33 protein-coding genes are annotated in these 43,772 nt (G+C 31.9%); 19 read left to right on the top strand and 14 right to left on the bottom strand.

Annotated features, from left to right (window positions below; all coding sequences use genetic code 11):
* The 3 genes from aat to N3C_RS09220 form a co-directional block, all read right to left on the bottom strand.
* On the bottom strand, positions 1-634 hold a 634-nt coding region (gene aat, locus N3C_RS09230; protein WP_074365746.1), incomplete at its 3' end, for a leucyl/phenylalanyl-tRNA--protein transferase.
* A 17-nt stretch (positions 635-651) separates the two neighbouring features.
* Complete coding sequence (locus N3C_RS15440) at positions 652-1,824, bottom strand: 3D domain-containing protein (RefSeq protein ID WP_074365745.1); 1,173 nt, start codon at positions 1,822-1,824, stop codon at positions 652-654.
* Between the two features lie 345 nt (positions 1,825-2,169).
* Positions 2,170-2,448, bottom strand: coding sequence for a hypothetical protein (locus tag N3C_RS09220; protein WP_074365744.1), 279 nt, complete (start codon positions 2,446-2,448; stop codon positions 2,170-2,172).
* Between the two features lie 165 nt (positions 2,449-2,613).
* Here N3C_RS09220 and helD point away from each other — a divergent pair, with 165 nt between their 5' ends.
* Positions 2,614-4,905 (top strand): RNA polymerase recycling motor HelD, encoded by a 2,292-nt coding sequence (gene helD, locus N3C_RS09215; RefSeq protein ID WP_074365743.1) that lies wholly within the window; start codon positions 2,614-2,616, stop codon positions 4,903-4,905.
* Positions 4,906-4,955: 50 nt separating this feature from the next.
* Here the strand turns inward: helD and N3C_RS09210 are convergent, their stop codons facing one another.
* From N3C_RS09210 to N3C_RS09200, 3 genes are all read right to left on the bottom strand, one after another.
* The gene (locus tag N3C_RS09210; RefSeq protein WP_074365742.1) at positions 4,956-5,585 is read right to left on the bottom strand and encodes a YukJ family protein; all 630 of its coding nucleotides are present in this window, start codon (positions 5,583-5,585) and stop codon (positions 4,956-4,958) included.
* 117 nt (positions 5,586-5,702) lie between these two features.
* Complete coding sequence (locus N3C_RS09205) at positions 5,703-8,894, bottom strand: tetratricopeptide repeat-containing diguanylate cyclase (protein ID WP_074365741.1); 3,192 nt, start codon at positions 8,892-8,894, stop codon at positions 5,703-5,705.
* A 189-nt stretch (positions 8,895-9,083) separates the two neighbouring features.
* On the bottom strand, positions 9,084-12,287 hold the full coding sequence (locus N3C_RS09200; RefSeq protein ID WP_074365740.1) for a tetratricopeptide repeat-containing diguanylate cyclase: 3,204 nt from the start codon (positions 12,285-12,287) through the stop codon (positions 9,084-9,086).
* Positions 12,288-12,533: 246 nt separating this feature from the next.
* Here N3C_RS09200 and N3C_RS09195 point away from each other — a divergent pair, with 246 nt between their 5' ends.
* On the top strand, positions 12,534-13,181 hold the full coding sequence (locus N3C_RS09195; protein ID WP_074365739.1) for a LysE family translocator: 648 nt from the start codon (positions 12,534-12,536) through the stop codon (positions 13,179-13,181).
* Between the two features lie 246 nt (positions 13,182-13,427).
* On the top strand, positions 13,428-21,290 hold the full coding sequence (pulA, locus tag N3C_RS09190; protein WP_074365738.1) for a type I pullulanase: 7,863 nt from the start codon (positions 13,428-13,430) through the stop codon (positions 21,288-21,290).
* A 70-nt stretch (positions 21,291-21,360) separates the two neighbouring features.
* Here the strand turns inward: pulA and N3C_RS09185 are convergent, their stop codons facing one another.
* Positions 21,361-22,122 carry a protein-glutamine gamma-glutamyltransferase gene (locus N3C_RS09185; RefSeq protein ID WP_074365737.1) on the bottom strand — a complete coding sequence of 254 codons (762 nt, stop codon included), beginning with the start codon at positions 22,120-22,122 and terminating at the stop codon, positions 21,361-21,363.
* Between the two features lie 197 nt (positions 22,123-22,319).
* On the opposite strand from N3C_RS09185, the gene N3C_RS09180 reads away from it, so the two are divergent.
* The 4 genes from N3C_RS09180 to N3C_RS09165 all read left to right on the top strand — a co-directional run bounded on the left by N3C_RS09180 (position 22,320) and on the right by N3C_RS09165 (position 25,203).
* Positions 22,320-22,562: a hypothetical protein gene (locus tag N3C_RS09180; RefSeq protein ID WP_074365736.1), complete on the top strand. Its 243-nt coding sequence runs from the start codon at positions 22,320-22,322 to the stop codon at positions 22,560-22,562.
* Between the two features lie 112 nt (positions 22,563-22,674).
* Positions 22,675-23,154, top strand: coding sequence for an LURP-one-related/scramblase family protein (locus N3C_RS09175; protein WP_074365735.1), 480 nt, complete (start codon positions 22,675-22,677; stop codon positions 23,152-23,154).
* 156 nt (positions 23,155-23,310) lie between these two features.
* Complete coding sequence (locus N3C_RS09170; protein WP_074365734.1) at positions 23,311-24,831, top strand: VanW family protein; 1,521 nt, start codon at positions 23,311-23,313, stop codon at positions 24,829-24,831.
* Between the two features lie 114 nt (positions 24,832-24,945).
* Positions 24,946-25,203, top strand: a complete 258-nt coding sequence (locus tag N3C_RS09165; protein WP_074365733.1) for a hypothetical protein — start codon at positions 24,946-24,948, stop codon at positions 25,201-25,203.
* 115 nt (positions 25,204-25,318) lie between these two features.
* On the opposite strand, the gene gltS is transcribed toward N3C_RS09165, so the two are convergent.
* On the bottom strand, positions 25,319-26,506 hold the full coding sequence (gene gltS / locus N3C_RS09160; protein WP_074365732.1) for a sodium/glutamate symporter: 1,188 nt from the start codon (positions 26,504-26,506) through the stop codon (positions 25,319-25,321).
* 163 nt (positions 26,507-26,669) lie between these two features.
* Between gltS and N3C_RS09155 the strand changes: the two genes are divergently transcribed.
* The gene (locus N3C_RS09155; protein WP_074365731.1) at positions 26,670-26,984 is read left to right on the top strand and encodes a hypothetical protein; all 315 of its coding nucleotides are present in this window, start codon (positions 26,670-26,672) and stop codon (positions 26,982-26,984) included.
* A 50-nt stretch (positions 26,985-27,034) separates the two neighbouring features.
* Here N3C_RS09155 and N3C_RS09150 read toward each other — a convergent pair whose 3' ends face one another.
* Positions 27,035-27,298, bottom strand: coding sequence for a thioredoxin family protein (locus N3C_RS09150; RefSeq protein WP_074365730.1), 264 nt, complete (start codon positions 27,296-27,298; stop codon positions 27,035-27,037).
* Between the two features lie 145 nt (positions 27,299-27,443).
* On the opposite strand from N3C_RS09150, the gene N3C_RS09145 reads away from it, so the two are divergent.
* Together N3C_RS09145 and N3C_RS09140 are read left to right on the top strand one after the other, a co-directional pair.
* Positions 27,444-28,160, top strand: coding sequence for a TerC family protein (locus tag N3C_RS09145; RefSeq protein ID WP_074365729.1), 717 nt, complete (start codon positions 27,444-27,446; stop codon positions 28,158-28,160).
* A gap of 343 nt (positions 28,161-28,503) precedes the next feature.
* Complete coding sequence (locus N3C_RS09140; RefSeq protein WP_143312645.1) at positions 28,504-28,707, top strand: hypothetical protein; 204 nt, start codon at positions 28,504-28,506, stop codon at positions 28,705-28,707.
* 218 nt (positions 28,708-28,925) lie between these two features.
* On the opposite strand, the gene N3C_RS09135 is transcribed toward N3C_RS09140, so the two are convergent.
* On the bottom strand, positions 28,926-31,397 hold the full coding sequence (locus N3C_RS09135) for a WG repeat-containing protein (RefSeq protein WP_074365727.1): 2,472 nt from the start codon (positions 31,395-31,397) through the stop codon (positions 28,926-28,928).
* A 63-nt stretch (positions 31,398-31,460) separates the two neighbouring features.
* On the bottom strand, positions 31,461-32,531 hold the full coding sequence (gene aroC, locus N3C_RS09130; RefSeq protein WP_074365726.1) for a chorismate synthase: 1,071 nt from the start codon (positions 32,529-32,531) through the stop codon (positions 31,461-31,463).
* 333 nt (positions 32,532-32,864) lie between these two features.
* Here aroC and pflB point away from each other — a divergent pair, with 333 nt between their 5' ends.
* The 8 genes from pflB (at position 32,865) to N3C_RS09090 (ending at position 41,221) form a co-directional block, all read left to right on the top strand.
* Positions 32,865-35,096 carry a formate C-acetyltransferase gene (pflB, locus tag N3C_RS09125; RefSeq protein ID WP_074365725.1) on the top strand — a complete coding sequence of 744 codons (2,232 nt, stop codon included), beginning with the start codon at positions 32,865-32,867 and terminating at the stop codon, positions 35,094-35,096.
* A gap of 339 nt (positions 35,097-35,435) precedes the next feature.
* Positions 35,436-36,584: a DEAD/DEAH box helicase gene (locus tag N3C_RS09120; protein ID WP_074365724.1), complete on the top strand. Its 1,149-nt coding sequence runs from the start codon at positions 35,436-35,438 to the stop codon at positions 36,582-36,584.
* Positions 36,585-36,657: 73 nt separating this feature from the next.
* A complete protein-coding gene (locus N3C_RS09115; RefSeq protein ID WP_074365723.1) occupies positions 36,658-37,590 on the top strand; it encodes a D-2-hydroxyacid dehydrogenase in 933 nt (310 codons plus the stop codon).
* 97 nt (positions 37,591-37,687) lie between these two features.
* Positions 37,688-38,125, top strand: a complete 438-nt coding sequence (locus N3C_RS09110; RefSeq protein ID WP_074365722.1) for a LiaF domain-containing protein — start codon at positions 37,688-37,690, stop codon at positions 38,123-38,125.
* 139 nt (positions 38,126-38,264) lie between these two features.
* Entirely contained in the window at positions 38,265-39,176 is a 912-nt protein-coding gene (gene queG, locus N3C_RS09105; RefSeq protein WP_074365721.1) for a tRNA epoxyqueuosine(34) reductase QueG, read from the top strand.
* A 179-nt stretch (positions 39,177-39,355) separates the two neighbouring features.
* A complete protein-coding gene (locus N3C_RS09100; RefSeq protein ID WP_074365720.1) occupies positions 39,356-39,574 on the top strand; it encodes a hypothetical protein in 219 nt (72 codons plus the stop codon).
* Positions 39,575-39,654: 80 nt separating this feature from the next.
* A complete protein-coding gene (locus N3C_RS09095) occupies positions 39,655-40,644 on the top strand; it encodes a Na/Pi cotransporter family protein (RefSeq protein WP_074365719.1) in 990 nt (329 codons plus the stop codon).
* A gap of 154 nt (positions 40,645-40,798) precedes the next feature.
* Positions 40,799-41,221: a hypothetical protein gene (locus N3C_RS09090; protein ID WP_074365718.1), complete on the top strand. Its 423-nt coding sequence runs from the start codon at positions 40,799-40,801 to the stop codon at positions 41,219-41,221.
* A gap of 73 nt (positions 41,222-41,294) precedes the next feature.
* Here N3C_RS09090 and N3C_RS09085 read toward each other — a convergent pair whose 3' ends face one another.
* On the bottom strand, positions 41,295-41,594 hold the full coding sequence (locus N3C_RS09085; protein ID WP_074365717.1) for a carbohydrate-binding protein: 300 nt from the start codon (positions 41,592-41,594) through the stop codon (positions 41,295-41,297).
* Between the two features lie 466 nt (positions 41,595-42,060).
* On the opposite strand from N3C_RS09085, the gene N3C_RS09080 reads away from it, so the two are divergent.
* Positions 42,061-42,372 (top strand): hypothetical protein, encoded by a 312-nt coding sequence (locus tag N3C_RS09080; RefSeq protein WP_074365716.1) that lies wholly within the window; start codon positions 42,061-42,063, stop codon positions 42,370-42,372.
* A 165-nt stretch (positions 42,373-42,537) separates the two neighbouring features.
* Here N3C_RS09080 and N3C_RS09075 read toward each other — a convergent pair whose 3' ends face one another.
* Together N3C_RS09075 and N3C_RS09065 are read right to left on the bottom strand one after the other, a co-directional pair.
* Positions 42,538-42,999 carry an Lrp/AsnC family transcriptional regulator gene (locus tag N3C_RS09075; RefSeq protein WP_074365715.1) on the bottom strand — a complete coding sequence of 154 codons (462 nt, stop codon included), beginning with the start codon at positions 42,997-42,999 and terminating at the stop codon, positions 42,538-42,540.
* Positions 43,000-43,307: 308 nt separating this feature from the next.
* Positions 43,308-43,772 (bottom strand): DUF4368 domain-containing protein (locus N3C_RS09065; protein ID WP_143312644.1); only part of this gene is annotated, 465 nt, incomplete at its 5' end.

The following is a 43,772-nucleotide window of genomic DNA, read 5'->3' as shown; positions in this document are numbered from 1 at the left end:
TTTTTAAAAGCTTTAAATATTCATCTCTACTAATCATCACTGCGCCTAAGCTTTCAAGATGCTTAGTGTAAACTTGACAGTCTATAAAAAGAAAATTTTCTTCTTCTAGCTTTTGGCAAAGAGTTATAAAAGCTGCTTTAGAGGCGTTGCTCATCAAGGAGAACATAGATTCACCAAAAAAGCATTTGCCTATAATTAGGCCATAAAGACCACCTACAAGTTTATTTTCATACCAAGCCTCTATGCTGTGGGCGAAGTTTAGTTCATGGAGTGTGCAATAGGCTTCTATCATTTCATCTGTAATCCAAGTACCTGTAGTGTCCTTCCTCACATTAGCACAATTTGCTATTACATCTTTAAAACAAGTATTGTAGGTTATCTTGAAGGTGTTTTTCTTCAAAATCTTTTTCATAGAATGAGAGATCTTTATGTCTTTAGGATATAATATAAATCTTGGATCCGGTGACCACCAAAGTATAGGTTCACCTTCTGAATACCAAGGAAAGATACCGTTGCAATAGGCAAACAGTAATCTCTCTGGGGATAAATCACCGTAAGCAGCTAAAAGTCCATCACTATTAGCTAAGGATGGATGAGGAAAAATCAAATCTTCAGTTAAACGGTAAATTGGCATAGTGCTACCTCCAGAGTCTACCACTCACCAGGGTAAGCAACTATTTGTACAGTAACAGTTCTAACACCCCATTGATAGCATTCTGACTGAGAATTTAAATATAAATCTATTTTATGCCCCTTTATTGCGCCACCGGTATCAGCAGCTATAGCATAACCATAACCAGGTATGTATACCTTACTACCTAAAGGGATAACGCTAGGATCTACTGCGATAGTACTTAGCCCATTTGGATCTCTTACAACTTTTATACCCATGGATGTTAATCCTCCACCGGTATAGGCGGTAGCTGTCATCTTATAAGCAGCTTTATATGAAGAAGAACCACGGGATAAAGAAGCATTATAAGAATTACTTTTAGATGCACTAAGTGTTTCAATTTTATTATTTCCAATGGAAATATACTTTTCAGCCTTTTCTTTTACAGAATTAGTACTTATCTGAGGGGCTAAACTTTTTAATGTTGAAACAGCATCTTTTAAATTTCCTATACTTGAACTGTCAGAGTCGATAACAGAAATTGAATGGGATATTAACTTTTCCTCATTTTCAGCTATTAAAGCAGCGGCAGCTTCCTTTTCTTTATTAAATTGAGCAATTAAGTTTTCTAAGTCACTTTTTTTAGTATTTAACTCTGTAAGATTTTTGGTGTTCTCATTCTTAAGTTTTTCTAACTCTTGCTTTTTTTCAGTTAGCTTATCCATATTTTTGCTAACGGCATCTCTTGACTCTTGAAGTTCTGAAAGAAGCTTTTTATCTAATTCTGCAATTTTCTGAGTGGCTTCTAATTTAGTAAGCAAGTCAGAAAAGCCATTGGCAGTGAGAATTAAAGATAAAGTACTTTTGCTATAGGAGTTTTTATACAAAGCATTTAATCTTTTGTTAGCAATCTCCTGAGTCTTTTTTAATTCATCATTTAGTTTATTTAATTCAACTTCCTTTGCTTTGATTTCTGCTTCAATATTAGCTATATCTGATTGATTTCTGCTTATGTCAGCTTTAAGTTTCTCTATGTCTTGACTAAGCTGTGATACTTCTTTGCTTATTTCTACAATTTTGGAACTAAGTTCATTATACTTTGTTTTGTTTGCGGTTATGACATCCTGAGGAGAATTAGCAGCGAAAACAGGTGAGCTAGAGCAAAAAACAAATAAAAAGGAAATAAGCAAAGGTAGTAGTTTTTTATACAAGTATGCTACACCTCCTTTTATAGATTATATGATAGATAGATATCTAACTTGAATAGGTATTTGTAGCTTTTATAAAAAATAATTATAAACTTAATGTTAATTTATATTACACAATTATAAACATTATAACATAGCTTATACAAAAAAAGCTAGTGAGGGGATGAAAACGTTGTAATGATATAAGGAAAAATGGATAAAAACTTTGAATGCTACCGGAAAGTTAAATATATTTTGTCAAATTAACACATAAATTACAAAATAAATAAAAAGCAAAGATTAGAATTTAAATCTATATCTTTGCTTTTTATTCTTAATATTTTTCTTGTAAGTAAAAAGATTGGGAAGTTAGATATCCATAAAGTCTTTTTTGTATAAGAACCATTTATCCTCAGAGGGGTAAAATCTTATGTACCAAGCTTCTTTTTTAGAATCTACTTCTACTAGACAGGTATAAGCTATTGTGTTTATACCATCAATTTTTTCATTGTCCCTTCGAATAACTCTATCAACAAAGTAAGCTGTAGGACCTTCAATACCTTCATTTATAAATATTAGTGTAGGAATTAATAAGCCTGCAGCATCAGTTCTAGTTGATACTACTATTTCTAATAATTCAGATTTCATAATTCACTCTCCTAGATAAAGATTAACTTACATAAGTTAAGTTTGTCAACATAGAACCTAATATATTCTTTAAATAAAACTTAAGACAATCTTACATAAATATTCGTATTGTTACTGGCTATATTTATAGTATAATTAGAGAGTTATAGATGGAGGTGAAGTAATGTGGCTATAAAGGATGAAGATTTTCGATATGAGAAAAATAATTTGAAAGATACTATTGAATGGCTAGAAAGAAAAATTAAAAATAAAGAAGAAGAACATCTACAATTAGAAGAAAAGGTGGTGATATTAAGAAAGGAATCTGGAGGTTCTTATAGCTATGAGATGGAAACTGCTATTAATCAGCATCATATTAGTAGCAATATATTAAATGGTTATAAGGAAGTTAAGCCACAACCATACTTTGCTAGAATAGATTTTCAAGAAACTAGAGGACCTATGGACAGTTTCTACATTGGGAAAATTGGATTGATGGATGAAGCTACTGGAGATGAAAAGGTAGTGGATTGGAGGGCACCTATAGCAGATTTATATTATAGTGGTACTTCCGGTAAAACCTCTTACCAGGCACCCATGGGGGAGATAGAAGGGGAGCTTTTGTTAAAAAGGAAGCTTCTTATAAGGGATGGTCAGTTGATAGATGCCTTTGACGAAGGTATTAACGAGATTATATTGAAAACTAATGATGAAAGTAATGAAGGAACCTTAACCGATGAATTTCTTAGAATTAACTTGGAAGAGTCTGTAAAAGGTAAGCTGAAGGACATTGTAGCCACTATACAGAAGGAGCAAAATGAAATTATTAGGGCTGAGAAGAGCAAGGCTTTGATAGTACAAGGTTCTGCAGGATCAGGAAAAACTACAGTAGCTTTACATAGATTAGCCTATTTATTATATAAGTACAGGCAAAAAATAAGGGGCAATGATGTTTTAGTAGTAGCACCAAACAAGCTGTTTTTGGATTATATTTCTGACATATTACCTAATTTAGGTGTTGAGGATGTTAAGCAAAAAACCTTTGAGGAACTTGCTATGGAAATACTTAATGTATCCTATAAACTGTATCCTAAGGATAAAAAGTTGGCCTATGTTATAGAAAATTCTCAAGGGGAAAATATCAAGTATATTACAAATAGCAGTAAAGTAAAGGGGAGTATGGTATTTAAAACTATTTTGGATCGATATGCTAAATATATAGAGGCTTCAGGCATAGATTATGAGGATATTGTAGTTGATAAATATACTTTATTTAAAGGTAAAGAGATAAAAAGATTGTATTTGAAGGATTTATCTCATACTCCTCCTAATAAAAGAAAGCAGGAAATTAAGAAATATTTAATGGAAAAGTTAAAAAGCAAATTGACTAATATAAGCGAGGAGATTGATGCTTATTATGCTAAAGAAATTGCATCTATAAGAAATTCTATGGAGGATAGCGTAGAGAGGCGTGAAAAACTTACAGCTTTATATGACGAAAGGGATAAGAAAAAGGCTACATTAAAGGATGAGGCAAAAGAAGCTATAAATAATTACTTGGGAAACGGCTTGCAGGATGACATAGTAAAACTGTACTTAAACTTATTTAATGATGAGTTTATATTTGAAATGATAACAGGAGGAAAAATACCAGAAAAACTTGCAAAATTTATGATTAATGAGCTTAATGATAACTATAATAAGGGGATAATTGATAGTGATGATTTAGCAGCCTTACTTTATCTTAAGTTTAAAATTAATGGTATTCCAGAAAAGTATAAATTTCAGCATATTGTTATAGATGAAGCTCAAGATTACAGCCCCTTTGAACTATTTATCATGAGAGAAATGGTTCTAGGTTCCTCTATGACCATAGTAGGAGATACTGGCCAAAGCATATACTACTATAAGGGCATAGATGATTGGCAAAAGCTAATCAAGGAAGTTTTTCAAGAGGACATTTATTATACTCCACTCACTCAAAGCTATAGATCTACTGTTGAGATAGTTAATTTCGCTAATAAGGTTTTAAGAAAGCAGAAAAATAGTTTGGAGCCAGCCAAACCAGTGTTGAGGCATGGAATGGAACCTAAAATTATAGAGTACCAAAAGGATAAAGAAGTGGTAGCTATAATAGATGATCTTGTAGAGGAAGCAGAAAGGGCAGGAAAGAAAAATGTTGCAATAATTTGCAAGACTCATGAACAGTGCAAAGAGATAAAAAAACTCCTTAAAAGGAGTGTTAATAAATGGAAGGTTATTAGTGACCGGGATAAGAAGCTTGATTTAGAAAAGATAATAATACCTTCTTATATGACGAAGGGGTTAGAATTTGACTGTAGTATTGTTTATGACTGTAATGATAGTAACTACTGTAATTCAGAGCTGGATAAAAGATTGCTATATGTGGTTTTAACAAGATCCCTGCACATGGAGTATATTTTATATAAGGGTGAAAAGTCTAATTTAATACAGTAATGGCATTTAGATTATTCTGTAGATATCTTAAATTATTTAATGAATTACTGTTAAGTATCAAGAGGAAACTGAGATTGAAAAGCAAGAAAGAGAGCGTTCCATTTATTTTCTTCTTGAAAATGTATTAAAAGACCTCCATCTTGCCAAGTATCATTAGCCTTTTCATGAAGATCACTATTGCCCTGATTCATATGAAGGAAGTGAAGTCCGTCACCAGGAGAAAAATGAAAATACTTATCCTTATTGCCTACAGGGCCCCAACGCCTGCCAAAGGCGTACAATATGGTGCTTTGTTGCTTTTGAAGGGCCTTGTGTGTAATTGCCCGAATTTTTTCTTCCAAATCATTATCATTGCCGGGAAGGGAATCCGGTATAGGGGTTAGTTTAGATAAATCAAATAAATCTCCTCGGGCATAATCTAGGCCTAGCTCCTCTTTTATATTAGGACCAATAGCATTAAAACCAAAGGGTAAAAGAGATAATTTTTCAGTAATTATATTTTTAAAATCATAATCTATATAGTAGAGCATATCGTAAGGTGGACTTTCAGACTGAATGTTAACAGAAATTCTGTAGTGAATTCCATCGGCGAAGCCATGTATATGAAAATGAGGTGTTTTGCCCTTTATGCCAGTGGTTTCAACAATTTTACATTTTAGCACACCATATTCCTCATCCATCATTAAGCCTCCTTTTTAGAATAATGAGCAGTTGCCGTAAAGATCAAAGAAATCGCATATTATATTTAGTTTAAGCAAAAAACTATATCCCATGCAAAAGCAAAGGGATATAGTTTTTTAAATTATGAAAATTGCATTTTTACCGGATTTTTTTGCTGTATACATAGCTTGGTCAGCATTACGTAACAGGCTATCTAAACAGATATTCTCTTTATTCGTAGAACTTATGCTAGATATTCCGATAGAACAAGTTAATAATTTGTCTGAACTAATGATCTTATCGTTACCAATAAGCTCCTGTAACTGTTGCTGGAAGGAACTTGTTTTATCAGACATTTTGCGTAAAATATTCTCTGCTATTAGTTTGGATGTATTCTTATTTGTATTTGGAAGAATTATAATAAATTCATCACCACCGAACCTAGCTACGAAGTCGGAAGTACTGAAAGATTCTTTTAGGAATCTAGCAAAGATTTTTAGTAAACTATCTCCTACGCTATGGCCGAAGGTATCGTTGTAATACTTAAAGTTGTCTAAATCTATAAACATAAGGGATAGTTCTGTATTAATATCGCTAGTATTATCTTTAATTTTTGAAAATTCATCCTTTAATGCTAGTTGAAGAGCCTGACGGTTATTTAAACCGGTTAGACTATCTGTTCTACTCATCTCAAGCAATTCCGATTCATGTTTAACTCTAGAAAGAATAGTTATAAACTGCTTCATAGAAATTGATAGAACGTTTAAGTCGTCCTCTGTTAGTCTACTGTTAGGATTTATTGTAGCTACAAATAAATTAAGAGTACTGTTATTATCCCAACATATAGGAATATTAATAATACACTTTAAATCCTTTATGCTACCATCTATTTGATTGTTATTTGATAAATTTAAGAGAGTTGGACGATTTGCATTCATCAATTCTTTTACATATTCTATAGGTATTTCTACTTTTGCTATAGTGCTAGATTTAGAAGCCATACATACATATTCATCACCTATCTTAGAGTATATGTTAGTTATGTCAACAGGGAAATTTACATGGATTAAAGACAAGTATGAGTCTATAATGGAGTTTCCATTCATAGAGCTACTAGATAGTTCTTGAACTTTACTTATAAACTCGATTTCTCCAATTTTCTTTTGCAATTTATTAAGAGTAACGTCTTGCTTAGCAAGTTCTATTATAGAATCTAAATTCAATCTTATTTTTGGTAGATTAAAATTAGGTAAAGGTGAATTTACATTAGCTAAAGACATTTCAATTAATTGTTTATGATATTGATAATTTTGATTATTGCAAAAGTCTAAACCTTCTTTAAGTATTTTTTCTCCCTGCTCTTTTTTGCCTATAGAAATAAGCTTTCGACCATATTCTATGTAATAAATAGGTAATAAAAATTTGCTTGATCCGTTTGCTGGATCTAGTTGAGAAGAGGCATCTTCAAATAATGAAATAAATTCTTCATATTGTTCACTGTCTGCTTTAATAAGACCGTTTAAAATATAATATAGGAACCTATGATTGAAAGTTAACTTAATGGATGACATTGAATCCACCCTGTTTAATAAATCAATTGCCTTAAAAGATTCTCCAATCTGATAAAAACTAAAGGCTTTTATTACATAAATGTCTGTAATAGTTCTATAAGGCAAGTAAGTCATATTAAAAATTTTTATTATCTGAAGAAGTTTGTCCAACGATTTAATACAAGCTATATAATTCCTGGTCATGAATTGAATAAAAGCATAATTAAAGAGTGTGGCGGCAATTTCATTATAATCATGAATTTTAGTTAATTGATCAATGGCTTTTTGGTAGTGCTTTTGAGCTTCTTTGTATTTTTCTGTAATTAGATATAAATAACCAATAGCATTATGGATTTGAGTTAAATGTATAGGGTACCCTAATTTTTGACGTAAATCTTTACTCTTAAGAAAACATTTTATAGCATTTTCATAATCTTCACTGTAAGTATACAAAATTCCTTTTTTATGATAGTTAACAAACAAGCAAAACTCATTTTCATTTTCTAAAGAAATTTGAATACTCTTATCACATAGAGCATGAAGTTCCTCTAAGGAAAAGAATTCAGTGTATAAGGATGCATCTTGTAAATAATAGGCGTAGTTATTTTTTAGATTATACTTTTCTAGTAACCTTAGTAAAGTGAAATAGTTATATTTATCAATGGAACGAGAACTTATGTCTGCTAATAGATACATCAAATAATAGGCCCGCATAAGTTGAAGGTCATCATCCATAAGGCTAGCATATTTTAAACATTGATTTGCTAAAGTAGTGCTAGTTTCTAAATCGTATTTTTTTATATAACACATAGCTAATTTCCTATATGCTTCCGAAATCTGCTTGTAATTTTCTTCCTTGTGAGCCAATTCTAAGAATATACGGTAATAAGTTAAAGCGTTTTCAATTTTATCTAAATGATAATAACTATCCCCTAGAACATGGTGAATAGTATATCTTAAAGTAATGTCTTCTTTACCTTTTAGCATGGATTCAGCTTTTAATCCGCAGTATATTGCATTATTAAAGTTTAAAAAGTGTAAATTTAGTGAACTAATAGTTGTAATTTTATTGATGGTCAAATTATCTTGAGTTTTAAGATAGCTCCAATCAGATTGATGTGGAATAAGGGTATTTTCTAAATTAAATATACTGTGTTTTTCCTCTGCAAAGGTAACAAATTCATTCCAAGTTTCATAGTAATCAGGATTTGCAAAATAGTAATTTTGATTATACCCATATATAAGGAAGACTCTACAATCATTTAAATTGTCTTTGAAAGACTTAATTAGATCTAAGGTGGAGAAGTCTGCAAATTGCAATTGGCCAAGAGCAATGATAAGGGGACTATATTTTGATAGAGACTTTAATAAGTTAGCAATTGATTTGTGTAACTGTGATATCTCATAAATAATTTCTCCTGTTACAAGTTCATCTAGTCTAATTGGCACTTCTCCTTTTATATAGCTTTCAAATAATATCTTATGAGCTGGATATACTTTAGACTTATCTAATAACTTTTTTATATCAATATTATATTTATTAATAGTGTCTCGTATTATAGATAAAAAGGGTTCGTAGGGTTCTAATATATCAGCTTGTTTATATTGATATTTAAATAAAAGGTAGTTGTTATCTTCCTCTCCAAAGGAACTGTCTATTAAGTAACAAAAGTTACTTATATCTGTTGTGTGGAAGTTGATAGTTAACGGGTTACCTTTTAGCACATTTTTAAACTGATTATGGAGTATATCCGTAAAGTTTTTAAATTTACTATTCATATATTCAGAACCTCCAAAGTAAAAAATTACCAGTTCAAAAAACATTTTTTGTATAAGCCTTTAAAATTAATTTAAATTGTATTTAAAAGTCAATCTAGAATAATAATATGGGTAATTAAGCTGTTATATAACATAGTTTGCAAAAGAAGAAATAAAAAAGATAAAAACATAATATGAAGGGTCAAACTACTAAGAATTACCATAGATACTAATAGCGTTCTTTCCAGAGTTTTTAGATTTGTACTGAGCTTTATCTGCATAATGAAGTAAAACGTCAAGTTTCTCTGCATCATTTTTAGTAAAGCTATGACTAGCAATACCAATAGAGCAGGTTAGTAAATTTTCATCTGGTATATTTGCTGTAACTCCTATAATTTCAGATAAACTGTGTTTTAGTACAGCTTCATGAGACAGTTTACTTAAAAGTTTCTGCCCCATAATATGAGCTGTTTCTTTATTAGTATCTGGAAGAATTATTACAAATTCATCTCCGCCAAATCTTGCAATAAAATCTGTTGGTCTAAAGTATTGTTTTAATATGTTAGCGAAACTTTTAAGAATTAAATCACCAACATTATGACCAAAAGTATCGTTATAATATTTAAAGTTATCTAAGTCAATAAATATTACGGAGATATCCTTAGTAATTTTATCTTCTGTATTTTTAATCCTTAATATTTCTTCATTAATAGCTATTTGAAGAGCTTGTCTGTTGTTTACACCAGTTAGCTGATCCGTTCTGCTTGCTCTTAGTAATTCTAAATCTTGCTCTACCTTAGCTAAAATAGTTGATAATTGACTTATGGATATAGATAAAATATTTAAGTCATCTTCAGTTAAGTTGTTTTGTGGATTAATAGTAGCAACAAACAAATCTAAGTAGGAGTTAGGGCCAAATTTTTCTGGGATATTAATAATAAACCTCATAGAACTAGTATTATTTAAATCAAGACTTTCTTTATCATTGCATAGGCTTAATAGTTGAGGAACCTTTTTATCCAATAACCTCTTTATATATTCAATAGGAACTTCAATTTTTGTAATTGCAGTACACTTAGAAGCTAAGCAAAGATATTCTTTATCTTTGTGGTAATAAAGATTAACCACATCAACAGGAAAGTTTGAGAGAATTAATGTTAAATATTTTTCTATAATAGCGTCTCTATCTAGTAAGTTGCTGGATAGTTCTTGAATTTTACTTAAAAACTCTATTTCACGTATTTTCTTTTGAAGTTTATTAAGTGTGATATCCTGTTTTGCTAGTTCTATTATAGAGTCTAAATCTAAATCTACTTTTGATAATTTATAACTAGTGTTTTGATTTTGCTTACCTTCTAAAAGATTTTGAATTAATCCTTTATAATATTTATAATTCATTTTTTCGCATAAAGACAACCCTTTTTTTAGAACTTCTTCTACATGTTGCTTGCTATTAATCTTAAAGAGCAGTTCTCCGTATTCTAGATAATACATAGGAAGCATAAACTTACTAGATTTATTAGCAGAATCAAGCTTACATATGGCTTCTTCAAAGGAGTTTACTGCTAAATCGTATTGATTATTTTCAGCATAAATTAGTCCCTTTAGCATGCAATATAAAAGCATATAGTTATGGGTTGGGGTTATGGAACTTGTAGCCTCTATTCTAGTTACTAAGTTTGTTGCTTTAAAGTATTCTCCTAGTTTACAGAAACATAAAGCTTTTAATATGTAAATATCATTTATGTTTCTATATGGAAGGTAGGTTATATTAAAAATTCTCATTATTTGAAGCTGCTTGTCAATTATTTTGATACATTCTTTATAATTTCTACTTATAAAATGTAGAAAGGCATAATTGCAAAGAGTCGCAGAAACTTCATTAAAATCGTGGATTTTGTGTAATTGACTAATTGCCTTTTTATAGTATCGTTGAGATTCTTTGTATTTCTCTGTAAGCATGTATAAATAACCAATACCGTTATAAATTCGAGTTAAGTACAAAGAATAGCCAAGTTTTAATCTAAGATCCTTACTTTTTAGAAAATATGTTAATGCATTATCATAATCTTCATTATAAGAGTAAATAATACCTTTCTTGTGATAACTAACAAATAGAGCAAACTCATTTTGATTTTCTTTAGAAATTTCAATAGCTTTATCACATAAAGCGTGAAGATCAGCAACATTATTATAGTAATCGGAATATAAAGAAGCATTTTTTAAGCAATGAACATAAGTATTTTTAAGATTATACTTCTCAAGTAAATTTAATAGGAAAAAGTATCTATCTCTGTCCATAGGATGAGTGGTTCTATCAGATATACAAAACAATAAATGATAGGCTCTTAAAAGTTGGAACTCATCCTTGGTTAATGCTGCGTACTTTAAGCATTGACTTGACAGCTTTGTGGCGGTATTTACATCGTAATTTTTTAAATAAGCTAAAGCTGTTTTTCTATAAGCTTCTGAAAGCATTTTGTAGTCGTTAGTTTTATGTGCTATTTCCGAAAGTGTTCTATAGTAAATTAGGGCGTTATCCATTTCCCCTAAATAATAGTGGCTATCGGCTAAAATTTCAAAAATTTTGAACCGAGTTTCTTCTTTAATAACATTAGTAATGGTTAAATTTTTTGCTATGGATGCGCAGCTTATTGCATTTTTTAAATTAAGGAAGCTTAGATTTAAAGAAGCAAGATTTACAATTTCATCAAGAGAATTTGAAGAATCAGCAGTATGCCAACTTAGATTTTCATTGGAAGTATCTTGAGGTAAATCAATTATACTATGTCTTTCTTCTGAAAGGGAAATAAAGCTACTCCAGTTATCATACTTGGTTGAATCTTCAAAATAGTAATTTTTATTATAGCAGTAAATAAACATTATTTTACCGCTTGCTGAAAAGCTATTAATATACTTAATAAGCTCTAAAGTATTGCAATCTGCAAATTGCAAATCAGCCATAGCTATAATAATAGGTGTATTTTTAGAGATAGTCTTTAAAATTTTGCAAATAGATTTGCACATTTGAGTAAATTCATATTGCAATTCATCCAAAACTATTTCATCTTTTCGTTCAGGTAGTTGATTTTGCAAGTAGCCTTTAAATAAAATTCTATGACTAGGATATACATTAGCATTTTCTAACAATTGATCTATATTTATGTTAAGTTTGATTACGATTTCACGTATTATATTTAAAAAAGGTTCATAGGGTTCAGTTATTTTATTAGCTATAAATTGATATTTATAAAAGAGGAATTTATTATTTAAAGTTGATAAGGAATTATCAACTAAATAGCAAAAGTTACCCATATTTTCACTATGAAAATGAAGAGTGCAACATTTATTCTTTAATACTTTTTCAAAATTATTTTGAAGTAGATTAGAAAAAAGGTTAATTTGCTTATTCATTATAATAAACCTCCAAATAGGGTACGGACATGGAAAATATAAAAATTATATGTTAGCATTTTTGGTAAAAATTATTAATATGCTTTACTTGAATTTATTATAGCATATTTTGTGTAGAACGATATACACAATTTAATATAAAATCAAGTTGAATTAGATATAGAGAAATTTAGTTTATATTTTATATATGGTAGAGTTAATTTTTATGATATTATAAAAATTAGTATGCAGATGGGGGGATTAATTATGATATTTAAGGCGCTTTTGTGGGGACTAGCTATAGGAATGGTCATTGCTATTCCTGTAGGTCCTGCAGGAATTGAAGCCATTAGATGGACAGTAACAAAAGGTTTTAGAAAAGGGATCTTAGTGGTAATAGGTGCTCTATCTGTAGATACATTAGATGCCATACTAATTAATTTTGGCCTATTGAGTTGGCTAGAAAGTAATAAGTGTTTTAAGGATATTTTTTGGATGCTATCAGGTATTGTTACATTTTACATAGGCTATAAGGATATTAAGAGAGGTCGTGGATTTAATTTGCAAGATGAAGAAAAATATCTGGAGAAAAAAGGATTATTTGACCATCCTTATATTACGGGCTTTGTCATTACCTTTTCTTATCCCATGACTCATTTTGCTTGGTTAACTTTTAGTACAACTTTTATAACATATTGGCATGATAAAGGTGTTCTTACATATGGCATTTTTGTAGCATCTATGATTTTAGGAATGTTTATTACTCTTACGGGGGTTAATTTTTTAGCTTCAAAGGGTATAAAGACGATAAAAAGTAAAAAATCAAATAGGTTAGGGAATCTGTTACCCTATGTAATAGCAGTTTTAGGAGTTGTATTATTTGTATATGGTGTAATTCAGTTTTGTTTCATTTAATGATTTAACGACGAATATTAACAGTAAAAGAGATTCATTTTTATTGAGTCTCTTTTTTAATATTATATGGATATTGTTCTAATATAAACATAAATTTCGATAATATTTGATAATCATTTAAATACTGTAAAAATAGATATATTTATTCATGAACAATATTGAATTAAATTGAAAAAAATGCTATAATTGATTTTGCAACCGTTTGCAAACACAAAAGATGTTTAAATTAAATAAAGGAGGGATAACATGAAAAAATATAAAAATAAGTTAAGTCTAGTAATGGCTTTCTTGTTTTTATTCAGCTTAGTACCACAGTTGAATTTAGAGGTACAAGCTGCTAGTGGTATTAGTGTAGACGGTGTTAAAGATCAGATTTGGAAAGACATGGAACCACTAGCCACATCCGATTCTGCTGGTTGGCAAGGCAGCGATGTGGGGAATTTTTATCTTACTAATGACAATAATAACTTGTATTTTTGGGTAGATGCTAAAAATGTTCCTAATTGGGGTAATGAAGGACAATTTATAGATATAGCCTTAAACGTAAATCATACAGATTCAGGGTATGAGGGAAATCCGTGGAGTGCTCCTTTTAACTTCAGTGGAACAGATGTAAAACCTAATATTCATATATTACTTAGAGCTAAAAGTGAAGCGGAAGTAGCTTGGGCAAGCGTTTATAAGATTGAAAATGGAGAACCAAAGGAAATTCTTAATTCTTCTAATTTACAGAATGCTGCTTTTGCTATAAATATTAAGAATGGTTTCGAAGGAAAAATTCCTTTAAGTTTACTTGGCTTAGAAGCTGGTGATAAGCTAAAAGGAATAGTGGTATTAAGCGGTAATAATGGTAGCGAACACGGAGCTTTTGATGTTATTCCAGATGAGGGAAATAGCAAAGCTTCTAGTTGGAATGAATCAGCAAATCCAAATGTTCAGAGTGTTTACAGCAAGGAATTCACAGTTGAAGAAATTACCGGACCTTTTGTTCCTAGATTATCTGAAATTAAAGGTGCAGATTCTGTTGTTTTAGGAGAAACTACAAATTACATACCTAGATTTATCTCCGAAGATGGAGCTGGTACCGATGGCAATGCAGATGAAGTGTACTGGTCCGTTACCGGTGAAGATGGAAGTACTGCTACAAATGTTGTAGAAATAGATGAGAATGGATCATTAACAGTAAAGGACTTTCCTTCCGGTACTTTAGCTACAAAGATAATAATTAAAGCTGTTAGAAAGTCAGATGAAACACAGGTTGTAACAAAAACAGTTACAGTTTTAAAAGAAAATATACCTGTAGTTAATTCAGACGGTACCGTTACATTCAAAGCAGAACATAGCGGAAATACCTTATATGTTATAGGTGATTTTGTACAATGGGATACAAATAAGCAAATTTCTATGGCTAAGGATGAAAACGGTATCTTTAAAGCAAGTGTTAAACTTACACCAGGAACTTATGAATATAAGTTTAAACCTTTAGCTGAATCTTGGGATGGAGACTTTTTAGATAAAGTAAATACTAAAACTAGAAATGGCAATTCCTTATTGATAGTGCCAGGACTTATAATAAATACAGCTAGTGAAGTGGAAAGTGGAGGAAGCTTAGATTTAGCGGCTAAGTTACTTAATGCAAAAGGTCAAGAGCAAGTAGTTACACCGGTTTGGTCTCTGGAAAGATCTATAGAAGGTGTATCCATTGAGGATAATAAATTAGTAGTTTCAAAGGATGTTCCAGCAGATACTAAAATATCCTTAGTGGCAACTTATGATAGCTTTGAAGTTAAGAAGGAAATCACTGTTGTTTCCCAAATGTATACCTATAATATTCACTATTATAGATATGATAATGAACAGTTGAACTGGGATTTATGGATTTGGCTAGATGGAAAAGAAGGTTCTGCCTATGAATTTAAGCCAGATTTAGTGGATGGTTTTGCTGTAGCAGAGGTTAAGAGCACTGCCACTAAAGTAAACGTTATACCAAGAACAAAAGGTGTTTGGAACGCACAAGAAGATGCAAAAGTAATCCAAATTAAAGAGGGTAAATCCATTGATGTATGGATTATAGAGGCAGATGATACTATCTACTACAGTAGAAGTGAAGCGGATATAAGGCCTAAGGTAAGAGCTGCATTTATGGATGATTTAAATAAGATATATGCTACTACAACAGGTACTATATCTGATGAAGAAGCAAAAACCTTTATAGTAAAGGATGAAAATGGACAAGTAATAGAAGCTACTACTAAAAAATTATCAGACAAAAAAGTAGAAATAACTGTTACAGATCCTAGTAAGATAGATGTTAGAAAACTATATACTGTTGAAAGTCAAAGCTACAGAGCAGTAAAAGTTGTGATGAGGGACATATTAAATCACAGCAAATTTACTTATAGTAGATCCGATTTAGGAGTTGAATACAAACCTTATGAAAGTATATTTAGAGTATGGGCTCCTACAGCTACTAAGGTAAGCGTGGTCCTTTATAATGATGCTGGACAATACAATGAAGTCGGTTTAGTAACTAACCATGAAGGGGGCACTGAATATGAAATGTCCCGTTCTGAAGAGGGTGCTTGGGTAGGAACCGTACATGGAGATTATGAAAATAAATACTATATGTATAAGGTTCAATTTGCTGATGGTACAGTAAATTATGCAGTAGACCCATATGCTAAGGCAGTTTCTGCTAATGGACAAAGGGGAGCTATAATTGATTTAGATTCTACAGATCCTGAAGACTTTGAAGAAATAGAAAGACCAGCTATGATAAAAGCAACAGATGCAATATTATACGAATTGCATGTGAGAGATTTTTCTATAGATGAAAAATCCGGTATGGATAATAAAGGTACCTTTAAGGCCTTTACAGAAGAGGGTACAACTCTTGTAGGAAATAATAGTATAAAAACTGGTATAGATCACCTAGTTGAATTGGGAATTACACATGTACATTTGCTTCCATCCTATGACTATAAAACAGTAAACGAAATGTCAAAGGAAGCTCAATATAACTGGGGATATGATCCACAGAACTACAATGTGCCAGAAGGTTCTTATTCTACAGATGCTACTGACCCAGCTTTAAGAGTAACTCAGTTTAAAGAAATGGTGCAGGCGCTTCATGAAAATGGAATAAGAGTAGTTATGGACGTAGTTTACAACCATACTTATGAAACAACTACTTCTTCCTTTAATTTAATAGTACCAGGATATTATTATCGTACTGATGATAATGGTAAGTTTACTAATGGTTCAGGCTGTGGTAATGAGGTAGCCAGTGAAAGACCAATGGTTAGAAAGTTTATCAAGGATTCTGTTAAGTATTGGGCTAACGAATATAAGGTAGACGGATTTAGATTTGACTTAATGGGATTGATTGATACAACAACTATGACAGAAGTAACTAATGAATTGAGAAATGAAGTTGATCCAACTATCTTAATTTATGGTGAACCATGGCAGGCTGGTGGAAGCTCACTGTCTCAGGAACAGCAAACTTTAAAGGGAAGCCAAAAAGATAAGGGCTTTGCAGTATTCAATGATAACTTTAGAGGAGCTATTAAAGGAGGCAGTGACGATAAGACTACTGGTTTTGCAAATGGTGCCTCTGGAAAAGAAGCGGCTATAGTTGAAGGTGTTAGAGGTTCTATATATGACTTTACTAATTCTCCTTCAGAAAGTATCAACTATGTAACTGCCCATGATAACTTGAACCTTTGGGATAAATTCCTTAACACTTCTCCAGAAGGAATTGATAAGGAAGATCCTTATAAGGATATAGATTTAAACAATGTCTTAGCTAACACTACAGTTAAGCAAACACTTCTTGCTAATGGTATAATATTAACCTCTCAGGGTATACCATTCTTCCAAGCAGGAGATGAATTTATAAAGACAAAATATGGTGACCATAACAGTTACAAGAGCCCAGATTCAATAAATAAAATAAGCTGGGAAAATAAAGAGAAATTTAAAGAGGTATTTGATTATTATAAGGGCTTAATTGAGTTAAGAAAGTCACATCCAGCCTTTAGAATGAATACTAAAGCTGCCGTTGAAAGCAATCTTGAAGTTAAGAAGGCTAATGGAAATGTGGTTGTATTCCAATTAAAGAACTATGCTAATGGCGATACTTGGAAGAACATTGTAGTAATATATAATGCAAATACTACAAGTCAAGAGGTTCAATTACCTTTCAGTGCAAGCTGGAAAGTAGTTGTTAATGGACAAAAAGCTGGTGTAGAAGTTCTAAGTGAGATAGACGGCAACAAAGTTACTGTTGAACCAATATCAATGATGGTGCTTTACGACGAAGCTGAGGAAGCATATGAATCAATACCAACAACTATAGAGTTATCAAAAAATACTATAGGATTAGAAGCAGGTAAATATACTTATTTGACAGCAGTTGTAAAAGACCAAACTAATAGAATAATTCCTAATGCTGTGGTAACTTGGTCAGCGGATGAAAGTGGTGTGGTTTCTGTAAGTAAATCCGGTAAGATAACAGCATTAAAGGATGGTACTGCACTAGTTACAGCTAAAGTTGGAGAAGCTACAGCAACTGTTAAAGTAAATGTAGGTAAGTTAGTTCCAACTACAATAAATATAAGCGGTTCTAATTCAGTTTATACAGATGCGCAAGTAACACTTACAGCAACTGTAAAGGATCAATTTGATCAGATCTTAACTACAGGAATAACTTGGTCTTCCAGCGATGAATCCATAGCTACAGTTAATGCTAGTGGAGTTGTTACTGGTATAAAACCAGGAACAGTTACTATAAAAGCTAAAGCAGGCGACGCTGAGCAAGAACTTGTTATGACCGTTAAGAAGAGTGTAAAGAGATATATTTATTTGTACTATTCTCGTCCTGATAAGGATTATACTGGTTGGAATCTTTGGGTATGGTCAACGGGATTATCCAATGTTGATGGACAGGTTGATTTTAGTAGTGCTAATGATGGTAGCGTTGTTGCAAAGGTAGAAATAGCACCAGGAGTAACAAGAATAGGCTTCATTGTAAGAAAAGGCAATTGGGATGATAAAGATATAGAAGCAGATAGAAGTATAGAAGTAGATGAAGATGCAGTAGTAACTAAAGTTAAGGTATTTAGCGGTGTTAGTGAAATAGTAACTTTACCATCAGTAACTGGAGCTAAGGTTGAAAATGGTGTAGCCTACTTTGAATATAGAGATGATGATTTATTTGTTAATAATACATTATCTCAACTTCAAAAGGTGCAGGTTGAAGTAAATGGACAGCTTTATGATATGAGCTATGATGAAGAAGATGAATTATATCGTGGTAGTCTAAAATTAGCTGAAGAAGGGGTTTATGAATATAAGTTCCATATTACTGACAAGGATGGTAATAAAAAAGTAATTACTGATCCTAAGAATACGGTAAATGGAAAATCTATTATCGAATATAGATTACCAGATATGAAAATTAATGCTTCAGTAAGTTCAAAGGCTATAGATTATAGTGAAAATGCTGTGCTTAATATAGAAGTAACTTCTGAAGATGGCGCAGTAGCTAAGAAGATCTATGCTGACTTATCCGCACTTGGTGGCCCAGATAAGGTGGAAGTTGACACTAATCTTATGAGTCATACAATATCCGTTAGGGATAATGTAACTGCTGGCGACAAAAAGATTGCTATTACTGTAGTAGATCAGTTTGGAAATGAACATAAGTCTGAAGCCACTGTTACAGTAAAAACAAGACAGTATGTTGGAAATACTGATTTTGATTGGGATGAAGCTAGAATTTACTTTATGTTAACCGATAGATTTTACAATGGTGATACTAGCAATGATGATCCAAATGGTGAAAACTATGATAAGAGCAATTTAGAGACATATCATGGTGGTGACTTTAAGGGTATAACTAAAAAGCTAGATTACTTACAGGACTTGGGAATAAATACAATATGGATAACACCTATTGTAGATAATATTGACTTTAACCAAGGAGCAGCTTTCGGTGGCTTGCAATACGCATACCATGGTTATTGGGCTAAGGACTTTGAGAAGATTGATGAACATCTTGGAGATGTAGATGACTTAAAGGAACTTATTGATGAAGCTCATGACAGAGGTATTAAAATCATGATTGACGTTGTTTTAAATCACGTTGGTTATGGTATGAGAAGCACAGATACTAACAGTACAGGGGTATCTAACTATCCAACTGCTGAGGAAAAGGCTAAATTTGATGGTATGCTTAGAGATGGTAGTGTTAATTCCGGAGATATTTTATCAAACGTATCAGGACTACCGGATTTATTAACTGAAAATCCTGAAGTAAGAGAGAAGATTATTCAATGGCAGAGCTCTTGGATAGATATTCTCAGAACTGAAAAGGGTAATACTATAGACTACTTTAGAATTGATACAGTAAAGCATGTTGATAATACAACTTGGAAGGCTTTTAAGAACGCTGTGACTACAAAGAATCCAAAGGCTAAGTTTATTGGTGAAGTTTTTGGTGCTGACATTAATAATCAATATGGACAACTTAGAAGCGGACAAATGGATTCCTTATTAGACTTCTCTTTCAAGTATTCTGCACAAAACTTTGTAAATGGAAAGATTAATGATGTAGAAGCTTATTTAGAAGAAGTAAATGATAAGATCGACAATACTGCTACTTTAGGTTTATTCCTAAGCAGCCATGACGAAGATGGTTTCTTAATTAGATTAGGCAATATGTCAGAGGAAGATAAGCTTGCTAAGTTAAAGGCAGCAGTAGCATTGCAAATGACAGCAAAAGGTCAGCCTATAGTTTACTATGGTGAAGAACTTGGAGCTAGTGGACGTAATGCTGGAAATATGGCAGCAGGTGAATTAAGTGAAAACAGATATGATATGCCATGGGATAGATTAAATAACCCATTATATATGTCAGTTCATGATCACTATAAGAAGCTCTTAAATATCAGAGCAGACTATTCAAAGATTTTTGCTAAGGGAAGCAGAACTCAAATAGGTGGCAGTGATGCTGAAAAGTATCTTGTATTTAAGAGAACCTATAATGAACAGTCTGTGGTTGTGGCTATAAATACAGATACAAGTTCTAAAAATGTTACTGTAGAAGTGCCTTTTGAAGCGGGAGCTGAAATTGTGGATCTATATAGCGGAACAACATATACTGTTGGCTCAGATCAGAAAGTAAGCTTTACTTTACCAGCAATAGCTGATGGAGCTACAGTAATTTTGGCTAAAGTTAAAGAGGAAAGCGAAGAACCAGGAACTGGCGGAGAAGAACCAGGAAGCGGTGAAGAGAAACCAGGAACTGGCGAAGAACATCCAGGAAGCGGTGAAGAGAAACCAGGAACTGGAGGAGAACAATCAGGAACTGGTGAAGAAAAACCAAGCACTGGCAAAGGAAGCCAAGGAACAGAGGAAAAGAAAACAGATGATCAGCAGCTCGGATCTGTTGTAAAGAATGATCAAAAGCTTATAATAGAAGCTATTAAAAATGCTTCAAACGGATCAACAATTGTGGTAGATGCATCTTCAAATAAGAGAGTTGACAAATCTATCTTTGAAGCAATTAAAGGAACAGACAAGTTCATAACCTTTAGAACAGAAAATGCTGAATGGACATTCTACGGCAAAGATATCAAAATTGTAAAGGATATTGACTTAACTATTCTAATAGCTTCACTAAAGGATACAGTATCTGATAATAAGGATGCTATAGCTAAAAAGGTTAATAATGAAGATGTGCTAGTACTCACCTTTGCTTCTAATGGAGAGCTTCCTGGCAAGGCAACCGTTAGAGTCAAAATGGATTCAACTTGGTTAGCTAATAAGAATAAGAACAATATGTACGTATACTACTACAATGAAAAGAATGATAAGGCTAAAACTATAGCTAAGCAGCTAAAGGTAGATGCTGATGGATACATTGAATTTGCTATAGACCATAACAGTGACTTCTTTGTTGCAGATAAGGACCTAGTGGCAACAGGTGTATTACCAAAGACAGGTTCACCTATAGATTTAAATACAGTATTTGCATTAGGAATATTAACTGTATTAGCAGGTGTAGTAGTACTATTCACTAGAAGAAAAAAATTCAATAAGTAATTCATAATTAATAAAAGGGATGTCATTAAGTTGACATCCTTTTTGCGATTAAAGCATTTATAGTAGCTCTTTAGGTCACATGTTTTAAATAGATATTAGCTAGGTGTATAAAGTTTGGTCTGGTGGCAGATTGCTTTAAGAAGGCAGATCTGGATGGATAATCCACTCTATGCCTATTTAAATGATTGATTACCTCTTCTAAGGTTGTGATACCAGTACCATGACCATAGTAAGTGCCATCACCTAAGTCTATCAGATTTTGGCCTCTAAATTCAGATCTTTTAGGGTCATAATCTGGATTTTCTACATACCTGCAGTCCCCAGGAATATAATCTAATAAATATTTGTAGGTTACTATATCTAAATTATGAGCAATATAATGCCAATTCATAAGGTAAAGATCTTGAAAGAAAGCATCGAATAATTCCTTAGAATATATATCTAGAAGCGCTTTATAATAAACAATGGTTATGGCAGTAGAACATTCTGTTCCGTATTTGCTACCTTGTTGGAATATATCTTCTATAGCGTCAGAAGGGTTTCTATCTTTTCTAAGGAGAAAGCCGCCTTTATTAGTAAGTTCCCAGTATTCTGGATTGCAAAAGGCACTTTTAAAGGTTCTGAATTTAAAGCCACTAGCGTTAAGCTTTCTTGATGCATTAATTATTTTGTTTCTAAGGTCTACTTCAAAGATTAATTGGCTAACATGATCATATTGATATATTTCATTAGAATCTGAAATCTTAGATAAGATCTTAACTTCTAAGCTATCTGGTGGAAAAAAATGAATAAGGCTTCTTTTGCTTATCATATTTCTTTTGATTAATATCATTTTTAATCCTCCGTTTACAGTTTTATTCATAATAGTATATGATTTTTAAGGAGGGACGGTTCACAAATATTCACTAAGTAGCATATTTGCCAAAAGCTATCCTTGGTACAAATTTCACTATGTCAGAATAATATATTATAAAGTGGTGAAGTTTTAGATATTTTGCAGATGAATTTTTAAACAAAAGGAGGAGAAAAATGAGTAGGCGTCATGGACATTGCTGTTGTCGATGTCATAAGATTGTAAGAAGCTCTAGAAGAGGAAATAGGGGCTTATTACTTTTGATTCTAGGGGTGCTATTGGCAGCTGCAACAAGCCCTGCAGGGGTAGCTGGGGCAGCTCAAAATACAAACATCATAAATATAAACCAAGATGATGATTTAGACGATTTTGATGATGATTACGAGTGTGAATGTCAAAGTCATTGCTGTGATCATTAATATCCATAGTCTGCCGCTACAAAATGTAGAGGCGGACTTTATTAATTTACAGTACTTTCGAGTTTACGCTAATTCTGAGTGATGATAAAATTATATATAAGGAGGTGGAAAAATGATCTTTTATGTTAGAGAAAAGATTTTTAGTTTTGGAGATGATTTTACAATTAAAGATATTGATGGCTATGATGCATATAAGGTTAGGGGCAAAGTTTTCAGTTTTGGTAATAAACTTAGATTATATAGCATGGATGATAGAGAACTGGTATATATTGAGGAAAAGATTTTTAGATTTTTGCCAGAGTATTTAATATATGAAAATGGTATTGTATCAGCAGTATTGAAAAAGGAGTTTTCTTTCTTTAAACCAAGGTTAAGAATTGAAAGTCGATACGGAGACTTTTATATTGAAGGAGATATTTTTGCCTATAATTTCAGAATTTTCAGGAATGGGGTTTTGGTGGCGGAAATTTATAAGAAAGCTTTTGCCTTTAGTGATACTTATGAAGTGAGTATAAATGACAATGAGAGTTATCCTTTTATTTTATCCTTGGCAATAGCTATAGATCAAATCTTTCACGATAATAAAGAATAAAAGATAAAAATTTAAAGAGTCTCAAAATTCGTCATTTATTTGTTGGATTTTGAGATTATTTTTATAAATTTAAAAAATTTATTCTTAAAAAGAAAACTTATTGTCCTTTTCTGTGGTATATATAATATATAATGTTTATAGGAAGGACGACATAAAATGAAAAAAGTAAAAAATATCAAAAAAAAGAGACTGAAAGTTATTTTTGCAATATTAGCGGCTTTAACCATTACATCCTTGCCAGTGGTTCATGTTTATGCTACGGAGTCTAAATGGAATGATATTATTTATCCTGGTGTTTATATAGAAGGGGTAGATGTAGGTGGTAAAAGTTTAGAAGAAGCAAAAAGATTAATAGAAGAAAAGTATGAGCAAAATCTGATTTCGAAGGAAATTAAAATTATTGCAGGGGACAAGTCTTATGGTTTAGATTACAGTGAGCTAGATACAAAGTATAATATAGAGGAAACTATTAAAGAAGCCTTTGATTATGGTAAGAATGAGAATATATTCTCAAGATATTCTTTAATTAAGAATGGAAAAAAGAAAGAATATAAGCTTTCATTTGAATATGATGCAGAGGCTGTAAATGAATTATTAGATAAGATAGAACAGGAAGTAAATTCACAACCGGTAAACGCGAAAATTACTATTGAATCTGGTAATATTAATATTACTGAAGGCGTAAATGGGACAACTTTAAATAGAGAAAAACTTAAGGAAACTATTTTAAATAGTATAAATAGTGATTTATCACAACAAGTTGTACGGATTGAAGCACCATTGGAAGTTACTGAACCAGATGTAAGCAAAGCTCAACTTGAGAAAATGAATACAAAAATATCTAGCTTCAGCACTAATTTTTCCTCCTCTAATGCAAACAGAAGGAATAATATTGAATTAGCAACAAAAGCTATAAATGGTACTATATTAATGCCAGGAGATTCTTTTAGTTTTAATGAAGCTGTAGGTGAGCGTACTAGAGAAAGAGGATATAAGGATGCAGGAGTTATCATAGGAGATTCCGTTCAATCCGGCTTAGGTGGAGGAATTTGTCAGGTTTCAAGTACTTTATATAATGCAATGTTAAAGGCAGGTATTAAAGCTACAGAAAGAAAAAATCACACCTTGGTTCTTTCTTATGTACCAAAAGGTTTAGATGCTACTGTGGATTGGGGCAATATTGACTATAAATTTACTAATACCTTAAATTATCCAATTTATATTGAGGGATATACCCAAAATAGAAATGTGTACTTCAATATATATTCTAATAAAGAATTAAGCAAGTATACTTATGAGCTATCTACTGACGTATATGCTACAATTCAACCTAAAATAAACTATACTGATTCTAATGATTTGCTAGAAGGTGAGACAAAGGTTGTTAAATCTGGTACAACAGGTTATAAGGTTAAAGTATATAGAAATACCTATGAAAATGGAAAATTGATAAATACAGAGCTTATATCTAATGATTATTATTATCCAGTAGATGGACAAGTTTTGAGAGGAACTAAAAAGGCAAACCCAGTAGTAGAGGAGAATAAAGACCCTGTTGAAACTTTAAAAAAGGCTGAGGATATTGTGGAAACACAAGATGATACCAAAGTTGAAAATATGGATAATAATACTGCTACTGTTGTTGAAAAAGATCAAAGTAATGAAGTTGCTCAATAAGTAAGGATATTGAAGAACATAGTGAAAATCACCCTATATATTACTTAAGGCTTAGAATAAAAGATACGGCTTGACAAATAATATTATGGTAAGAACATATATGAGGTGATGAGAATGGATAGAACAACCATTGTATTGGAATCCATGGAAAATTATGATGATATTATAAGAGGAGTTCAAGAAAGCTTTCATTTAATTCCTAAAACTAGAACCACCAATGGAATGATTCTATGCGATAATAAAAATCATGAGGATATAAAAGTTACTGGCCGTATTGATGATGATGAAGAAACAACCACTATAGCTATTGAATGTAAAGACAAGAGAATTGCAGAGGATATCAGAAATTGGGTGAAAGAAAATTATTCTTAAATTTAAAGCATCCATAGATTTGCTTAGACAAATCTGTGGATGCTTTTAGATTATCTTTTCATAATACCTTTGTATGTATTAAGAATTAATTATTCCTTTTCTTCTAAGCTATAATTTATTTAAACCAGTTCATAAAAAGTGTAATGGCAAAGGCGTTGAAAAAGTCTATAAATAAAGAACCTACTAGAGGTACTATAAAGAAAGCTCTCATAGCCTTAACATTATATTTTTCTGTCAGTGCTTCCATGTTGGCTATGGCATTAGCGGTGGCACCTAGTCCAAAGCCGCAAGCTCCAGCACTCATTACTGCTGCATCATAATCCTTCCCCATAATTTTAAATATAATAAAGTAGGCAAATATAACCATAACCAATACTTGGATAGTTAAAATTATTAGCATAGGTAAGGCTAATTCATATAGCTGCCATAGTTTAAGAGACATCAAGGACATTGAGAGAAAGAAAACTAAAGATATATGTCCTATTACTTCTATTTCTTCAAGAATGATTTTTCTATCAGTCAAGTCTAAAATATTACGTATTAAGGATGCGGCTAACATTCCACCTATATATGATGGGAAAGTAAAGTCTAAGCTTTTAAGCCAATTAGAAATGATAGTGCCAAGACCCATAGCAATTACGATGAGAACTGTTGAGTGCAGTAGGGAATTACTATCTAACTTTCTTGTTTTGCTACTAAGAATTTTTTCTTCCTCATTTTCAACGTATTTTTCAACTAAATTATATTTATCTATAAGTGACTTAGAAACCGGTCCTCCTACTAAAGAACCCATTACCAAGCCAAAAGTTGCAGCAGCCATAGCTGCAGCTGTCCCTCCTTTTAAACCTGCAGCTTCAAAGATAGGTCCAAAGGCGGCTGAAGTACCTGGCCCACCTACTAAAGCAGTGGATCCTGCTGCTAAACCTATATAAGGGTGAAGGTTGAAGAGCTTTGCTAATCCAACGCCTAATAGATTTTGAATAAATACTAATATAATGCTTAAAATTAAGAAGGTAACTACTTGTATACCGCCTTTTTTTAGTAGTTTTAAGCTGGCGGAAAAGCCTATGGTGGTAAAGGCGGCTATCAATAAAACACTTTGTAAAGTTTCATCGAATTCAAAGGCGTATAAGCCTGTAATGTGTCCTAAAAGGGCTATAATAGAGAATAGGATTCCACCAATGACCGGTGATGGTATAGAAAACTTCTCTAACATTGATACTTTGTTTTTGAAAAATTCTCCTACTAAAAAAATTACTACTGATAAGGAAAGACTTTGAATAATGTCAAGTTTTATTAGCATAACAAATCCTCCAGTGAAGCAAAATCATATCTATGTTAGTTTTAGAAGTAAAAAAATTGATTATACATTAATGTAGAAAAAGTTATAATAGTACATGAAGATGACATTTATAGTCTTTTTAATTTTGATTTAGAAGATAATGATTATTTGAGGTGATAGAGCAATGTTGAATATAGGGGATTTAATGGAGGGGGATTTTTTTGCTTATCCAGAGGAAGTGCAAGAATATTTAAGAAGTTATACGGAAAAGTTGAGAGATGTTTTAATAGAGGAATTAATTCAGGATACCTATAATAAAATAATGAAAAGCTTAGAAGAGGGAAGGGAAGAATATAAGTCCATACTTACAGAAATATTAGCTAAGGGTCATAAGGGCTATGAAAATATGAATAATAGAGCTTTGCTAAATCTCTATTTAGAAAGAAAAAATGAAGTGGATTTTATGAAACTTTTAGAAAAAGTGGAAGGGCAACTTTAACATGGATAGGTGACTAGAGGTGCAAGGAAAATGACTCCTGCACCTTTTTATTATTCTTCTAAAGCTTTTTCAAAGATATTTTGAATTATTTCTTTTTTAACAGCACCTTCGTGAAGCTTTTCATTACCTATGTAGTAGGATGGCACATAATAGTAGTCGTATTGATTTGCTAAATCAGCCTCTTTACTCTCATCGATAATCTTAATTGGAATATTAGTGTACTTAGGATTTTCTTTTTTTAGTTCCTCCATCCAAGACAGAGCTTTTCGGCAGTAGGGGCAGCCTGCTAGGATAAACATAGTAATTTCTTCCATTTTAATATCACACCTTTCAATATGCTGTATATTAAATTATCCAACCTCAATAATTAAATTATACATTTTATAAATGTTAATGTATCATAAAAAGCACTTTTATTAATAAAATATAATTGGATGTATTATTAAAAAGGAGTTTTACATGAAGCTTAATATAGGTCTAGTCTTAGGGATCATGGAAATTGCTCTGTTGGATTTAGTATTGTGTGGTGATAATATCGGTATTATAGCTTTAGCTACTAGAAATTTACCACCAAAGTCTGCAAAGTTAGCAGGGATTATTGGGGTTACTGGTGCCATAGCCCTTAGAATCTACTTTGCAATATGTATATCAGCTTTTTTAAACATAAGATGGATTCCTTTAAGGTTAATTGGAGGAATTATATTAATTAAAGTAACTTGGGATTTGATAAGTTCAACAGAAAAAGAAGAAGAGTATCATGGCAAGTCATCACAAAAATTTTGGGATGCGGTAATAGCAGTAATACTTGCGGATGTAAGCATGAGCCTTGACAATGTTTTAGCTATAGCAGGGGCTGCCGATGGTAATATAAGTTTAATAGTAATAGGGATTTTTCTTAACGTCCCTTTTATATTCTTTGGAAGTCAATTTGTAATGAAGCTAATGCAAAAGATACCTATGGTAGTATACATAGGTGGATCAATTTTAGCTTTTACCTCGGTAAAAATGATTATGGAAGATAATTTATTTAAGCACTATATACATCTTACTCATAGCACTGAAATATTGCTGCAAATGGCAGCGGCTGTAGCAGTAATCTTGTATGGATATAATAAGGTTAAAAATCAAAAAATTAGGGCAGATGTAAGCAAGGAAAAAATTTCGAAAGTTTCATAAGATACATATTAAATTAATATAAGCTCTATGACTATATTATTGACTATAGATGGAATTTGGCCTGCATAAGTATAAAGGTATCTTCCTGGTATTAAGTCTATATGCAGGCTGTGTAAGTAAGAAATTAAGAAAATTTTAATAACATTTTTAGAAGTCTTTAATAATATAAATATTGAAGTGTGATATAATTTATACCGTAAAATCAATGTTAGCATAGCTTTTAAGATTTACATATTTAAAGGGAAAAAAATTAAAAAGAACAATAGAATTTTTTACGAAATGTAAACGTATAACTTAATGAGGGGATTGATTAATAAGGAAGTTTATGGAGGTAAAAATGCCTATGAGAGTTAAAATGAGCGGAGTAATAGGACAGATAAGAGAACCTTATGGTAAATTTAATAATGGAGATATAGTTAATATATTAAAAGTTAAAATATCTGAATTTGACTACTTACACAGCAAGGCTTGTGTAACAGACGGAGAAGGAGTTTATTGGATTGATATGAAAAATCTTGAACTAAGACCGGGGAATTGTAAGTTTTAACAGCAGGTAAAATAAAAATTTTGCATCGTATACCGTATTAGGATGTGTTAATGAATATAAAAGTTTGAAATTTATCTTAATTGAATTTTGAACTTACACAAAAGGCTGTATTGTAGCATAGCTGCAATACAGCCTTTTGTACCTTTATAAATAAATGTTCTGATTTTTATGAGAAAGTATGAGGTTATATATAAAAATACAGTGTTATAAAGATAATTTTAATTAAAAGATTTCCAGAAGCTACCCCCTACATCTATGAGATTCATAATATCTGCAAAGGCTATTTTAAAGGTAGGAAAGCCTGCAGCGTAAGGTGCTATCTCGTAGGGGAGAAAATAAATATATAGATTATTTTCATCGAGGTAAAAAGGTTGGTCTGCTTTTATGCCGGTATAGGAATCAGGAAATATATAGGAATAAGCCGGATTATTTTTTATTTCACTTTCAATTATGGAACTAAGTATTTTCACATAATCGATGCTTGTTTTAAATAAATCCTCAAGTTGGTAAAATTCACCGGTGACTAAATCAATGTGAACATAGTTTTTGCTTGGCATTCCATGGGCAGCGCCAAAGGGATAATTATAGCCATAAAGCTCTAATACTAAGAGTTTATTTTTAAATAGCGAAATGTTAAAATCAGCAGTATAGCTATAGTCTAATTGTGCTAAGGGGCTTATAGGTTTTACTTGGGACATTTCTTTTAATCTAGTGTTTACTAGCCTTTCTGAATTTTTGTCAGCCATTCCTTCAATTCTTGGATAGTAAACAAGGTAATCCTTATTAGGCTTATACTTTTTCACTATTACCTTATACTGTTTATTTAGTGGAATAATTTTGTTTTCTTCCCATAGGAGTTTTCCACACATGCTATAATAGGATAAGCGTTGATCAATATTAGCTGCAATTAAGGAATTTACTATGGAAAGAGTACCCCTTCCTTCTACTATAGGCAGATTTGTCATTACTTTACCATAACGGTCTATAAAGAAAGTGAATTTATCATCATAAACAGAAGCTACACCTTCATTAAAGTTAGATATGTTGTAATATTTGAAGTCTGTAAGAAAATTACCCTCCTTATCAGCTAAAGCATATATGGAGCCGTAATAAGGCTTCTCTTTATCAATAGCTTTTCCAACAGCAATTCTGTCTTCATTCAGTATAATTATGTCATTATAAATAGGAGCTATAATGAACTGTCCTTTAGTGTTAATTAAGCCGTACTTATTTTCTAGAAAATCTTCGCTAAGGTTTACCACTGCCTTGCCATGTTTAAAGGCTTCTACGCTGCTATAATGAGTGGGAATCGCTATTTCACCAGATTCTCTTATATAGCCAAATTTACCGGAAGGGCTTTCCTTAAAGCTTAGAAAACCTTCACCTAAGTGTCCTACAAAGGGGTAGGTATAGCTATAAAGAACATTACCATTTAGATTTATGAGCTCAAATTTCTCTTGCTCTCTTTGCACTAGTGCTTTTCCATCTACAAAGTCAGAAGCGCTGATGTATTGGGCTGGAATTATTTCTTTACCATTTCTATCAAGATACCCATATAAAAATCCCTTTTCTTCATCCTGTTGGCTGAATAGAGCTCTTCCATTTCTATAAATACTGATATAGTTGTAGGGTTTTGTAGTAAGTATTTTTCCATTTTCATTTAAAACTAAGAAAGAGTCTTCTTTTATAGCTATGGCTAAACCTTCAGAAAAATCCGATATATAGCTATATTCAGGCTGTATAATAAAATCACCACTAGTATTTATTATGCCGTAGAGATCCTTTAGTTTAACTACTGCTAGGCCGTTAAGTTGAAAATCCATAGCTTCGTTGAATATAGGCTTAATAACAAAGCTGATTGTGTTATCTATATAGCCGTACTTTTTACCTGAAACAGTTATAAGTGGAGCTTTATAAAGATTTATATCCTTAGTTTTTACCTTTGACAGTATGAGCTTTTTTAATGCCATAAGTTTTTCTTTTGAAGTGTAGATTAGATGTAAACTTAAGGCGGTATCTATAGATTTTAAAGCCTCATTGAAAAGTCCTGCTTTAAACTGTGCTTTTGCAAGATGATACCAATAGAAGTCAGCATAGGGTTTTTGTTTTACCATAGCTAGGTAGTACCTTGATACTTTCTTAAAATAGTAGGGATACACATCTAGGGCTGGAACTAATTTATCCTTGTGCCAACGGTAGACCTCTATCTCATAGGCATTAGCAAAAAGTTTATTCCACAGGGCTATCTCTAAATTGCCATCGCAACCTTTATTACTAGGCATATCTTCTATATCCATCTTGTTGTAATGAGTAGTGGTCATTGCTTTAAGTTCTTTACCAGTCCACTGATAAATAGTAAGCAAGGCCTTTTCCTCTTCTATCTGCCAACCTAATACTAAGTCTTTGTTTTTTTTCGATGTAATATTTAAAGGTTTATAGTAAAGAAGATTATAACCCTTTCCTTGGATAGTGTGCACTATTTGCCATTGATTATTAGACTGTTTTAGCATAGAAACATATGGAGTGTTTTGCAGGTTGTAGGCTACAACTAACTCTACCTCCTCATCTCCATCAAAGTCTACCATAATAATAGCTTCCTGTTTTTTAGGATAAGTGAGATAAATTAGTTCAGCTCCTGATGGAAGAATGGTTTTGAGATTATTTAATGGTTCATTTAAATTCTCTTGCAAATTAATGCTCCTAAAAAATAATTTCACCTATATACTATGATGATATAGGTGAAATTGTGATTACTAAAGTCTATCTAATATAGCTAAAGCACTTACTGCTTCAATTACAGGAAGAACCCTTGGTACTATGCAGGGGTCATGTCTTCCTTCTACTTTTAGAGTGGTGTTTTCCATTTTTGTAATGTCTACGGTTTTTTGTTCTTGGCTTATGGAGGCGGTAGGCTTTATAGCGCAGCGGAATATTATTGGCATGCCGTTGCTTATTCCTCCTATTATGCCTCCGTTATTGTTAGAGGAAGTTTTTATGGAACCATTGTCTATATAGTAAGGGTCATTTGCTTCTGAACCCTTCATAGTGCTTATATCAAAGCCTTTACCAAATTCTACAGCCTTAACTGCTGGCACAGAGAAAAGCAAATGGGCTAAAGTGCTTTCTATGGAGTCAAAGAAGGGATCTCCAACGCCAGCAGGAACATTTAAAATTGCACATTCTACAACGCCACCTACAGAATCCTGTTCCTCCTTAGCTTTTCTTATGCATTGCTTCATTTCTTCCGCTATATTATCATCTATTACTGGAAAAGATGCATTAGCTAGTTTTTCAAATAATTCTTTAGATATACCAGTAAGGTCAAAGGGTTTATCCTTAATAGTGTGGATGCTATGAACATGACTAATTACTTCAATGCCCTTGCTCTTTAAGATTTGCTTAGCTATAGCCCCTGCAAAAACTAGTCCTGCGGTTATACGTCCAGAAAAGTGACCGCTACCTCTAAAATCATTAAAGCCCTGATATTTCATTCTGCCGCTATAATCTGCATGGCCTGGTCTCATAGCATATCTTAAATTGCTATAATCTTTAGATTGAGTGTTTTTATTGCGAATAATAGCACATAAAGGTGTACCGGTAGTATGTTCTTCAAAATAACCGCTAAGGATTTCCACATTGTCTTCTTCTTTTCTTGGTGTTACAAGATCGCTAGAACCAGGAGCTCGTCTTTGCATTTCCTTTTTTATATGCTCCATGTCTAGTTTAATACCTGCAGGTAGCCCGCTGATAGTAATGCCTATAGCTGGTCCGTGAGATTCACCAAAAATTGAATATTGTATTTTCTTGCCCCAAATTCCACTCATTTTACGACCTCCAATAAAAAATTGTGTTTATAATATTATCTCTTTAATTATCCAAATAGTCTATAATTTTATGGTATAATTTTCTTACAATTTATTAATTGAATATTAACAATTGTTTTAAAATATACTGTATCACAACTTAAAATATTAAAATGATACATTGAAATCCTTAAAATAAGGGCGATAAAAAAACTGTATCATTTTGATTGACAGTCTGTTATAATAATATTATAATATAAGTGTATTAAGAGATATAAATTGTCAAAAATAAAACAAAGTACCTGCAAATTAAATATGTGAAAATTAAAATTTATATATATGAGGAGGGTAAAAATGTTTAAGCAATGGGAAGGATTTAAAACTGGTGAGTGGACAGAAGGCATTAATGTAAGAGACTTTATCCAAAAGAATTATACTGTATATGAAGGGGACAAGAGCTTCCTTGCTGGCATTTCAGAAAAGACAAAGAAGGTTTGGGAAAAGGCATCAAAGCTTATTGTAGAAGAAATCAAGAAGGGTATCATTGACGTTGAAACTAATGAAGTTTCTGGTATTAATAACTTTAAGCCAGGATATTTAGACAGGGAAAATGAAGTAATCGTAGGTTTCCAAACAGATGCTCCATTAAAGAGAATAGTTAATCCTTTCGGTGGCATGAGAATGGTAGAACAGTCCTTAGAGGCTTATGGATATAAGCTTAACGAAGATATTGCTAAGTACTTTAAGGCATATAGAAAAACTCATAACGACGGTGTTTTCGATGCTTATACTGAAGAAATGAGAGCAGCTAGATCCGCTGGATTATTAACTGGACTTCCAGATGCTTATGGAAGAGGAAGAATAATAGGTGATTACAGAAGAATAGCTCTATACGGAATAGATTATTTAATAGAAGAAAAGAAGAAGGATCTAAAGAACCTAAAGGGCGATATGCTTGATGAATTAATAAGATTAAGAGAAGAAGTTTCAGAGCAAATCCGTGCCCTAAAAGCTATAAAGGATATGGCCGCTTCCTATGGTGTAGATATTTCTCAACCAGCTGCAAATGCTAAGGAAGCAGTGCAAGCTGTATACTTTGGTTATTTAGCAGGAGTTAAAGAAAACAATGGTGCAGCAATGTCACTAGGTAGAATTAGCACCTTCTTAGATATCTATATTGAAAGAGACTTACAAAATGGATTATTAACAGAAGAAGAAGCTCAAGAGCTTATCGATCAGTTTGTAATTAAGCTTAGAATGGTAAGACACTTAAGAACTCCAGAATACAATGAGCTCTTTGCTGGAGACCCAACTTGGGTAACTGAAGCTATTGGTGGTGTAGGACTTGATGGAAGACCATTAGTAACCAAGAACTCCTATAGATTCTTACACACTCTAGTTAATTTAGGACCTGCTCCAGAACCAAATATGACAGTTCTATGGTCACAAGATCTTCCAGAGAACTTTAAGAAGTTCTGTGCAGAAATGTCTATATTAACAGACTCCATTCAGTATGAAAATGACGATGTAATGAGACCTCTTTACGGTGATGACTATGCTATAGCTTGCTGCGTATCCGCAATGCAGGTTGGTAAGCAGATGCAGTTCTTCGGAGCAAGATGCAACCTTGCTAAGTCCTTACTATACGCTATAAACGGCGGAGTGGATGAAAAGAAGAAGAAGGGTATGACAGTAATTAAAGGTATAGATAAGATAGAAGATGAAGTGCTTGATTACGAAAAGGTAAAAGCAAACTTCTTCAAGGTATTAGAATATGTAGCAGAGCTTTATGTAAATACTATGAACACAATTCACTTCATGCATGATAAGTATGCTTATGAAGCAGGGCTATTAGCATTGCATGATACTAAGGTTGAAAGATTAATGGCCTTCGGTATAGCTGGATTGTCCGTAGTAGCTGACTCCTTAAGCGCAATTAAGTACGCTAAGGTAAAACCAATAAGAGAAGATGGAATCGCTGTAGACTTTGAAATAGAAGGAGAATTCCCTAAGTACGGTAATGACGACAACAGAGTTGACGAAATAGCTGTAGAAGTAGTTAAGAAGTTCTCTAGCGAACTTAAGAAGCACCCAACTTACAGAAATGCTAAGCATACACTATCTGTATTAACAATTACTTCAAACGTAGTTTATGGTAAGAAGACTGGTTCAACTCCTGACGGAAGAATAGCTGGAGAGCCTTTAGCACCAGGAGCAAACCCAATGCATGGTAGAGATGTCGAAGGAGCTTTAGCTTCACTAAACTCAGTAGCTAAGATACCTTACAAAGATGTCTGCGAAGATGGAGTTTCAAATACATTCTCCATAGTTCCAGATGCATTAGGAAAGACTGCTGAAACAAGAATAAATAACTTAGTAAGCATATTAGATGGATATTTTGTACAGGGAGCTCATCACCTAAACGTAAATGTATTAAATCGAGCAACTTTAGAAGATGCTATGGAAAACCCTGAAAAGTATCCAACGCTTACAATCAGAGTTTCCGGTTATGCTGTAAACTTCAACAGACTTTCAAGAGAACAACAGCTTGAAGTTATAAGCAGAACCTTCCACGACAAAATGTAATTCTTTATGGGAGCCTTGTTTTTACAAGGTTCCTTTTTTTATGTGTGCTGATGAGTTTTTTTGAATCTATTATGTTCAAATTAATCGTTTGAATGTTATTCAAGATCAATTAAAAAGCCTATTATAAGGCTTAAGATTTCTAGGATAAGCTACACTTCATTTTTGATACATTGATAATTAATTTAATGATTATGAAGAAAGATAAATATATGGTATATAAGATAATCTATTTTAATATGGAGATTTCTATAATGCAAACTAGATTGTATTGAAACTTTCCTTGATAACAGTTATAGTTGAATAAGTAAATTTAATAATTGCTAGGAGGCATGATGATATATGATCGATTCATTTCAAACTTTAGGAATAAGTAGTGATTTAGTTGAGGGGTTAAGTAAATTAGGAATAACTAAGCCTACAGAAATTCAGGAAAAGGTCATTCCTCTAGCGCTGGAAAACAAAGATCTAATAGGGCAATCAGGCACAGGAACGGGGAAGACCCTGGCATTTTTGCTGCCTTTATTTATGAAGTTAGATGCAAGTAAGAGGGAAATGCAGGCTATAATATTAGCTCCAACCCACGAGTTGGCAATGCAAATACATAATGAAATTGGTAATTTGTCTAAGAACTCAGCCACTAATTTGACTTCTGTACCAATAATAGGTGAAGCCAATATAAACAGGCAAATTGAAAAGCTAAAGGAAAAACCCCACATAATTGTAGGATCTCCTGGAAGAATATTAGAGCTGATTAAAAAAAGAAAAATATCTGCTCATACCATAAAAACCATAGTGGTTGATGAAGGAGATAAACTTCTAGACAAAAATAATATTGAAATGGTAAAGTCGGTAATAAAAACTACTCTTAAGGAAAGACAAATAATGATTTTTTCTGCTACTATACCAGATAAAACCTTGGATATTGCTAAAGAATTTATGAAGGAACCGGAATTAATTAAGGTAGATAGCAAGGAAATTATTAATAATAATATAGAGCATTATTATTTAATATGTGATGAAAGAGATAAAATCGTTATTTTAAGAAAGCTAGTACATGCTTTGAAGCCAAAAAAGGCACTAGTTTTTATCAATAGGAGCTATGATATTGCAAAAACATCTTCTAAGCTTAACTATCATAAGCTAAAGGCAGAAGGACTTCATGGTACAAAGCACAAGGAAGAAAGAAAGAGAGTTTTACAGGATTTTAGGCTAGGGAAGCTGCAATTGTTGGTGGCTTCAGATATTGCTGCAAGAGGTTTGGATATAAAAGGTGTAAGTCATGTTTTTAATTTAGAGGTACCGGAGGATCCAAAGGATTATTTACATAGAGCTGGTCGTACTGGACGTGCAGGAAAAAGAGGAGTATCTATAACTATTGCTTCTCAAAGGGAAGTAAAATTAATTAAAGCTATTAGCAAAGCCTATAAAATTAAAATAGAAGAAAAAGAAATATTTAATGGGCAACTTATAAATCCTAAAAAAGAATAGGAATTAATAAAAATTACAAGGTATGTAGGGGAGTTCTTGTCTTTTATGAATCATAAAAGGGAGAAGAAATAGAATGGAGATAAATAAGATTTTAATAACGGGAAGATTATATAAGGAAATAGAAGAGCAGCTTCAAGGAAAGCTTAATAAAGAGATACTTTCTCTAGAGGAAGAAGTGGTAAGGAAGGAAAATTTACAATGGGCTGATGCCTTTGTAGCTTTTAGGCTAACAGCAAATTTTGATTTCTATAATATAAAATGGGTGCACTCTTTAGGGGCTGGGGTAGATGGATTTTTATTTCAAAGACACTGGAAGGAAGACGTACTTCTAACAAGAACCATATGCTCCTTTGGCAAAAAGATAAGTGAGTATTGTTTAAGTTATATACTAGCAAGCCTTCAGCAACATGATAAATTTCGAAGACAGCAGGAAAATTGCTTATGGCAGTCTGTGGAACCTATATCTATGGAAGAGCAAAATATATTGATTTTAGGTACAGGAGTAATAGGACAAGAATTAGCTAAAAATCTAAGTCTATTAGGTTCCAAGATTACAGGTATTTCTTTAAGTGGTACTCCTAAATTACATTTTAATAAGGTAATTAAGTTTAAAGAGATTAAAAGGGAACTACCTAGAGCCAATTGGATAATAAATACTTTGCCATTAACAAATGATACCTTTGAGCTGCTTGATGAGAATATATTTGCTAATAGTAATAAGGCTGGATTTATCAATGTAGGTAGAGGAAAAACAGTGAAAACATCTGCCTTGCTAGATGCTTTAGAAAGGGGATCTATAAAAGAAGCGGTGCTAGATGTATTTGACATAGAGCCTTTGCCAAAGGATTCTCCTCTTTGGAGTCATCCTAAAATAAAAATCACTCCACATATATCTGCTATAACTACAGTAGAAGAAGGAGTAAAGTGTTTTTTAGAAACCTTATCATTGCTTGAAAAAGATATTAGTGTTTTAACCAATAAAGTTAATATTAAAAGAGGCTATTAAAAGGAAAATTGTTAAATTTATTCGCTTTATCCATAGAATATATATAAATGTGTTAATATTTTTATATAGATAATTTTTCAAAAGGGGTGTTCTTGTTTTGAAAAAGTTAAAGGGAAAAAGAGCTGAAGAATGTTATGGGTATTTTAATGAAGGGGATAATAGTTTTATGCCTACTCTTGCTGAGAAAAGAAGTCTTATATTTTCTGATAGAGATGTAGTAGCCAGTGGATTTGAAGGCTTAATTAAAATGATTTTTAGTGATGGCATGATAGATTTAACTAAGATGAAAGCACCTATAAATTCAAGAAGTCTTAATCTTAATTTAATATTTTCCGATGCAAAAATTAAAGTCCCTGAACATTTACCGATACTTGTAAAAATAAATACAATTTTTTCAGATGTGAATCAACCTAGAGACAGAGAGGTTACCATTGGAGGCTTTGATTATGTTTCCAAGGGATTTGTTGATGGACAGCCTTATATAGAAGTGAAAATTCAAGCTTTTTTCAGTGATATAAAAATTATTCCAGAGTAATAGATTTATTACCAGGGAAATGAAAAATCTATTTATTTTTCTCAAATATCAAAAAATTCTCCATTGATTGCTTAGTTTTAAATTTTTTTTAACAAACTATAAGTAAAAAGCTAAGTGAAAAAAGTTAGGGGTTATAAAAATGAAGGATAAACTTATGGAATTTTGCAGAAATTTAGATATCGAATATGTTGGTATTGCTCCTCCAGGTCCTTATTATGATTTTGAAAAGCTTTGGAAGGAAAAAGTGGGGAAGGGACATATTTGTGGTTTTGAGGAAAAGGACATTGAAAAGAGGATTGATCCTAATTTATCATTGCCAGGCACTAAATCTGTAATTGTCTGCTTATTTCCTTATTTTGTAGGCCATAAGGAAGGGGCTAATATTTCAAAGTATGCTTTTGCTAGGGATTATCATTTAATTGGTAATGAAAAGCTGGAGGCCATAGCTCAGTTTTTAAAAAGTAATATTGAAGGTTTCGAATATAAGGTTTTTGTTGATACAGGACCCTTGTCGGATAGATATTTAGCTTACAAGGCAGGTTTGGGTTTCTTTGGAATAAATGGACATATTATTACGGATAAATACGGTTCATATGTGTTTATAGGATATATATTAAATAACTATCCTTTTCCAGCAGATGAACCACAAGATAGAACCTGTTATCAATGCTTTAGTTGTGTAAGAAAGTGCCCTGGCTCTGCTATTTTGGGGGATTTTACTATAGATCCATTAAGATGTAAGTCTTTTATTACTCAAAAGAAGAAGGATTTAAACGAAAGAGATATAGAAATTTTAAAAAAACATAAGTTGATTTGGGGTTGTGATGTTTGTCAAGATGTTTGCCCACACAATAGGAATGTTCAAGAAACTATTATAGAAGATTTTAGACAAGAGTTAAAGTTTAACATAGATTATGAAGAACTGAAGGGGATTTCTAATAAGGAATTTCTAAGAAGGTATAGGGACAGAGCTTTTAGCTGGAGAGGTAAGTCAATAATTATTAGGAATCACGAGATAATTAATGATATTAGTTCTGAGGATGATTTATGAAAGATTATTTATAATTTTTTTAATTTAATTGCAATCATTTACATTAAATTCAGGACTAACAAAGAGGGATCTAGCAATCAACAAAAAAAATGTCGTAAAATGTCGTGTATCTATTGATACCTATGTAATTATATGTTATATTTAGAAAAGGTAGATAGAAATGAAGGAAGGTAAAGAATATGAGGTCAAGTAAATTAGTAAAATGGATTGAGGCAGGAAAGGTTTTTGCAGGAGAATATGCGAAAAATGTCGATTTTTTATGTCCTGAATGTAATGAAATGAAACTTGAATTTGAGGATAAAGAACATGATCCAAAAGATAAAAGTTTTGAAAGAATAATTTATTGTCCTAGCTGTGGAGCTAGATATACCATTGCAATAAAAAGGTATGCTAGATAAAAATTAAATATATATTTCATTCTAACAGCGTATAATTATATGAAATCAAGTTTTTTAAGTTGAGGTATAAATTATAGCTTATGTTAGATTTTATTTTAGGATTGTTAGGCGGTACTGCTTTATTAATGTACGGTGTTGAAAAAATGAGTGATGGGCTAGAAAAGGCTTCAGGAAGGTTTATGCGAAAGTTATTATCTGCCCTTACCAAACGGGTATGGGTGTCCTTTTTAGTAGGAATAATCATTACAGCACTTGTTCAAAGCAGTACTGCTATTACAGTTATAACTGTAGGTTTAGTAGATGCTGAACTAATGAATTTATCACAAGCAATTGGAATAATATTTGGAGCTAATATAGGAACCACCATAACAGCACAGCTTATGGCTTTTAGTTTTGTGGTGGATTTAACCAAGCTTGCTATGTTAGCTATAGGCTTAGGATTTATTATCAGTTATTTTAGTGAAAAGAATGTATTTAATCAACTTGGAAACGCCATAATGGGCTTTGGTATGATGTTTTTAGGTCTTAAAATATTAAATTCTGGTATACCCTATATACAAAATAATGAAATAATGAGATACTTTTTTAAAAGTTATGCTTCTATCCCCCTTATAGGCATTTTGTTAGGAGCTTTGGCTACCGCTGCAGTTCATAGCAGCAGCGCCACCGTAGGTATGGTTTTGGTACTTGGAAATTCTGGTCTGCTGGATTTAAAAACAGCAGTATGTATTATGTTAGGAGATAATATTGGCACTTGTATTACTGCTCAAATGGCTAGTTTAACAGGAAATATAAATGCTCGCAGAACCGCTTGGGCCCACACTTTATATAATTTGATAGGAGTGATAATAGCTCTTCTATTATTAAATCCATTCTTAAATGCGGTGCAATTTATAACATTAAAATTTAATGGAAGTACAGATTTAGCTCTTCAGATTGCTAATTCTCATACTTTATTTAATATATTTAGTGCTATAATTTTTCTGCCACTGCATAAACAATATGTTAAATTTATTGAAGCTATCATTGATAAACCTGTAATAAATAAAAGTTGGCATAATAGTAGATAAGGTTATTAATCATAGATATAAACCATTGCAATTGAATTGAAAGAGTTATACAATTAAAGGAAGAGATTCTTAAAAAATATAACTTTAAGAATATAATTACATTGTAAATAGGTGGAATTATATCTTCCTATGCTGATAACAGGGAGTTTTAACTATGGCATATATTAATCTTTCAATAACAGAAGTATTAGGATTTATGGATAATAATTTAGAGTATAATAGAGACAGAATAAAGAATATAAGCTTAATAAATGATAGCCAAATAGAGATTACCGTTAGTTTGGGACGCTTTTTTCCAGATATGAAGGTATTAGTGTCTTATAATAGCTACATAAATGGAAAACTTTATTTCAATATTATAACTAAGGGCGGCATAAAAGTACTGCTTGGCCTTATGAACGAGATGGGCGGTAAAAAAATAAATGAATTTATAAAATTAGATAATGACAGGGTAGAGATTGATGTAGACAAACTTATATCCAATAGCTTAAAGGGTGTAAAAGTAAGGGATATTAATTTTACTGGTCAGCAAATCTACGTTACTGTAGATTTTTCTAAAAGTCCTAGAGCTTTATAAGTTTTTTAAATAAAGCATTATGGCGTAAAAACTTGAACAAGGTACAAGTTTTTACGCCATGATTTTTTCTAATTTAAAAATTATCATTGGATACCTTTACATGATAATCCTTACCAAAGTTATTGTCCCAATGAATACCTTGCTCACCTAAGTTGTATTTAATAACATAGTCGACAATGGCATCTTTTGGTACATATACAGTAGCTTGATAAAAGAGATCATCAGGGTAGTTTGAAAAATTCCTTTCCATTTTTACTTCTTTAATATCATTCCATCCGTTAATTCCATAATGTAAGGTTATACTATTTACGTAACGATCTCTGTAATAATCACCTCTAACAGAAATTTTGCAAGGAACTAAGTTAGTATCCATAATTATCTTCCTTTCTTTTTCACTTAATACCAACAATATCTATAATTTAATTTTAGAGCCTAAGGAAGGCTGTGTCAAAATAAGGAAGGTATGTAAATTGAAAAATATTTCCTCTTTAATAAGATATGCGTACTTTTTCATCGAAATACTGTTGGATATATAAGTAAAATAAAAGAAGCTCCTGCTATAACAGGAACTTCTTTATAAGGTCTTTTCTCATAAGTGTTTTTAGCAACATGAGGGGATGTTTGTAATTCAGCTTGTTGGTTATATAATAACATTTACTATACAATGTGTCAATAATAATTATTATTAAATAATACATATTTAATTTTGGCGTTGTAGTTAAATTTGGAACCATATAGTAGTTAACTGCATATATAAGTAATATATATCCAGATATCCAGCTCCATTTGTTAAGGTAAAGAGATTATCTATTTTTTAATATTATATGGGAGATGTTGCCATGAGTAATATCCGGGTTATGTTCTTCAAAAAAGGTTACAGAGAGCCGCTATTTACTGCTAAAGAAATAAATGAAAGAATAATAAAAGAACAAAAAGATTTACCAACTATAGATTGTGGTTATGAAGACCTAGATACAGAAAAAGATGCAACACTTTTACAAATCTATATGAATGCAGACAGAATAGAATTAAGAAATGGTCTCTATAAAGTTTTGGGAAGAAGATTTAAAGCTACTTCTCCAAGAGCTCTTTGGATTGAAGTAGAGCTTTTGGAAACCTGGGAAAGAAAAGTTGTAAGACAAAAAAGGTAAACATATAAGTTAAAAAGAGACTGCTACACAATTAACTGATTTGTTAATTGTGTAGCAGTCTCTTTTTATGAAAAAATAAAATACTTATAAAAAACAGAATGACCAATCTAATGAATTTTATAGATTAGTTTTACCATTAGATTTAAAAATATTAATACCATAGTTTTATTTAGAATTTGCTTTTTCTATAAATTTATCTATACTATTATCAATTGGTACTTCGGAAAATGCTATTGTAGTTTCTGTTAATGCATATGAAGATATATGATTTATAAATTCTTCTATTTCTTCTAAGGACTCAACGGATAATTTAACTAAAAAGCAACCGTTACCAGCAATTCTATAACACCATTCACTTCTTTCATAATCCTTAATAAATGTCTTAAATTTTTCATATTCTCCATTTTTCATAGTTACTTTAATTATACAATCAATAGATAGTCCTATTTTCTTTTTATTTATTTTAATTGAATAACCTTCAATAATTCCATAGTCTTCAAGTTTCCTTACTCTTTCAGAAACAGATGGTGGAGAAAGATTTATACGTTTTGATAATTCTCTTATAGATAATCTACTATCCTTTTGTAATTCCTTTAAAATTAAAACATCTATTTTATCGTTTTTCATTTATAAGTTATCTCCTTTAATAATTGTTTTAAATTATATATTAATAATAATAATATATGTCATTTGAAATACAATATTAAAGTAATAACTTATATAATATTAACTGAGATGAAAATATATTTATAGAGGAGAGATAGCATGGCAAAAATAAATTTTTCAGAAGAAGGGGTTACGCCATTTGAAAAATTAATGGGACATAATAAAGATATAATGAAAAAATGGTCCTCATTTGGAGCGGTCAGATAGGGATTATTAATTCCTGAAAAATTCGGCATAGTCGTAGATTTTCGGCTATGCCGTTTTTTCGTTTATTTTGGTAAGTCGATAGCGCCAATGCAGTTATAGAAAATTTGAATCCGCTGGGTTCTGCGGCCATCTACCTTTTCAGCCTTGAATACTATAATTTTGTCAATGAATTCTCGAATAATCTCTGCATCCAATTCTGTAATTTCTGTGTACTTTTTAACCAGTGCTAAAAAGCGGTCGGTATTGATGGACTGTTCATTTGCTGCATCAATGGTATGCTTTAATTTGATTATCCTTTCTTCCAGTGTCTTCTGCTCGGCTTCATATTCAGCCGACATCTTGTAAAAACGCTCTTCGGGAATTTTGCCCATCACATTGTCCTCATATAGCTTTCGAATGATTTTGTCTATGTCAGCAATGCGAGTCTGTGCTTGTTCATACTCCTTTTGACTTTGGCGGAGTTCTTTGGCAAGTTCCTTTTCTGAATTATTCATAACTATACGGATGAATTCCTGTTCATGGTCTGG

Source organism: Clostridium sp. N3C (assembly GCF_900095445.1).
Lineage (GTDB): Bacteria > Bacillota > Clostridia > Clostridiales > Clostridiaceae > Clostridium_AU.
The sequence above is the reverse complement of the archived record's forward strand: the minus strand, read 5'-3'. Positions and strand labels throughout refer to the sequence as shown.

Coding starts and splice junctions, on each gene's coding strand:
- N3C_RS09095 (WP_074365719.1), top strand. CDS start 39,655: ATGTTAGATTTTATTTTAGGATTGTTAGGCGGTACTGCTTTATTAATG.
- N3C_RS09165 (WP_074365733.1), top strand. CDS start 24,946: ATGGATAGAACAACCATTGTATTGGAATCCATGGAAAATTATGATGAT.
- N3C_RS09120 (WP_074365724.1), top strand. CDS start 35,436: ATGATCGATTCATTTCAAACTTTAGGAATAAGTAGTGATTTAGTTGAG.
- N3C_RS09075 (WP_074365715.1), bottom strand. CDS start 42,999: ATGAAAAACGATAAAATAGATGTTTTAATTTTAAAGGAATTACAAAAG.
- N3C_RS09185 (WP_074365737.1), bottom strand. CDS start 22,122: ATGATATTAATCAAAAGAAATATGATAAGCAAAAGAAGCCTTATTCAT.
- N3C_RS09220 (WP_074365744.1), bottom strand. CDS start 2,448: ATGAAATCTGAATTATTAGAAATAGTAGTATCAACTAGAACTGATGCT.
- N3C_RS09085 (WP_074365717.1), bottom strand. CDS start 41,594: ATGGATACTAACTTAGTTCCTTGCAAAATTTCTGTTAGAGGTGATTAT.
- N3C_RS09150 (WP_074365730.1), bottom strand. CDS start 27,298: ATGGAAGAAATTACTATGTTTATCCTAGCAGGCTGCCCCTACTGCCGA.
- pflB (WP_074365725.1), top strand. CDS start 32,865: ATGTTTAAGCAATGGGAAGGATTTAAAACTGGTGAGTGGACAGAAGGC.
- N3C_RS09080 (WP_074365716.1), top strand. CDS start 42,061: ATGAGTAATATCCGGGTTATGTTCTTCAAAAAAGGTTACAGAGAGCCG.
- N3C_RS09155 (WP_074365731.1), top strand. CDS start 26,670: ATGTTGAATATAGGGGATTTAATGGAGGGGGATTTTTTTGCTTATCCA.
- N3C_RS09115 (WP_074365723.1), top strand. CDS start 36,658: ATGGAGATAAATAAGATTTTAATAACGGGAAGATTATATAAGGAAATA.
- N3C_RS09090 (WP_074365718.1), top strand. CDS start 40,799: ATGGCATATATTAATCTTTCAATAACAGAAGTATTAGGATTTATGGAT.
- N3C_RS09205 (WP_074365741.1), bottom strand. CDS start 8,894: ATGAATAGTAAATTTAAAAACTTTACGGATATACTCCATAATCAGTTT.
- N3C_RS09145 (WP_074365729.1), top strand. CDS start 27,444: ATGAAGCTTAATATAGGTCTAGTCTTAGGGATCATGGAAATTGCTCTG.
- queG (WP_074365721.1), top strand. CDS start 38,265: ATGAAGGATAAACTTATGGAATTTTGCAGAAATTTAGATATCGAATAT.
- aroC (WP_074365726.1), bottom strand. CDS start 32,531: ATGAGTGGAATTTGGGGCAAGAAAATACAATATTCAATTTTTGGTGAA.
- N3C_RS09210 (WP_074365742.1), bottom strand. CDS start 5,585: ATGGATGAGGAATATGGTGTGCTAAAATGTAAAATTGTTGAAACCACT.
- N3C_RS09195 (WP_074365739.1), top strand. CDS start 12,534: ATGATATTTAAGGCGCTTTTGTGGGGACTAGCTATAGGAATGGTCATT.
- N3C_RS09140 (WP_143312645.1), top strand. CDS start 28,504: ATGAGAGTTAAAATGAGCGGAGTAATAGGACAGATAAGAGAACCTTAT.
- gltS (WP_074365732.1), bottom strand. CDS start 26,506: ATGCTAATAAAACTTGACATTATTCAAAGTCTTTCCTTATCAGTAGTA.
- N3C_RS09200 (WP_074365740.1), bottom strand. CDS start 12,287: ATGAATAAGCAAATTAACCTTTTTTCTAATCTACTTCAAAATAATTTT.
- N3C_RS09100 (WP_074365720.1), top strand. CDS start 39,356: ATGAGGTCAAGTAAATTAGTAAAATGGATTGAGGCAGGAAAGGTTTTT.
- N3C_RS09175 (WP_074365735.1), top strand. CDS start 22,675: ATGATCTTTTATGTTAGAGAAAAGATTTTTAGTTTTGGAGATGATTTT.
- N3C_RS09170 (WP_074365734.1), top strand. CDS start 23,311: ATGAAAAAAGTAAAAAATATCAAAAAAAAGAGACTGAAAGTTATTTTT.
- N3C_RS09180 (WP_074365736.1), top strand. CDS start 22,320: ATGAGTAGGCGTCATGGACATTGCTGTTGTCGATGTCATAAGATTGTA.
- pulA (WP_074365738.1), top strand. CDS start 13,428: ATGAAAAAATATAAAAATAAGTTAAGTCTAGTAATGGCTTTCTTGTTT.